The organism is Alteromonas sp. LMIT006 (assembly GCF_024300645.1).
GTDB classification, from domain to species: domain Bacteria; phylum Pseudomonadota; class Gammaproteobacteria; order Enterobacterales; family Alteromonadaceae; genus Opacimonas; species Opacimonas immobilis.
In genome coordinates, this window is the sequence record NZ_CP101291.1 from 1960831 (window position 1) to 2018501 (window position 57671).

At 43.6% G+C, this 57671-nt stretch carries 50 protein-coding genes (2 of these 50 only partly in view); 25 read left to right on the forward strand and 25 right to left on the reverse strand.

The features are described 5' to 3' along the window. The 3 genes in view from NLG07_RS09130 to NLG07_RS09140 are tightly spaced (at most 10 nt apart) and all read left to right on the forward strand, a layout consistent with a single transcriptional unit that may run on beyond the window. Positions 1-225: the 3' portion of a mannosyl-3-phosphoglycerate phosphatase gene (locus tag NLG07_RS09130; RefSeq protein ID WP_254855154.1), read on the forward strand. It extends 594 nt beyond the left edge of the window; the window shows 225 of its 819 coding nt (coding positions 595-819); the start codon falls outside the window, past its left edge; its stop codon occupies positions 223-225. Between the two features lie 10 nt (positions 226-235). Beyond that, positions 236-1465, forward strand: a complete 1230-nt coding sequence (locus NLG07_RS09135; protein ID WP_254855155.1) for a glycosyl transferase — start codon at positions 236-238, stop codon at positions 1463-1465. A gap of 2 nt (positions 1466-1467) precedes the next feature. After that, the gene (locus NLG07_RS09140) at positions 1468-3228 is read left to right on the forward strand and encodes a sugar phosphorylase (RefSeq protein ID WP_254855156.1); all 1761 of its coding nucleotides are present in this window, start codon (positions 1468-1470) and stop codon (positions 3226-3228) included. Here NLG07_RS09140 and NLG07_RS09145 read toward each other — a convergent pair. Next, positions 3225-4085 carry an NAD(P)-dependent oxidoreductase gene (locus NLG07_RS09145; RefSeq protein WP_254855157.1) on the reverse strand — a complete coding sequence of 287 codons (861 nt, stop codon included), beginning with the start codon at positions 4083-4085 and terminating at the stop codon, positions 3225-3227. The genes NLG07_RS09140 and NLG07_RS09145 overlap by 4 nt on opposite strands. 83 nt (positions 4086-4168) lie before the next feature. Between NLG07_RS09145 and NLG07_RS09150 the strand changes: the two genes are divergently transcribed. After that, positions 4169-4654, forward strand: a complete 486-nt coding sequence (locus tag NLG07_RS09150; protein ID WP_254855158.1) for a glutathione peroxidase — start codon at positions 4169-4171, stop codon at positions 4652-4654. On the opposite strand, the gene NLG07_RS09155 is transcribed toward NLG07_RS09150, so the two are convergent. Both NLG07_RS09155 and NLG07_RS09160 read right to left on the reverse strand, forming a co-directional pair. After that, a complete protein-coding gene (locus NLG07_RS09155; protein ID WP_254855159.1) occupies positions 4651-5400 on the reverse strand; it encodes a methyltransferase domain-containing protein in 750 nt (249 codons plus the stop codon). The two genes, NLG07_RS09150 and NLG07_RS09155, sit on opposite strands and share 4 nt — an antisense overlap. A gap of 2 nt (positions 5401-5402) precedes the next feature. After that, positions 5403-6155, reverse strand: coding sequence for a Nif3-like dinuclear metal center hexameric protein (locus tag NLG07_RS09160; RefSeq protein ID WP_254855160.1), 753 nt, complete (start codon positions 6153-6155; stop codon positions 5403-5405). A 97-nt stretch (positions 6156-6252) separates the two neighbouring features. Here NLG07_RS09160 and NLG07_RS09165 point away from each other — a divergent pair, with 97 nt between their 5' ends. Continuing rightward, a complete protein-coding gene (locus NLG07_RS09165) occupies positions 6253-6591 on the forward strand; it encodes a hypothetical protein (protein WP_254855161.1) in 339 nt (112 codons plus the stop codon). 58 nt (positions 6592-6649) lie between these two features. Here the strand turns inward: NLG07_RS09165 and sohB are convergent, their stop codons facing one another. Beyond that, positions 6650-7705, reverse strand: a complete 1056-nt coding sequence (sohB, locus tag NLG07_RS09170) for a protease SohB (protein ID WP_254855162.1) — start codon at positions 7703-7705, stop codon at positions 6650-6652. A 95-nt stretch (positions 7706-7800) separates the two neighbouring features. After that, entirely contained in the window at positions 7801-10437 is a 2637-nt protein-coding gene (locus NLG07_RS09175; RefSeq protein WP_254855163.1) for a VolA/Pla-1 family phospholipase, read from the reverse strand. A 249-nt stretch (positions 10438-10686) separates the two neighbouring features. On the opposite strand from NLG07_RS09175, the gene NLG07_RS09180 reads away from it, so the two are divergent. Then, positions 10687-11436 carry a YciK family oxidoreductase gene (locus tag NLG07_RS09180; protein ID WP_254855164.1) on the forward strand — a complete coding sequence of 250 codons (750 nt, stop codon included), beginning with the start codon at positions 10687-10689 and terminating at the stop codon, positions 11434-11436. Between the two features lie 77 nt (positions 11437-11513). On the opposite strand, the gene glnS is transcribed toward NLG07_RS09180, so the two are convergent. Beyond that, complete coding sequence (glnS, locus tag NLG07_RS09185; RefSeq protein ID WP_254855165.1) at positions 11514-13175, reverse strand: glutamine--tRNA ligase; 1662 nt, start codon at positions 13173-13175, stop codon at positions 11514-11516. Between the two features lie 182 nt (positions 13176-13357). Here glnS and NLG07_RS09190 point away from each other — a divergent pair, with 182 nt between their 5' ends. After that, positions 13358-14392, forward strand: coding sequence for a LacI family DNA-binding transcriptional regulator (locus NLG07_RS09190; RefSeq protein WP_254855166.1), 1035 nt, complete (start codon positions 13358-13360; stop codon positions 14390-14392). 30 nt (positions 14393-14422) lie between these two features. Here the strand turns inward: NLG07_RS09190 and NLG07_RS09195 are convergent, their stop codons facing one another. Both NLG07_RS09195 and NLG07_RS09200 read right to left on the reverse strand, forming a co-directional pair. After that, a complete protein-coding gene (locus NLG07_RS09195; protein ID WP_254856848.1) occupies positions 14423-16057 on the reverse strand; it encodes an alpha-amylase family glycosyl hydrolase in 1635 nt (544 codons plus the stop codon). A gap of 60 nt (positions 16058-16117) precedes the next feature. Continuing rightward, positions 16118-17959, reverse strand: coding sequence for a glycoside hydrolase family 13 protein (locus NLG07_RS09200; RefSeq protein WP_254855167.1), 1842 nt, complete (start codon positions 17957-17959; stop codon positions 16118-16120). 103 nt (positions 17960-18062) lie between these two features. Between NLG07_RS09200 and NLG07_RS09205 the strand changes: the two genes are divergently transcribed. Next, positions 18063-19499, forward strand: a complete 1437-nt coding sequence (locus NLG07_RS09205; RefSeq protein ID WP_254855168.1) for a tryptophan halogenase family protein — start codon at positions 18063-18065, stop codon at positions 19497-19499. Positions 19500-19528: 29 nt separating this feature from the next. Here NLG07_RS09205 and NLG07_RS09210 read toward each other — a convergent pair whose 3' ends face one another. Both NLG07_RS09210 and NLG07_RS09215 read right to left on the reverse strand, forming a co-directional pair. After that, positions 19529-20980: an ATP-binding protein gene (locus NLG07_RS09210; RefSeq protein WP_254855169.1), complete on the reverse strand. Its 1452-nt coding sequence runs from the start codon at positions 20978-20980 to the stop codon at positions 19529-19531. Between the two features lie 63 nt (positions 20981-21043). Beyond that, complete coding sequence (locus NLG07_RS09215; RefSeq protein WP_254855170.1) at positions 21044-22216, reverse strand: acetyl-CoA C-acyltransferase; 1173 nt, start codon at positions 22214-22216, stop codon at positions 21044-21046. Positions 22217-22334: 118 nt separating this feature from the next. Between NLG07_RS09215 and NLG07_RS09220 the strand changes: the two genes are divergently transcribed. The 7 genes from NLG07_RS09220 (at position 22335) to glgC (ending at position 30605) form a co-directional block, all read left to right on the forward strand. After that, positions 22335-22748 carry a MerR family DNA-binding transcriptional regulator gene (locus tag NLG07_RS09220; protein ID WP_254855171.1) on the forward strand — a complete coding sequence of 138 codons (414 nt, stop codon included), beginning with the start codon at positions 22335-22337 and terminating at the stop codon, positions 22746-22748. Beyond that, positions 22741-23907 (forward strand): isovaleryl-CoA dehydrogenase, encoded by a 1167-nt coding sequence (locus NLG07_RS09225; protein ID WP_254855172.1) that lies wholly within the window; start codon positions 22741-22743, stop codon positions 23905-23907. The genes NLG07_RS09220 and NLG07_RS09225 overlap by 8 nt, the downstream gene beginning before the upstream one ends. 2 nt (positions 23908-23909) lie before the next feature. Next, complete coding sequence (locus NLG07_RS09230; RefSeq protein WP_254855173.1) at positions 23910-25517, forward strand: carboxyl transferase domain-containing protein; 1608 nt, start codon at positions 23910-23912, stop codon at positions 25515-25517. A 35-nt stretch (positions 25518-25552) separates the two neighbouring features. Beyond that, positions 25553-26338, forward strand: coding sequence for an enoyl-CoA hydratase-related protein (locus NLG07_RS09235; RefSeq protein WP_254855174.1), 786 nt, complete (start codon positions 25553-25555; stop codon positions 26336-26338). Beyond that, on the forward strand, positions 26338-28338 hold the full coding sequence (locus NLG07_RS09240; protein WP_254855175.1) for an acetyl/propionyl/methylcrotonyl-CoA carboxylase subunit alpha: 2001 nt from the start codon (positions 26338-26340) through the stop codon (positions 28336-28338). The genes NLG07_RS09235 and NLG07_RS09240 overlap by 1 nt, the downstream gene beginning before the upstream one ends. Beyond that, positions 28335-29231: a hydroxymethylglutaryl-CoA lyase gene (locus NLG07_RS09245; protein ID WP_254855176.1), complete on the forward strand. Its 897-nt coding sequence runs from the start codon at positions 28335-28337 to the stop codon at positions 29229-29231. The genes NLG07_RS09240 and NLG07_RS09245 overlap by 4 nt, the downstream gene beginning before the upstream one ends. 111 nt (positions 29232-29342) lie before the next feature. Then, positions 29343-30605 carry a glucose-1-phosphate adenylyltransferase gene (gene glgC, locus NLG07_RS09250; protein ID WP_254855177.1) on the forward strand — a complete coding sequence of 421 codons (1263 nt, stop codon included), beginning with the start codon at positions 29343-29345 and terminating at the stop codon, positions 30603-30605. On the opposite strand, the gene NLG07_RS09255 is transcribed toward glgC, so the two are convergent. Beyond that, a complete protein-coding gene (locus tag NLG07_RS09255) occupies positions 30600-31376 on the reverse strand; it encodes an alpha/beta fold hydrolase (RefSeq protein ID WP_254855178.1) in 777 nt (258 codons plus the stop codon). The two genes, glgC and NLG07_RS09255, sit on opposite strands and share 6 nt — an antisense overlap. Before the next feature lie 80 nt (positions 31377-31456). Between NLG07_RS09255 and NLG07_RS09260 the strand changes: the two genes are divergently transcribed. Further along, a complete protein-coding gene (locus NLG07_RS09260) occupies positions 31457-32257 on the forward strand; it encodes an acyl-CoA thioesterase II (RefSeq protein WP_254855179.1) in 801 nt (266 codons plus the stop codon). Positions 32258-32272: 15 nt separating this feature from the next. Here the strand turns inward: NLG07_RS09260 and NLG07_RS09265 are convergent, their stop codons facing one another. Together NLG07_RS09265 and NLG07_RS09270 are read right to left on the reverse strand one after the other, a co-directional pair. Beyond that, entirely contained in the window at positions 32273-32482 is a 210-nt protein-coding gene (locus NLG07_RS09265) for an HDOD domain-containing protein (protein WP_254855180.1), read from the reverse strand. Next, positions 32457-33485, reverse strand: a complete 1029-nt coding sequence (locus NLG07_RS09270) for a 2-dehydropantoate 2-reductase (protein WP_254855181.1) — start codon at positions 33483-33485, stop codon at positions 32457-32459. The genes NLG07_RS09265 and NLG07_RS09270 overlap by 26 nt, the downstream gene beginning before the upstream one ends. Positions 33486-33606: 121 nt before the next feature. Here NLG07_RS09270 and NLG07_RS09275 point away from each other — a divergent pair, with 121 nt between their 5' ends. Then, entirely contained in the window at positions 33607-34908 is a 1302-nt protein-coding gene (locus NLG07_RS09275) for a glycosyltransferase (protein WP_254855182.1), read from the forward strand. Here the strand turns inward: NLG07_RS09275 and NLG07_RS09280 are convergent. Further along, positions 34853-36505: an aminotransferase class V-fold PLP-dependent enzyme gene (locus NLG07_RS09280; RefSeq protein WP_254855183.1), complete on the reverse strand. Its 1653-nt coding sequence runs from the start codon at positions 36503-36505 to the stop codon at positions 34853-34855. The two genes, NLG07_RS09275 and NLG07_RS09280, sit on opposite strands and share 56 nt — an antisense overlap. 92 nt (positions 36506-36597) lie before the next feature. On the opposite strand from NLG07_RS09280, the gene xthA reads away from it, so the two are divergent. Both xthA and NLG07_RS09290 read left to right on the forward strand, forming a co-directional pair. After that, positions 36598-37404 carry an exodeoxyribonuclease III gene (gene xthA, locus NLG07_RS09285; protein ID WP_254855184.1) on the forward strand — a complete coding sequence of 269 codons (807 nt, stop codon included), beginning with the start codon at positions 36598-36600 and terminating at the stop codon, positions 37402-37404. 3 nt (positions 37405-37407) lie between these two features. Next, positions 37408-38046 carry an energy-coupling factor ABC transporter permease gene (locus tag NLG07_RS09290; protein WP_254855185.1) on the forward strand — a complete coding sequence of 213 codons (639 nt, stop codon included), beginning with the start codon at positions 37408-37410 and terminating at the stop codon, positions 38044-38046. A 13-nt stretch (positions 38047-38059) separates the two neighbouring features. Here NLG07_RS09290 and NLG07_RS09295 read toward each other — a convergent pair whose 3' ends face one another. Both NLG07_RS09295 and NLG07_RS09300 read right to left on the reverse strand, forming a co-directional pair. After that, positions 38060-38617, reverse strand: a complete 558-nt coding sequence (locus NLG07_RS09295) for a phosphoribosyltransferase (RefSeq protein WP_254855186.1) — start codon at positions 38615-38617, stop codon at positions 38060-38062. A gap of 61 nt (positions 38618-38678) precedes the next feature. Continuing rightward, the gene (locus NLG07_RS09300) at positions 38679-39893 is read right to left on the reverse strand and encodes an FtsX-like permease family protein (protein WP_254855187.1); all 1215 of its coding nucleotides are present in this window, start codon (positions 39891-39893) and stop codon (positions 38679-38681) included. 242 nt (positions 39894-40135) lie between these two features. Between NLG07_RS09300 and mfd the strand changes: the two genes are divergently transcribed. Genes mfd through NLG07_RS09315 form a run of 3 tightly spaced genes read left to right on the forward strand, consistent with a single transcriptional unit; the run spans position 40136 to position 45164 of the window. Further along, positions 40136-43624 carry a transcription-repair coupling factor gene (gene mfd, locus NLG07_RS09305; RefSeq protein ID WP_254855188.1) on the forward strand — a complete coding sequence of 1163 codons (3489 nt, stop codon included), beginning with the start codon at positions 40136-40138 and terminating at the stop codon, positions 43622-43624. Continuing rightward, the gene (locus NLG07_RS09310) at positions 43625-44668 is read left to right on the forward strand and encodes a CsiV family protein (RefSeq protein WP_254855189.1); all 1044 of its coding nucleotides are present in this window, start codon (positions 43625-43627) and stop codon (positions 44666-44668) included. Continuing rightward, the gene (locus NLG07_RS09315) at positions 44652-45164 is read left to right on the forward strand and encodes a cob(I)yrinic acid a,c-diamide adenosyltransferase (RefSeq protein ID WP_254855190.1); all 513 of its coding nucleotides are present in this window, start codon (positions 44652-44654) and stop codon (positions 45162-45164) included. The genes NLG07_RS09310 and NLG07_RS09315 overlap by 17 nt, the downstream gene beginning before the upstream one ends. Here the strand turns inward: NLG07_RS09315 and nagZ are convergent. After that, positions 45127-46137, reverse strand: coding sequence for a beta-N-acetylhexosaminidase (nagZ, locus tag NLG07_RS09320; protein WP_254855191.1), 1011 nt, complete (start codon positions 46135-46137; stop codon positions 45127-45129). The two genes, NLG07_RS09315 and nagZ, sit on opposite strands and share 38 nt — an antisense overlap. A 97-nt stretch (positions 46138-46234) precedes the next feature. Here nagZ and NLG07_RS09325 point away from each other — a divergent pair, with 97 nt between their 5' ends. Continuing rightward, on the forward strand, positions 46235-48541 hold the full coding sequence (locus NLG07_RS09325) for a penicillin acylase family protein (RefSeq protein ID WP_254855192.1): 2307 nt from the start codon (positions 46235-46237) through the stop codon (positions 48539-48541). A 99-nt stretch (positions 48542-48640) separates the two neighbouring features. Here NLG07_RS09325 and NLG07_RS09330 read toward each other — a convergent pair whose 3' ends face one another. The 8 genes from NLG07_RS09330 to thrS form a co-directional block, all read right to left on the reverse strand. Beyond that, positions 48641-49081 carry a hypothetical protein gene (locus NLG07_RS09330; RefSeq protein ID WP_254855193.1) on the reverse strand — a complete coding sequence of 147 codons (441 nt, stop codon included), beginning with the start codon at positions 49079-49081 and terminating at the stop codon, positions 48641-48643. Between the two features lie 118 nt (positions 49082-49199). Beyond that, the gene (locus tag NLG07_RS09335; RefSeq protein ID WP_254855194.1) at positions 49200-49496 is read right to left on the reverse strand and encodes an integration host factor subunit alpha; all 297 of its coding nucleotides are present in this window, start codon (positions 49494-49496) and stop codon (positions 49200-49202) included. Between the two features lie 5 nt (positions 49497-49501). Continuing rightward, entirely contained in the window at positions 49502-51886 is a 2385-nt protein-coding gene (gene pheT, locus NLG07_RS09340; protein ID WP_254855195.1) for a phenylalanine--tRNA ligase subunit beta, read from the reverse strand. A gap of 12 nt (positions 51887-51898) precedes the next feature. Continuing rightward, entirely contained in the window at positions 51899-52879 is a 981-nt protein-coding gene (gene pheS, locus NLG07_RS09345; protein ID WP_254855196.1) for a phenylalanine--tRNA ligase subunit alpha, read from the reverse strand. Between the two features lie 196 nt (positions 52880-53075). Beyond that, on the reverse strand, positions 53076-53432 hold the full coding sequence (gene rplT, locus NLG07_RS09350) for a 50S ribosomal protein L20 (protein WP_254855197.1): 357 nt from the start codon (positions 53430-53432) through the stop codon (positions 53076-53078). A gap of 14 nt (positions 53433-53446) precedes the next feature. Then, positions 53447-53644 (reverse strand): 50S ribosomal protein L35, encoded by a 198-nt coding sequence (rpmI, locus tag NLG07_RS09355; protein WP_254855198.1) that lies wholly within the window; start codon positions 53642-53644, stop codon positions 53447-53449. Positions 53645-53750: 106 nt separating this feature from the next. Continuing rightward, positions 53751-54290 (reverse strand): translation initiation factor IF-3, encoded by a 540-nt coding sequence (infC, locus tag NLG07_RS09360; protein WP_254856849.1) that lies wholly within the window; start codon positions 54288-54290, stop codon positions 53751-53753. A 19-nt stretch (positions 54291-54309) separates the two neighbouring features. Beyond that, the gene (gene thrS, locus NLG07_RS09365; RefSeq protein WP_254855199.1) at positions 54310-56226 is read right to left on the reverse strand and encodes a threonine--tRNA ligase; all 1917 of its coding nucleotides are present in this window, start codon (positions 56224-56226) and stop codon (positions 54310-54312) included. Positions 56227-56311: 85 nt separating this feature from the next. Here thrS and NLG07_RS09370 point away from each other — a divergent pair, with 85 nt between their 5' ends. Next, positions 56312-56938, forward strand: a complete 627-nt coding sequence (locus NLG07_RS09370; RefSeq protein ID WP_254855200.1) for a hypothetical protein — start codon at positions 56312-56314, stop codon at positions 56936-56938. Next, on the forward strand, positions 56928-57671 hold the 5' portion of the coding sequence (locus tag NLG07_RS09375; RefSeq protein WP_254855201.1) for a DUF3080 family protein. The gene runs 273 nt beyond the window's last position; the window shows 744 of its 1017 coding nt (coding positions 1-744); its start codon is at positions 56928-56930; its stop codon lies off the right edge, out of view. Before NLG07_RS09370 ends, NLG07_RS09375 begins: the two co-directional genes overlap by 11 nt.

Here is a 57671-nt window from a genome sequence, read left to right on the forward strand (position 1 = left end):
CAACATTACAGAGATTTTTTCCCGAACCAGCAATACACGACTATGGCTTTAGGTGATGGCGCAAATGACATTGCTATGCTCGACATTGCAGATATTGCCGTGCAAGTCAAATCCCCAGCTTATGGCTACCCTCACCTGAAGCGAACAGAGGGAGTATACCAAACTCAAAATGAAGGCCCCGCAGGCTGGAATGAAGCAATTTTTTCACTTTGTGACTTAACCTAGGAGGCCAACGATGGCAGATTTTTACCAAAATGGCATCATAACCACATTACACAACTTGGATGAAAGACCGATAGAAGAAGTTGAAGCGCAACTTTGCGAATTTGCCCAACAACGTCCCATGGCATTGATTCTTCCGTCACTTTACAGTGAATTACAAGGCGAGGCACTGCCGAATATCATCAAAGAACTGATCCAAGTTCCTTACTTAAAGCAAATCGTGATAGGCCTGGATCGGGCAACACAATCAGAGTTTGCGCATGCCTCTGAATTTTTTGGTCAACTCCCGCAACACCATCGCATATTATGGAATGACGGTCCCCGTTTACAAGCTCTTGATAAAGAACTTCAGGCCTTAGGTCTAGCCCCTACTGAGTTAGGCAAAGGGCGCAATGTTTGGTATTGCATGGGGTATGTTTTAGCAAGCAATAAAGCAGAATCGGTAGCGTTACACGATTGCGATATTTTAACCTATGACCGCTCCTTGTTGGCCAGACTCATTTTCCCAGTAGCAAATCCACAATTTAACTATGAATTTTGCAAAGGTTTCTACGCCCGAGTCGCAGATGGCAAAATCAACGGTCGCGTCTCTCGGTTACTCGTAACCCCATTACTAAGAGCGTTGAAATGCACTTTAGGAGACAACGAATACATCGAGTTTATGGATTCATTCAGATATCCTCTTGCAGGGGAATTTTCATTTCGTCGTGATGTATTGAATGACATTCGGATCCCATCTGATTGGGGGCTAGAAATTGGTGTCTTATCGGAAATGCATCGCAACTACGCTCATAATCGCTTGTGCCAAGCCGATATTGCACGGGTTTATGACCATAAACATCAAGACTTATCTGCTGATAATGAAAATGGTGGACTATCAAAAATGTCGATTGACATCACCAAAGCTCTATTTCGTAAACTCGCCACACAAGGGCATACCTTTAGCACGGAGATGTTCCGCTCAATCAAAGCAACTTATTTTAGAATCGCGTTAGATTTTATAGAAACCTATCACAATGATGCCGTGATGAATGGCTTGACCTTAGACATTCACAGCGAAGAAAAAGCCGTTGAATTATTCGCACAAAACATTATGAAAGCTGGACAGAGCTTTTTAGATAATCCAATGGAAACTCCATTTATTCCAAGCTGGAACCGCGTGTTAAGTGCTAAACCAGATGTTTTTAAGCGCTTGGTTAAGGCCGTTGAAGATGATCACAAAGAAATTACGAGACAAGACTAGTTATGGCATTAGAAAGCGCTTTAAAAAACCAACTTATTCATTATTTGTCCATTGTCTATACATCTGAGATGTTAACAAAAGGAGGTTATGCTGACCACGGAATGCTTGCAAATGCGCTCATTGAAGCGTTCCATCTTACACCTGATCAACAAATGAACGCCCCTCAGCCATACCAAAATCATTGGGATGAGAAACGAGCCATACTGATAACGTATGCAGATTCTATTCTTGAAGAAAAGGTTATGCCATTACGAACGTTAGCCAAATTTGTCGACGAGTACTGTCACAACAGCATCAGTGATGTACATCTTTTACCTTTTTATCCATATAGTTCGGATGATGGTTTCTCGGTGATTGATTATACCAGTGTCAATCCTGCCCATGGTAATTGGGATGATATCCAAGCGCTGTCATTACAAAAGAACTTGATGTTCGACCTGGTCATTAATCATTGTTCAGCGCGAAGTCAATGGTTTCTAGAGTTTTGCCAAGGTGTTGGCAAAGGCGCACAAATGTTTTACACCGCTTCGCCTGAAGATGATTTAAGTAAAGTCACTCGACCACGTACAACGCCACTGCTGAAAGAGGTTGCAACACCTACTGGTAAAAAACACGTGTGGTGTACATTTTCTCACGACCAAGTGGATTTTGATTTTACCCAACCTGGCGTTTTACTCGAATTTGCTCAGATTATTCATTTTTATCTAGAGCAAGGGGCCAGTGTGTTCCGATTGGATGCTGTGGCGTTCTTGTGGAAAGAAATTGGCACAACGTGCATTAATCACCCCAACACACACAACATAATCAAAATCTATCGTTTGTTAATTGAGCATGCCAAACCAGACGCCATCATTATCACCGAAACCAATATTCCAAATCGTGAAAATTTAGAATATTTTGGCAATGCTAACGAAGCCCACGCCATTTATAATTTTGCCCTTCCTCCATTAATCTTGCACACTTTGATGTCTGGGGATAGTCAAGCAATTACACAATGGCAAAGGGCAATGCCGCCTGCACAAAATGGGACAACATATTTTAATTTTATTGCTTCACATGACGGTATAGGACTGCGACCTGCAGAAGGATTATTGAGTGATGAGCAACTCATTGCCATGCGCGATACATGCCTTGCGTTAGATGGCAAAATCAACTGGCGAACCCTCCCAGATGGTTCTCAAGCCGCCTATGAATTAAACATAGCTCTCTTTAGTGCCTGTGCTGCGACGCATGAAGGTATGGACAACTTTCAGATTGAACGATTTATTTGTGCCCATGCCATCATGTTAGGATTGGAAGGTATACCTGGAATTTATATACACAGCTTATTGGGTACCCAAAACGATTTGGATAAAGTTGCTAATACAGGACAAAACCGAGGCATAAACCGTCACCGCTGGGATTTTACAATACTGCAAAAATACCTCGACGATGCGTCATCGCATCATCATCAAGTATTTACCCGTCTATCGCAACTGATTCGATTGCGTTCACAGCAAAGTGCGTTTCATCCAAATGCAATACAGTTTACGTTACAACTTGGCACTGCTTGTTTTGGTTTTTGGCGCCAAAGCTTAGATCGACGGCAAAGTATTTTTTGTATTAGTAATGTTACGTCTAAAGCGCAATCGTTGAATATCTCGGATATTAATTTAATTAACACGCAACAATGGCACGATCTGATCAGTCAAAAAGTTATCGATAATGACCAAAAATCCATGACTTTACTGCCTTATCAGACCGTTTGGATCACCAATATCTAGTCAAGACGCTTCAGTAAACTTGAGGTATCCCAACGGCCACCACCGAGTTTTTGGACATCCGCATAAAATTGATCAACCAAGGCAGTAACAGCCAAGGTTGCGCCACATTGATTGCCTGCTGCAAGAGCATAACCAAGATCCTTACGCATCCAATCCACGGCAAAGCCAAAATCATATTGATCAGCGAGCATGGTTTCACCTCGGTTCTGCATTTGCCAAGATTGAGCTGCGCCTTGGGAAATAACCTCTAACACGGCATGACAATCCAATCCGGCCTTTTGGCCAAAATGCAATGACTCAGCCAAGCCTTGAATTAATCCAGCAATGGCTATTTGGTTCATCATTTTTGCCATTTGCCCTGCACCATTACAACCAATGCGTTTAACCAGCTTGCCATAAACACTCAAAATAGGTAGCGCTAGTGCAAAAATCGCCTCATCAGCGCCACACATAATGCTCAACTGGCCGTTTTCGGCACCGGCTTGACCACCAGAAACTGGCGCATCAATAAAAAATAATCCTCTTTCAGCGGCGAGTGAGGAGGCCTGTTTTGCGCATTCTTCGGAGGTCGTCGTATGGTCGACAATAATCGCACCTTGTTTAGCGCCCTCGAGCACGCCGCCTTGTAATGTTGCGATAACGTCTTCATCTCTACCAACACACATACAGATTACATCAGCTTGCGCAACACTTTGCGCCAGTTCTGATGACATTGCACCACCGTAATGTTTTACCCATGCAGTCGCTTTAGAAGTAGTTCGATTATAAACCGTGACGTGATAACCGGCTCGCTGTAAATGCCCCGCCATCGGAAATCCCATAACACCCAAACCAATAAAGGTTACCTTGTTCATCAAATATTTACCTATTCTAAGATTGCAATAATCTATACTAACGTCATATACGTATTATAAGTGATAATAAATGAAAGGATATAACGATGGATAATATTTATAATTTCACCATGCCTCTCGCTTCGGGTGAAACACAAGATTTACGTGAGTATGAAGGACAAGTCTTACTGATTGTCAATACCGCGAGCAAATGTGGCTTTACGCCACAATATAAAGGGTTGCAATTATTACAAGACGAATTTGCTGAGCGTGGCTTTAGTGTGTTGGCATTTCCGTGTAACCAATTCGGAAAACAAGAGCCTGGCAGTGATTCAGACATAGTGGAGTTTTGTGATTTGAACTACCAAACCACGTTTCCTGTGTTTAGTAAGATTGACGTTAATGGCGAGAACGCGGCCCCTATTTATAAGTTCATGAAAAACCACGCCAAGGGTATTTTTGGTAGTGAAGGTATTAAGTGGAACTTCACAAAGTTCCTCGTCGACAAAACAGGAAACGTGGTAAAGCGCTACGCCCCAACAACAAAACCTGAGCAAATCAAAAAAGACATAGAAAAATATTTATCAGTTTAAGTTTTTTGAATAATTAAATGACAATATTTCCCAAAATACAAATACGGTACTTGTGTACCGTATTTTTTTTCTGCTTCTAAAATCTCATCATATTGGCGACGTTGTGCAGAGATGTCTCGCATGTAATCATGTATACAGCGAATGCCGGCATGATGAATAACACGAACGTTATCCAAGGATGTCAGATACTCTATTACAGATTGATAACTCACTGGGTTTTGTGGGTTCAGACGAACGGTTTTGGCTTTGCGCTCAGGTTGCTCAGTATAGGCAAAATTTCCATAAATAAGATTGCCAAAACGATGTGCTTCTGCATTAAAAAAGCTAAGAGATAAGCGACCGCCTTCGTTTAAACACCTTAGCAAGTGAGCAAGGGTAGCAAGTGGATCTTGGGTCCATTCCAAAACCGCATGACAATAAACATAATCAAAATGAGACGAGATTGATTGCAATGAACCCACTCGCCAATCTACCGATCCATGAGTCGTTTTCTTTGCTTGTGCGATCGATTCTTCCGAAATATCAATGGCCGTAATATCAGCATTGGTTTTGACGATTTCCCGAGTCATGTGTCCCAATCCACAGCCAGCATCTAATGCTGTTTTTGAGGAAAGATCCATATCAAGCATCTGATATTGAGCAAGATAGTGACACAAGAGTGCATGGCGTATTTGCCCTTTTGTCGAGCCATAGATGTTATCGGCAAACTTTTGTGTAATACCATCAAATGAATGATCAGTAGACATAATTAGGCCGGATTGTCGATATCAATAAATTGCGCGTCCAAATTGTATTGCGTTTGCAAATACTCAGCCAGTGCCATCACTCCATAACGCTCAGTGGCATGATGACCTGCAGCAATAAAGGCAATATCTTGCTCTCTTGCACTGTGAATTGTTTGCTCAGATACTTCTCCAGTTACAAACAGATCCATACCATTATTGGCCGCCAAATCTATATAGCCTTGACCACCACCAGTACACCAAGCGAGTCGCTGGATCAGTTTATCTTTGGCACCTTCAATTAATAATGAGCGATTAAGTGATGCCGATAAGCGCTCCGCAATGACCTGTAAAGATATGGGTTCGTCTAACTCTGCATACTGTACTACCCCATCAGGAGACGCATTCAAAAAACCTGACACATTGACGCCAAGATGTTTAGCAAGCTGAGCATTATTACCATAGATGGGGTGAACGTCTAAGGGTAAATGATAAGCAATAAGATTGATATCGTTAGAAAATAAGCTCGAGAATCGACGTTTTTTCATGCCGGTGATGACGGGATTTTCATTTTTCCAAAAATACCCATGATGCACAATAATGGTATCAGCACCTTCCTCAACGGCACGGTCAATTAAGGCTTGCGAAGCCGTTACGCCTGTGATTATTTTTTGAACAGAGGCGGACCCTTCAATTTGCAACCCATTGGGACAGTAATCTTTGATTAAACCCACATTTAATAGGGAATTCAGCGCATTGACTAAATCATTCCGTAACATCACTTTACCTGCTATTTATGTCCTAGTTAGACATCAACTATGAAAAATTGTATAAATATTAGAAATTTTAACATTAAATCAAGGTTTCATATACATTATGAGTAAGTTAGATAAAGACGCAGTAATTGCTAAATTTACCGAAGCGTATACAGCAGCACACGGTAAAGCCCCACTAATAGAAGCAAAAGGCGGATGGTACAGTGTTGATGGTGGCAAAAACGTACGTCTTGCTGCCCTTGAGGAAATGGCAAATGAATTAGGTGGTTCGGCAACGCAAACCGAAAATGCTGAAACTACACCGGCCAAAAAACCAGCAGAAAAGAAAGCCCCTGCGAAGAAAAAAGCGACGAAGCCTGCTAAAGGTGGTTTTTCAGTCAAAGACTTTTGGAAAAACCAAGTTCTTGCAAATCTTCCCGGCTCAAAAGCTCCACGCTAGAGAGCTCGGTATGAACGAAGCCAGCGTTTTATAGAATACCGCTGGCTTTTTTGTGTCACTAGCTTATTGGTGTTTGGCTATGCGCAAAAATCCGTTGATAAAGACGCATCAATGTACCCTCAGCTGCAAAGCCAAGTTTTTCGGCAAGCGTTTTCTTTTGTGTATATTTGACCGAATACACGTCTCTTTTTTCGTATAACGCTAACAATACATCGTCCGAGGTGGAAATCTCGTCGACTAAACCAACCTCAAGTGCATCCGTACCATACCAGGTTTCACCAGTTGCTATTTTATCGACGTCAAGCCCTTCGCGGTTTTGCTTAATAAAATTTTTAAACAATACATGAATTTGGTTCAAATCGGCTTTAAACTTATCACGAGCCTCATCGGTATTTTCACCAATCATGGTCAATGTACGTTTATATTCACCTGCTGTGTGAAGTTCAATATCAATGTCATTTTTTTTGAGCACTTTATGAAAGTTTGGTAATTGTGCAACCACTCCAACCGAACCAATTACGGCAAATTTAGCGGAAACGATTTTATGTGCAACACACGCCATCATGTAGCCACCACTGGCCGCAACTTGATCCACGCAGACAGTCAAATACAAGCCTGCGTCGCGTAATCGTTGTAATTGTGACGCCGCCAAACCATAGCTGTGAACATAACCTCCTGGACTTTCCAAGCGCACAATCACTTCATCCACTTTAGGATCTGCAATGATTAAGATAGCCGTGATCTCACGTCGTAAATATTCTACTTCGTTGGCATCTATCGAACCTTTAAAATCTAATACAAACACTTTACCCTCTTCGGGATTCTCCTTAGATTCATCAGATTGATGAGTGTTTTTCTTTTTCTTTTTGTTCTTGAGTTTTTGGGCTTTATCGTACGCTTTTAACTGACTCTCTGGAACAACTGCCCTATTCGCAAACTGTTTAAGTTCATCCAGTGCATCAGAAAGTGAGTAGATATCTAATTGGCCCTTAGTATTATCAGAACCCTTTTGTTTAGTGGCGACTCCCACAACGGTAGTAAGAAGAATAATAATTACAGCCACTATTGTGATAGCTTTTGCCAAGAACAAACCATATTCAAATAAAAATTCCACTAATTGATGCCTATGCCATTAATTTTCCAAATAATAATAACAAAAAAGCGCCCAATTGGACGCTTTTTTTAAACAATATTAGTGGTGATTAAGAGTTAGTTCACTGTAATATCTGTGTTATTTACTGGAATACTCATACCACCGGACAACAAGAAAGTGGCAATTTGAGTTTGGATCTCAGTCGTAACCGCTGCACTAGGCGTCGGATTCAATGATGAGCCATGTGCACCCTCATTAAACAATACATAGCCTTTCAAGTCTTCACCCGTTTGTGAAGAAGACACCTGAGTTGCGCCCATAGCACGCCAGTATGGAATTTGACCATATAACTGGTTAGTGGTAATCGCAGGGATAACGGTATCAGAAGGATTTTCAGGTGTGCCATCACCGACAACAGTGAATCCAACCACTGGGGTATTTGAGCCAATTAGTGCTGCATAATTCATTGGGTCACCTGCATCCAATACGGTTCCCGCAGCAAATACAAACTCATTAAACACACCATCAATAGCGGCTTGTCCAGCTGCTGGGAGAGCAGCATAAAACGTTGCATAAGCCGTAATCAAAGCGGCTTGATCAGCTGGGTTCACTTGATTTTCAACTAAGTAAGCTTGGAATTCTGTTGAAGAACCTGCTGTAAGCAATGCCTTGATCAAAGGAGAAAATGCTTGGGACTCTAATAGGAAATTAGCTACACCACCACCAGGTGATTCTAATGCTGCAGTCTGAATACTGAACAAACCATCTAATGCAGCAAGGCTTCCTCCCATAGACATATTCGCAATGCCTGCAAAATTACCGCCTGTCATTGCGCCTAATGATACGCCCATAACAGATACCGCATTAGAATTAAGATTTACCACACTGCCAGTAGAAGAGTCTATGATCTTGTGTAAGGCAATACGCAGACCTAACAAATCAGCAACAGATTGACGCAGATTGTCACGAGCAACCTTCAAATAAGCAAGATTCATATAATCTGTTGCACTATTTGTAGAGGCATTGATCTCGTCAGTACCATCATTATTGATATCGAAGCCACGAGAATTGTGCAGAGGCTGATCAATCGCTACAGTTGCATATCCAGCCAAAGACAACGAACCAGTAATTGCTAGCATAGCTTCTTTAGTTGACGTAATACCATGATACAAGATTACAACAGGCCAACCAGCTTCTGGCTGTTGTAAGGTCACACCGAGCGCAGCAGCGGTTGCTACATCAGGCACAGTAATTTGTACATCAAGGTTTTCAAAACCACCTAAACGACCTTGCATAGCGGGTACTGGACTAAAGGTGGTAAGATTGCGTTCCGCATCTAATCCCAAGTCACGCAAACCCAATGCTTGACACATGGTATCGTTAGCGCCAGGTGTTAACGCAGCGAGTGCTTCAGTGGGAGCTAAACTTAACGCTAGTCCATTGTCACATGCTGCTGTCATTGAATTAGTTAATGGTGCCATTGGATTGGCTTCCGTGGGCGTTGCTAAGTAATAAGGCAATGCAACCGTACCCGTTAAATGTTTCGCGGCACAAAATGGACCGGCACCACCGGCCAATATCTGAGGCGCCACACCAGAAGCGAGTGCATTTGCTGTACCTAACGTTTGCAATGTTGCTGGGTCAGTAATACCAGATGTAGACACGGTCTCACCACCCGCGGCTGCATTGAGCAAACCTGCACAGGTTTGTAAGGCTGAGAAATCAACTGCACCGGTAATGCCTGCTATTTGAGCAGTGGTGAGACCGGCCCCCTGACCTGCTAATTGAATAGCGCCGGACACGGCATCAGCTGACACTAAGCCTAAAGCTTCCATGGCATTAATCGGAACATCTTGACCAGGATCAGTAGCTATAATTCCTGGTAATGAGTCTGCGGCATTTGGATCGCCACCGCCAAGGCGTCCTGCGTAGGTCGCAACGAGCATCTTTTTCATGGTGTCGGTGACATCCATAACGGATTGAGTATTAAACGCGCCAACATAGGTTAACTCATCACGAGTAAATCCAGCACCAGCTAGTGTATTAACGTAACCATTAATAATCTGTTGTAGACCCAATTGAGATGCAGAGGCTAATGGATGCGTGGTAATGTCTTGTTTCACCAATTCCCAAGTGGTGGAACCTTTCACCGCATACCCATTACTGTCCATCAAATCATCTGTGACTACAATCATGTACCCAGTAAAGGCTTCGAGTGGTCGCAATGGAATAATGGCTACCGTGTCGCCACTGACTAGGCTTAACGTGTAATCGACACCGAACTGAAGCGTCTCTGTTACCGTACAAGAGCCAGGGATCAATGCCGCAGCAAAACATGTGGCTGAGACACCTTCAGGTAGGCCTGGTGAAGTAAATGATGTTTTGACTAAACTGATACCAGCCGATAATGAAGTCGCATCAATTGTTGCGCCAGGTGCCATAATAACTTCCAACAACATAGGTTGGGTCGTTGACCACCCATCTAATGCATTCACAGCAACTAAAGGATCCCCGAAATTGGTCGCATCCGTAACAGGAATATTGAGAGTATAATCTACTGTTGCCCCATCGTCTGGGATCATCAACAAATCATTGGGGATATTTAAATCACCTGCACCTGGATCAAACTTAATTCGGGACGCAGGGGGTTCTACGGGATTGTCTGCACGAAGGTCTTGGATGGTTTCACCACCGCCACAGCCACCTAGAGTAAGAGCCGCTGCAATACTAGTGCTGATTAACAGTTTTTTCATTTTGTCTCCCTAAGAGTATTTTTTTTATTCTTTGGTGCTTGGCATTTTGTTAATTGAGCAAAACAAGTGCTTAGACCAGTTAGAGTTAACCTTAGTCTATTGTCTTTGTCACTAATTTGCAAAGGATTGTTAACGATATGTAACAACTTTTTATGGATGTATCTAAAAAAATCCTTAAATAAAGGAATCTACAGGTTATTTTTACTCCAAAAACCGTATAATAGCGACAAATTCGTAAGAGACTTTTATATGACTGCTCATTTAACCTTCAATGCCCCCAATTGTCTTAAAGATAAAATAATATTAGTTACCGGAGCAGGTGATGGAATCGGCAAAACGGCCGCACTCACTTATGCAGAACTTGGTGCTGAAGTTATCTTGCTAGGGCGTACTGTGGCAAAGTTAGAAAAAACCTATGACGAAATAGTGGCACTTGGTGGGAAACAACCGGGCATCATTCCACTTGATATGAAAGGCGCAACACCCAAAAACTACCAAGATATGGGCCAGATGATCTTGGATCAATATGGGCGCTTAGATGGCTTATTACACAACGCATCCATCCTTGGACATCTCAGTCCATTTACACAAATTACACCCGAAGAGTTTCAAGACGTCATGCAAGTCAATGTGACCGCCCAGTTTAGTATGACGCAAGGTCTTTACCGTGCATTACAGGCAGCAGCCAAGGCAAGTATTGTTTTTACCACCTCTGGTGTTGGTCGTGCAGGTCGCGCTTTTTGGGGGACTTATAGCATTAGTAAATTTGCAACAGAAGGCATGATGCAAGTGTTAGCCGATGAAGTAAAAAACTCATCGATACGCGTAAATTGTATTAATCCTGGGGCTACGCGCACCTCTATGCGTGGCAAAGCCTATCCTGCAGAAGATCCTATGAAACTCAAAACGCCTGAAGACATCATGTCGACTTATGTTTATTTAATGGCAGATATAAGCCAGGATGTAAACGGAAAATCTTTGGATTGCCAACCTAAGTAACAACTCAAGACAGTGCGGTGAACTAGAAACCAAAAAGCGACTTACATTAAGTCGCTTTTTTATCATGTTGCTGATATTTAATCGCCAATCTTTGCCCAAGTATCACGCAATTCAACCGTGCGGTTAAACACCAATGCTTCCGTTTGATTATCTAGAGTAAAATACCCAGTACGTTCAAACTGATAGCCCTCTCCTACTTTTGCATCGGCTAGAGACGGCTCCACAAATCCTTGTTTTACCACAAGTGATTCAGGATTTAGGGAATCGAGGTAATTTTGTTCTGCTGCTGGGTTCGGCACGTTAAATAAACGATCATATAAACGAATTTCGGCCGGAACAGCATGTGTTGCACTCACCCAATGAATGACGCCTTTGGCTTTGCGACCATCTGCTGGATCTTTACCTAGAGTATCCGGGTCATATTGACAGTAAACCGTTGTAATATTGCCATCTGCATCCTTATCACAACGCAATGCTTTCACATAAAACCCATTGCGCAACCGTACTTCTTTGTCTAACACCAGACGCTTAAACTTCTTATTTGCACTTTCGCGAAAATCTTCACGCTCAATATATACCTCACGAGTAAACGGCACTTCTCGTTCCCCCATACTCTCATCCATTGGATGATTGGGCGCTTTTAGCATAATCGTTTCATCTTCTGGAAAGTTTTCAATGACGAGCTTAATCGGGTCAAGAACGGCCATGGCACGAGGCGCATTGACATTCAAATCATCGCGTATACATGCCTCAAGCATACTCATTTCGACTAGGTTATCCATTTTAGTAACGCCAATGCGCAAGCAGAACTCCCGAATGGAGGCCGGTGTATATCCACGGCGACGTAACCCTGCTATGGTTGGCATTCTCGGATCGGACCAGCCGTCCACATGATTGCCATCCACAAGTTCAATGAGTTTGCGTTTAGATAACACGGTGTACTCGAGGTTTAGTCGAGAAAATTCGTATTGACGAGGCGTTGTCTCAATTGAGATATGTTCAATAACCCAGTCATAAAGTCGACGATTATCTTGGAATTCAAGCGTACATAATGAATGAGATATGTTTTCGATCGCATCAGAAATACAATGCGTAAAATCATACATAGGATAAATACACCACTTATCCCCTGTTTGATGATGATGAGCAAACTTTACACGATACAAAACGGGATCACGCATGCACATAAAAGGCGATGCCATATCAATTTTGGCTCGTAAACAACACTCACCTTCTTTAAACTTCCCTTCACGCATTTGTTTAAACAAAGCTAAGTTTTCTTCAGCAGTGGTATCTCGATAAGGACTATTTGTACCAGGTTCTTTAAGTGTACCGCGCATTTCTCGCATTGCTTCTTGCGATGAAAAATCAACGTATGCCAAGCCCTTTTCAATTAATTCCACTGCATAACCATATAGGGCATCAAAATAATTGGACGAATAACGTACGTCACCATCCCAAGAAAAGCCTAACCATTGCACGTCATCTTGGATCGAATTAACGTAATCGATGTCTTCTTTTTCTGGATTAGTATCATCAAATCGCAAATTACAAGTACCGTTGTAATCTTCTGCAATACCAAAATTAAGGCAAATAGACTTTGCATGACCGATGTGTAAGTAACCATTGGGCTCTGGCGGAAAACGCGTCTGGACAGTTTGGTGTACGCCACTTGCAAGGTCTTTATCAATAATTTGACGAATAAAGTTGGTTGGGCGCGTGTCGAGCGGTTCACTCATGCAGATATCCTTGAAAATTAAATATTTTATGATGTTGATTATACCATTGTCAGCCATCAGGCATAGGCTTTTTTAACGTTACAAGATTCAATGCATAAAAATGCATAGAGTCTTGCATTTATGCATTATATCGGCATAATCCAATTTGAACTAAAAAATTAAGAGTTTCTTAAGGAACCAATATGAAAGGTAAAGCTACCTCATTTGATATTGCTCATCGTGCAGGTGTATCACAATCTACCGTTTCGAGAGCCCTTTCAAATTCTCCACTGGTGAATCAAGAAACCAGAGAACGCATCAAAAAAATCGCCCAAGAACTCAATTATAAAGTGGATAAGAATGCGAGCAATTTACGCAAACAACGTTCTAATACCGTTGCCTTATTGTTGTTTGAAGACCCTTCTACAGATGATTCGCAGATAAATCCATTTTTTATTTCTATGCTCGGCTCGATTACCAAAGCTTGCTCGGCTGCAAATTATGATTTGTTAGTTTCGTTTCAAAATCTAGCTGATGATTGGCATGCTGAGTTTGAAGATACGCATAAAGCCGATGGTTTAATTTTGCTGGGCTACGGTGACTATCTCGATTACGAAGCCAAAATCAATCAACTACAAGAGCAGGAAACTCACTTTGTACGCTGGGGGGCGGCTGATCCAAAGTATCCTGGGATATCTGTCGGAAGTAATAACTTTCAAGGGGGGTATATGGTGACTGAGCATCTCATTAGCCAAGGCAGAACTCGCTTTGCCTTTGTTGGCGAAGCGGGCATTCATGCACCAGAGTTTTTAGCTCGTTTTCAAGGTTTTACTCATGCCCTTAGCCAAGCGGATTTGATGGATCAGTTTGTGGGTCAGTTTGATGCTATTTTCACCGTTGAAGCCGGTTTAGAAGCTGCTCTTGAGTTATTTGCTGAAGGCGAATGTCCCGATGCCATTGTTTGTGCGAGTGATCTCATTGCCTTAGGGGTTATTCAAGCCATGCGCCAACAAGGCTTGCGCTGCCCAGAGGATATCGCCGTGACCGGTTTCGATAATATTCCAATTGCCGGATTTGTCGAACCCGCTCTAACGACGGTTCAACAAGATACTAAAGCCGCTGGCATTACCTTAGTTGAACATTTGTTAAAGCATATCAATAACGAAAACACCTCTGATACTCTGATTCCAGCATCCCTGATTATTCGAGACAGTAGCAAACCACTTACCCAAGATTAAAAAAGGAGCCGAAACTCCTTTTTATCTAAATTATCGATATTTCACCGCGTCGATTGAGGCTCGTAGAAGGTCTGGGTCAGTGACTCCTTCATTTAATACCCATACTTGCACACCATGAGGTTTGACTTGTGTCTTTAACACTTCCGTGACATTTTGCTTAACGCCAGATAATTGCTCCATCCACAGCCCTGCTTGAAGCATGTCACTGACTTCAAAGTCAGCAGGCGCATCGCCTTTGTTTAATAAAACAAGCGCAATTTGCTGATTATCAGCCGTATCTACCACCCGATAAAAACTAGCCGTTTGCCCACTCAATTCCAAATTAATCTGCAATCCGCGCTGCAGCGCTGGCAAGGTCTTGCGCACATTGGCAATGTTCTTTAACTCACGGTAAATCACATGTTGTTTACCCGCATCAAGGCGTTCCTGTCCAATATAGTTACGATTCCCCATATGTTCAGATGTGCCTCGCATGTAACCAAACTCACTGCCTTGATACACCACAGGAATACCACGCGTGGTAAAAAGCCAGTTATGGGCATTAACAAATCCCATATCATCCGCATTCATACGACTCATATCATGGTTATCATAAAAGGTCGTAAGCTCGTAAACATTGTGATAAGGCCCATGAGTTAGATGTAGATATCCTTCTAATTCAGCAAAGTCGCTCTCTGGATTTTCGAACACTTTGGTCATTGCTGCTTGCCCAGGAAAATCCAAAACACTGATGCCACCATTTTTAGGTAAGGTGTGTTGCGCGATAAAGTTGGCATTGTAATCATAGCTTTCAGAGAATATAAAAAAATCTGGATGCTTTTCACGAATGCGATCGGCCATTATGCGCCAAAAACGATGGGGAACGTGTTTAATTGTGTCAATACGGAATGCCGCAGCACCTTTATCAATCCAGTGTAGGTAACTATTGATCAAATAATCTTGTACCGCTGGGTTGGTATCATCCAGATTAGATAGCTGCAAAATATCAGGATAATCGTGGAAAAAGTCATGCAATGGCTCATCTTGACTTAGTTTAGTCGGATCGAGATTTTGATGATCAGCAACCAAGTTGCCTTCAATGTCATACAACTCACCAAATTTGGGCTGATCTATCGTCATTGTAAAAGAAGGAGAGCCATGGTTTGCCACAACATCCAATATCGTCTTGAGTCCCTTCTCAGCAAGTGCATGATTCAGCGCCGCATAATCAAGGCCAGACGACACTAAGTGTTCATCTTCTTTATAAAAATTCGATGCCCAATAACCGTGATAGCCCGTTTTATTGCCATCTTTAAACATACCACCAAACTCAATTGGTTCACCGCCTGCAAACGCCTGATCGGGATTATCGACAATCGGGGTCATCCACACTGCACTAAAACCGAGGTCAACAAAATAATCTGCATTATTGAGAACGCCCTGAAAGTCGCCCCCCATATAACCAACATAAGCCACTTGACCATTAGGCCCTTCTAATTTTCCTTCCCATGTTGGGTAATCACCCCCCTGCTCTTCGTAGTTATTGTTGGGATCACCGTCTACGAATCGATCCGTCATCAAAAAATAAATGGCTTCACTGGCAAACGGTTGTGAAGTACCCACTAAATCTGGCTTATCCACTAAAGCACGCTTCGCCAACCCATCTGATGTGCTTTGACAGGCCATAAGCAAAGTCGTTGAAGCCGCTAAAATGGAAAGTGTAAATCCTCTTTTCATTTAAAAATCCTATTGAACAATAAAAATCTGTGCACTACGTCCGGGAATAGCTAAAGCGTTTCGGCTGAATGACTTCCCTGAATGTGCGTGAATAAACCTTGTTGCCGAATGCAACATAGTTGGAAACGAAGTTGGCTCAAATGATTGCTTTGTGTCGTTTTTATTTAGTACCACCATAATGGTCTGTTCTGGATGAACTCGAAAAAACGTATAAACGCCATTTTTGGGCGCGTATTGAATCATCTTTCCAGCAGTAATGGCAGGACTTTTTTTCCGAAAATTCAATAACCATTTCACATAGTCTTGGGTCTGTTTCGCTTGCACTGACAAGCCAACGCCCGTTATGGCATTCACGCTATCACCGGCAAAACCACCTGGAAATGGACTGCGGATGATCCCATGATCATCATTTCCCAAGTTGGACATGCCAATTTCAGTACCATAGAAAAACTGTGGAATACCACGCATGGTTGCGAAAAAAGTCAGCGCCATTTTGAACAAGGCTTCATCATCACCAAGTTGTGATTTGATTCGTCCCATATCGTGGTTGTCGGGAAAAATCACTAATTTATAGGGATCGCCATACAAGAAATCACTGGCAATGACCTCGTGTAATTTGACTAATCCGGTGCCCCACGTTTCTTCATCTAAGAATGCTTTTACCAAGGTGGTTTGCAACGGAAAATCCATTACGCTAGGGAGTGCTGATACATAATCATCGTAGCGTTTAGAACCGGCTTGCCAATACGCGGTAATAGCAGGGTTAACTGACCATTCCTCTCCTACTATGGTCAAATTTGGATATTCATCTAAAATAGCACGATTCCATTGTGCCAAAAATTCTTTATCCGAATAAGAATAGGTGTCGACGCGAATGCCGGTCAAATCGGCATATTCCACCCACCAAATCGCTTTTTGGATCAAGTATGTTGCCAAATATGGGTTGCGCTGATTCAGATCAGGCATGGTTGGCACAAACCAACCATCCGTAAATGCAAGTCGATCCTCAGCAGTACTGTGCGGGTCATGCAAGGTTTCACGGCGATGGGTTGTGGGCACAAATGTAGTACCGTGATTAATCCAATCGGTACTTGGCATATCTTTCATCCATACATGCTCTGAACCGATGTGATTCAAAATCATATCTTTAATCGTGCCGATCCCTTTGGCTTGCGCAAGTCTTGAATATTGCGCATAAAGTTGATTGCTACCAAGACGCGGGTCAATTTGATAATAATCCGTAGTGGAATACCCGTGATACGAATATTGAGCCATGTCATTTTGCAGTAATGGCATAGTCCATACTTGTGTGAAGCCCATTTCAGATAGGTAATCAATAGCATTGATCATCCCCTGAATATCCCCCCCATGGCGACCACCTTTATAGGATGGATTAGCCCGTTCGCGATATCCCTCGATGTTATCATTGGCTGGATCACCATTAATAAAACGATCGGGAGTGAGCAAATAAATCACATCTTTGGAGGAAAAGCCTACGCGTTCTGCGCTGTTCGGTTTACGATCAAGCAAGGCATACGAATAAAGCCATTGATGGCCATTGCGATGCTCGAAAAGCAATTGTATGTCTTGTGCCTGAGCGCCTGCTTCAATATACAAATCAAGCCACTGATAATTTGGATTATCTAAAGTATTAACTTCTTTTAAGGATACCCCTTCTGCCATTATTGAGACGTTATACTCAGCTAATGGATATGGCAAATCTGGCGCATGCACCATAAGTTGAACTTTAGGCTCGTTCATTCCAATATACCAATGCAATGGGTGAACGGTTTGGGCACTGGCTGGCACAATAAATATAAAAAAAGTAATTAAATGAATGATTCTGTGCATGCTTGTTCTATCACTCTAAACTAGGTTAATATGATGTTAACTATCTCACTTCAACAGAACAAGGTGCAGGCCAAACCTGCATACGTATTCAAACATAATACCTATGACAAATAACAAAAACATCATTGTTTTAGGGGGTGGAACGGCTGGCTGGATGAGCGCAAATCTTCTACACCTCAAACTCGCCCCACTTGGCTATCAAGTTAGGGTTATTGAATCTGAAGATATTGGCATTATTGGCGTTGGTGAAGGTTCCACACCTCAATTAAAAGTGTTTTTTGATCTGTTAGGCATTCAAGAGCACGAATGGATGCCCTTATGCGATGCAACCTACAAGTACGGGATTCAATTTCGTCAGTGGTGTCAGTACGATCCAAAGCGTCCTTTTTTGGACGATTATTTTCATCCGTTTCCAGCTTCTACCGATGCCCTAACCGCGGTTGACTTTATGCAAGCTTGTCACAGAATGATGCAGGGTTATCCCGCCTCAGTAAAACCCGATCCATACTTTTTGACTGCGTATTTATCAGCCCAAGATATTATTCCTACAAGGATCAACACCGCTGACACACAATGTAATTATGGCTATCACTTTGACAGCTACAAATTAGGTGCGTTTTTGAGCGAATTTGGGCAACAACAAGGTATTATCCGTAATGTGGATACCATCACTAAAGTGGATTCTAACGAGCAAGGGATCAACATGTTGTATGGCAAAAACCATGCACAGTATTCAGCTGAATTGTTCTTCGATTGTTCGGGATTTGAGAGTGTACTGTTACAAAAGACGTTGAAGGTACCATTTGAGTCCTTTAGCAATCATCTACTAAACGATGCTGCCATCGCCATCCCTACCCCCAGAGCAGAAAAAGAACTGATGCAAACTCAAGCGACTGCTCTTTCAACTGGCTGGGCTTGGCGAATTCCACTGACCAGCCGAGTCGGTAATGGCTATGTTTATAGTTCGCAATATGTTGATAAAGAAGCAGCAGAAATGGAGCTGAGATCCCATCTTGGCATTGCTGAGACAATCCCTGCTCGACACCTCACCATGAAAGTGGGTCAGGTGTCCAAGCATTGGTACAAAAACTGTATTGGCGTGGGACTTGCGCAAGGTTTTATCGAACCACTTGAGGCCACTGCCCTGCACCTTGTGCAAGAAACCGTCGTGCAGTTTATCGGCGCCTTTTTGGCAGGTAAAGAAACAACCCATTTTCAGAATGCTTTCAATGACAATATACGCAACCGTTTTAATGGGATAAAAGATTACATTACAGCACACTATTGTGCGTGTAATCGCAATGATACAGAGTACTGGCAAGCAGCGAGTCAACCACGCAAACAAACCAAGCACCTAAAAGAGATTCTACTTTTGTGGAGAAATGGAAAAGATATCAACGCCTACATTACTGAGCACAAACTTCATCAATACTATCCAACAATTAGTTGGTATTGCTTGCTGGCAGGATATCAACAATTTTCTCACAGACAATTTGAGCCTACCGCGCAATGGCATCCTCATTTTGCACAATATGGCTAAATTAATGAATGGTGAGTGTGATTGACTGATCAGTTTAGGTGGTGCAATGGGAAAGTTAAAGTAAAAGTGGTGCCGATGCCCACTTCAGAATCAATATCAACATGGCCTTGGTGTCCTTCGATGATACTGTAACTAATCGACATGCCTAAACCAGTGCCTTCACCAACAGGTTTTGTGGTAAAAAACGGGTTGAATAGTTTGTCTTGGGTCGCTTTGTCCATACCACACCCCGTATCGCGAATGGTCACAACGACTAAGCTTTCTAAGATACGTGAGTTAATTTCTAAGTCACCACCGTCTGGCATCGCTTGGGCGGCATTCACAAACATATTGATAAACACTTGTTGCAACTGCCCTGCTTTACCAAACAAGTTGGCAGGTTGTTCACTTAAATGAGTGATCACATTGTGTTTATACTTCAACTCGTTATTGGCCACACTTAATGCGGATTGAATAACTTTGTTCACATCAAATGGTAAATTTTGTGCTTCACCTTGATGTGAGAATGATTTAAGGCCTTGCACAATTTCAGAAATTCTATCTAGGCCACCTAAATTAGATGTCACAATATCAGCAGTATCTTCTAAGAGGTACTCCACATCATATTGAGCAAATAAAGATTGGATCTGCTCATTCTCATAAGCACCTAATGCTTTGGCAAACGCGGTCAAATCAGTCAAATAATGATTTAATGATTCCATATTGGAACGTACAAAGCCGACTGGATTGTTAATTTCGTGTGCAACACCTGCAGCCAATTGACCCAGTGAAGCCATCTTTTCAGATTGTTCTAATTGTACTCGAGCACGTTTTAGTTGAGCTTGTAATATCTCATAATCAAATGTGTGCGAATTGGCACTCACGCCAAGTTTACGTGCCAACAATAAATTTTTGAGTTGCCGAAACATAATCGTCAAAATACTATAGACTTCTGATGATGGTGGGATTTTTTTTAATAGAAAGCAGACTAGAATATAGCTACCACTGTCGAGAGGTTTATGTCTGAGTATCAAACGATATGGCTGTTCTTGATAAAAAAATGGAAAATCTTGCCAGTCGTTATTCTGAGGAATTTTTTCAACAAATTGGTTGATAGCGGTTAATAATTGAGGATTGTCATGCCATTGTTTTTTTGGACCAAAAACAGGGGTATGAATATCAAATAAGTGACAACTTTTAATCTGTACCGCAGCAATACCATAATCAGCATGCAAAAACTCACTGGTGAGTTGACACACATGGCCAAGTAAATTTTCATTATTTTCTGAGAGTGTGAGTGCACCCGTAGTACGTGCGAGAAATGCCAGTTCTTGTCGCTGTTGTTCACTTTGGGCGAGCGCCTCTTGAAGCTCTTGATTAGCTTGATAAATCTCGCGTGATTTCGCAATCAAGAGGCTTTCAGCTTCTTCACGTGCTTTTTTTTCACGTGCCAAGCGGCGCTCAAGCATGGCTATGATATCTGAATCTACTGGCTCACTCACGTTCGCTACCCTGCAAACAACATAAGATTTATAGTGCTCGTATCGGCCACAAAGTGCAAGTATTTACATTTTTTCGACCGCGACAGCAACCGCTTCACCGCCACCAATACACAAAACTGCCACCCCTTTTTTGCTATTTGTGTTTACCAACGCATGACACAGTGTCACTAAAATACGGGCTCCAGAGGCACCAATCGGATGACCTAGCGCACAAGCACCACCATGGATATTCACTTTGTCAGCTGGGATGTTTAATGCGTGCATGGTGGCCATTGTGACCATAGCAAAGGCTTCGTTTATTTCAAATAAATCCACCTCATGAATGGTCCAATTTAGTTTGGTCAGTAATTTTTTAATCGCACCAATTGGCGCGGTAGTAAACGCCGCGGGTGCTTGCGCATGGGTTACGTGGCCAACGATTCTGGCAATACCGGATAGTTTCTTTATATCAGCCGTACTTTTTCGCATTAATAACAAAGCGGCTGCGCCATCTGAAATTGAACTCGAATTTGCCGCTGTTATTGTGCCATCAGTCGAAAAAGCGGGGCGCAATTGAGGGATTTTGTCAGGACGAATGTTTTTGGGCGCCTCGTCTTCGATAATTATCGAAGACCCTTTGTGCTGCGATACGGTGATGGGCACAATTTGAGAGGCAAAATGATTCTGAGCTTGCGCTTGGTGCGCTTTGTGCAACGAGGACAAAGCAAATTCATCCATTTGCTCACGAGTCATACCGAGTTCATCTGCAGTTTGTTGCGCAAAACACCCCATCGCAAGGCCATCATAGGCGTTTTCCAATCCATCTAAAAACATATGATCATAAGTAGTTTGATGGCCCATCCGCACCCCTGATCGTGCTTTGCACAACAGGTAAGGCGCATTTGACATCGACTCCATCCCTCCAGCGACGACCATATCAACCTGCCCTAGGCGTAAATTATCAAACGCTGTCATTACTGCCTGCAAACCTGAACCACAGACTTTATTAAGTGTTATGGCACTGGCTTGATGTGACAGACCAGCATTCAGTGCAGCTTGTCTTGCTGGAGCCTGGCCTAGCCCGGCAGGCAATACACATCCCATAATGACTTGGTCAACTTCTGTCTTAAGTTCTTCTGGCACCAGATTCTGGATGACCTGCGCGGCGAGTTCTGTGGCTTTCAGCGCACTCAACTCACCAAGCATTGCACCTATTGGACTGCGTTTGGCTGCGACAATCAAAATTGAATCAGACATAACATATCCTTGATTCTTTCAAATTAATAACTTTACGTAATTTAACTTTACGTAAACGTAAACCTAATGTAAATTATGTATCAACAGATAAATAACCTCAAGCTATCAATTGCACAAAATGAATGATCAAACCAACACGATAAGCATAGGCGAATTGGCAAAACAATTCGATGTAACAGCAAGAGCCATACGCTTTTACGAAGAACAGGGGCTATTACATCCGGTGCGTGAAGGCACTCACAGAATTTACTATGCGAAAGACACAGTCAGACTCAAATTGATTTTACGGGGGAAGCGCCTAGGTTTTTCATTGGCAGAAATCAAAACCTTGTTTGCGCTGTACGATACTGACCCGAATTCAACGGTACAACTAGAAACCATGTTGGAATTGACGCAACAAAAACGAGAAACGCTCAATCAACAGTTACACGATATTAAAACGCTTCTAGCTGAATTAGATGAAGTTGAAGCTCGCTGTAAAGAAGAATTAAATGAATTAACCCAGCAATCAGGAGATTCATTCCATGCTTAGTTATCCGACATTAAATTTTGGCTTAGGTGAAGATATCGACATGTTGCGCGATATGGTCAGTCAATTTGCTCAAGAGCGAATTGCACCCCATGCACAACGTGCAGATGAGGCAAATCAGTTTCCCAATCACCTGTGGGCCGAAATGGGTGAATTAGGATTATTGGGCATAACCGTTTCTGAAGCATTCGGCGGTGCTGATATGGGATATCTTGCTCATACGGTTGCGATGGAAGAAATTTCACGTGCGTCTGCTGGCGTTGGTTTGAGTTACGGGGCGCATTCTAATTTATGTGTGAATCAAATTTACAAAAATGGGAACCCTAAACAACAAGCTCAATACTTACCAAAACTGATTTCTGGTGAGTACATCGGTGCATTAGCCATGAGCGAACCCAATGCGGGTTCCGATGTGGTCAGTATGAAATTAAGAGCGGATAAACGAGGTAATGAATATGTCCTAAACGGCAATAAAATGTGGATCACCAATGGCCCTGATGCACATGTTTTTGTGATTTACGCCAAAACCGATGTACACGGAGGTTCAAAAGGCATCACTGCGTTTATTGTTGAAAAGGATACACCGGGATTCACTCAGGCGCAAAAGCTCGACAAGCTAGGAATGCGCTCTTCCAATACATGTGAACTGGTATTTACCGATTGTGTTGTGCATAAAGACCAAATATTAGGCAATGAAGGTGGCGGGGTTGCAATATTAATGTCCGGATTAGATTTTGAAAGATTAGTCTTATCTGGCGGACCATTGGGGATCATGCGAGCATGTATGGATGTCGTGTTGCCATACATTCACGAACGCCAGCAGTTTGGCAAGTGCATCGGCGAATTTCAGCTTATCCAGGGTAAAGTTGCTGACATGTATACGCAAATGAATGCTGCACGAGCTTATGTCTATGCCGTTGCAAAAGCCTGTGATCGCGGTGAAACCACGCGCAAAGATGCCGCTGGAGCGATTTTGTATTCCGCCGAGTTAGCTACTAAAATGGCGCTTGATGCCATTCAAATATTAGGCGGTAATGGCTACATTAATGAATATGCAACAGGTCGCCTACTCCGTGATGCCAAACTATATGAAATTGGAGCCGGCACATCTGAAATACGGCGCATGCTCATTGGGCGTGAATTATTCAATGAGACTCATTAATCATGGCGATACTTTCACAACCACTCAATTCACTGGCGCAAGATGTTCAAGCCAATACCTTACATATGGAAGCACAAGTCAATGATCTAAAAAAAGTTGTTGCTCGCATTATACAAGGTGGCTCAGAATCAGCTCGGGAAAAACACAAAGCACGAGGTAAATTACTCGCACGCGAGCGCATTGACGCCCTACTCGATTCCGGTTCGTTTTTTTTAGAAATCGGGCAGCTCGCTGCGTACAATGTATATGAAGAAGACGTGCCTTGTGCCGGCGTCGTGGCAGGCATTGGTCTGATTCATGGACATTTGTGCATGATTGTGGCAAATGATGCGACCGTGAAAGGCGGCACTTATTATCCACTTACGGTTAAAAAACACCTACGAGCACAAGAAATCGCATTACAAAATCAACTTCCTTGTTTATACCTTGTTGACTCAGGTGGTGCTAATTTGCCTCGTCAGGATGAGGTGTTTCCTGACAAGGAGCACTTTGGGCGGATTTTTTATAACCAAGCGAATTTATCTGCACAAAATATTCCACAGATTGCAATTGTTATGGGTTCTTGTACCGCTGGGGGCGCCTATGTCCCTGCAATGTGTGATGAATCGATCATTGTCAAAGAACAAGGCACTATTTTTCTAGCCGGCCCCCCTTTAGTCAAAGCAGCCACGGGTGAGAGTGTAACGGCTGAAGCACTTGGCGGAGGCGCATTGCACGCTCAGACCTCTGGTGTGGTAGATCATTTAGCCCATGATGATCATCACGCATTGGCCATCGCTCGCGGTATAGTGGCTAAACTCAACCGTCCCAAAACGAGCCATATAGACCGTTGTCCAACTGTGTTGCCACGTTACCCTACAAAAGACATATATGGCTTGATCCCGAGAGACTCAAAACAGCCCTTTGACGTGCGGGATATCATCGCACGCATCATTGATGATTCGGATTTCCAAGAATTCAAAGCCCTGTTCGGTACCACATTAGTTACTGGCTTTGCGCGTCTCGATGGTATTACAGTAGGCATCATAGCTAATAACGGTATATTGTTTTCAGAGTCTGCACAAAAAGGGGCACACTTTATTGAGTTATGCGCACAACGAAAGATCCCGCTTATATTTTTACAAAATATTACTGGCTTTATGGTTGGCCAGCAATATGAAGCAGGTGGAATTGCCAAGCACGGAGCCAAAATGGTCACCGCAGTAGCAACGGCCAAAGTCCCCAAACTCACAGTATTGATCGGTGGCAGTTTTGGCGCCGGCAATTATGGTATGTGTGGTCGAGCTTACGATCCTAGATTTTTATTTATGTGGCCTAATGCGCGCATTTCTGTCATGGGCGGTGAGCAAGCCGCCGGGGTATTGGCGCAAGTCAAAGCTGCGCAGTTTGCCAAATCGGATAAGCCAATCTCAGCAGAGGAATTAGATAAAATTACACGCCCGATCATTGACACCTATGAGCGTCAAGGCCATCCATATTATGCCTCTGCTCGGTTGTGGGACGATGCCGTAATCGATCCTGCTGACACACGAGATGTGTTGATCATAGCACTGCATACGGCATTAAATGCCCCTATTGCGGATACCCAATTTGGCATATTTAGAATGTAATGATGCCCGTAAAATCGTATTTATAGGATAAATGAATGAAACACGTTACCTACCACACTTCTGACCATACTGCGTATATCTCGCTTAATCGTCCTGATTCACACAATGCTTTTGACTTTGCCATGATCAAACGAATTACCAAGTTATGCTTGCGAGCAGCTAACGATGACGATGTACGGTCTGTAGTGTTACAAGCGGAGGGCAACATTTTTTGTGCCGGGGCGGATTTGCATTGGATGAAACGCATGGCTGAGTATGATTATGAAACCAATATACAAGATGCTCAGGCGCTGGCAACTATGCTGCACACACTCAATACACTTGCCAAGCCTACCATTGCAAAAATTAATGGCTCAGCTTTTGGGGGGGCGGTTGGTTTGATTGCTTGTTGTGATATTGCCATAGCAACCAAATTATCTAAGTTTTGCTTATCGGAAGTTCGTTTGGGTTTGGCCCCTGCTACTATTATGCCCTATATCATCGACGCCATCGGACAGCGCCATGCTCGACGCTATGCATTGAGCGCAGAAGTTATTTCGGCACGGCGAGCGCGGCGACTTGGTTTGATTCACGAAGCCGTTAGCGAAAGCGAATTAGACAGCACTGTGGCATCTTTGTGTGCACAATTTCATCAGGGTGGTCCTGAGGCAATTAGCGCAACCAAAGGATTGTTGCTGGAATGTCATCACCACAAAATAGACGAAGCTTTGCAACATAAAACAGCAGCCACTATTGCGGCTTTGCGCATCGGTACTGAAGGTCAAGCTGGGCTTGCTGCATTTTTTCAAAAAGCCAAACCCTATTGGCAAGAGGACAAATAATGCGTTCAATCACTCGTTTGCTTGTCGCCAATCGCGGAGAAATTGCCTGTCGAATTATTCGCACCGCCAAACAAATGGGTATTCATACTGTCTCGATATATTCTGACATTGATGCCCAGGCACAACATGTAATACGTGCGGATGAAGCCCATTGTGTAGGACTTGCACCAGCCTCTCAATCTTACCTAGATCAAGATAAAATTTTGGCAATTGCCCGTAAAGCCAAAGTAGATGCTATTCACCCAGGGTATGGTTTTTTATCCGAAAATGCAGAGTTCGCACAAAAGTGTGCACAACATGGAATACTATTTGTTGGTCCTCCGGCCACAGCCATCATTGCAATGGGTTCAAAATCTCAAGCTAAGCGCATTATGGAACAAGCAGGTGTCCCTTTGACCAAGGGATATCATGGCGATGTTCAAGATGAAAATTTTTTGGCCCAACGAGCGGCAGAAATCGGTTACCCGGTAATATTAAAAGCCAGTGCTGGGGGTGGCGGTAAAGGCATGCGAATTGTACGCCGTGCCGATGACTTTAGAGAACAACTCGCTGCAGCCAAGCGCGAAGCTCGAAAAAGCTTCAGTAATGAGCATATGCTTATTGAAACGTACATTAGCGAGCCACGGCATATCGAAGTTCAAGTGTTTTGTGATTCCCATGGCAATGGTGTCTATTTGTTTGACCGAGATTGTTCCATTCAAAGACGTCACCAAAAAATCATTGAAGAAGCCCCCGCTCCGGGTTTGTCAGATGCAACCCGTCAAGCTATGGGTGAAGCCGCCGTGCAAGCAGCGCAGGCCATTGATTATGTAGGTGCTGGTACCGTGGAGTTTTTGCTTGATAGCCAACACCATTTTTATTTCATGGAGATGAATACCCGCTTACAAGTAGAACATCCAGTTACCGAAATGATCACAAGTCAAGATTTAGTACAATGGCAACTGCATATCGCCTGTGGTGGCACACTCCCCTTATTACAAGACCAGCTGAGTTGTTCTGGACATGCTGTCGAAGCACGCATCTATGCAGAAGATCCAAACCATGATTTTTTACCACAAACGGGGATTTTGCATCGCTACAAGGAACCACAAGATTCGCACATACGCATCGACAGCGGTGTGACACAAGGCGATGAGATCAGTATTTATTACGACCCTATGATCAGCAAAGTCATCTCACATGCAGCAACTCGCCAACAAGCAATTCACAGATTACATAAGGCTATTGAAGGCTATGTAATATTAGGATGTCGAACCAATACCGACTATATTCAGTCGATTTTAAAACACCAAGCGTTTAATGACGCTCATCTCACCACCCATTTTGTGGAAGATTACGCATCGGACTTAAAACCGAATACTCGCGAGATGACTCACATTATGGAATGCCTCTTAGCTATGTGTCTGTTTGCAGTGAGTTCAAAAACATACCACTCCAATCCAGAGATAAGCACGCATATTGACACGATCGGTGTGCGTACACAGTTTAGAATCAATCACACTGGAACATCGCCAATTGTGTTAACGAACCAGCGTATTGCCTACATCAGTATGCATGATGAAAATGCGCTTATAACCCTAAATGAAACAACGATACCTATCTCACAATGGCATATGCAAGATGATTCTTTTCGAGCCGTCATTAATGGACTTACCTATAATGGTTGCTATTATCAAAGCGCATCTCATCGTTATATTTTCTGTAACGGACTAACGATGAATGTCTCGATTCCTCGAACTGAATACATAAATAATGATAGTGATAATAACTATATTGCACCAATGAATGGCACCGTGGTGAAGGTCAATGTCAGTCCAGGGCAAACTGTAAGCAAAGATGAGACATTAGTCATTTTGGAAGCAATGAAAATGGAACATACCATAAAAGCCAACTCGAATGGCACGGTTACTCAAGTCGTTTGTACTGAAGGTCAAATGGTTACTGGCGGACAGAACCTTCTCGATATAGAAGCGCTCCCACTAGATGAAGCTAAACCATGACGACTTATCCTAGTCGAGTCAGCTTAATTGAAGTTGGTCCAAGAGATGGTTTGCAAAATGAAGCAACACCACTTAGTGTTGCTGACAAAATACAACTCATTGATGCGCTCAGTAAGACAGGCCTTTCTCATATCGAATGTGGTAGTTTCGTCTCGCCCAAATGGGTCCCTCAGATGGCACACTCTGATGCTGTTTTAGACGGTATTGTTCGTCAGGCTGAGATTACGTACAGCGCATTAGTCCCCAATCAAAAAGGCTTTGAAAATTGCGTTACGCATAACCCCGATGAAATCGCTATCTTTACCGCTGCAAGCAATGAATTTACTCAGAAAAACATAAATTGCAGCATTACCGAAAGCCTCTCTCGATTTGAGCCAATAATGCGCTCTGCGCAAACCCAAAAACTTCCCGTCAGAGGCTACATTTCAACCGTGGTTAGCTGTCCTTATCAAGGCAAGGTCGATCCCAAAGCGGTACTAGCTGTAGCCAAAGAATTATTAGCTCTTGGCTGTTACGAAATCTCTTTAGGAGATACGATTGGCGTTGGCACCCCACGGCAAGTGGCCGAACTACTCGAAGTGTTATTAACCGATATTCCCGTACACCAAATAGCCGTGCATTTTCACAACACTTATGGTCAAGCTATTGCAAATATCAGTAAGGCTTTAGAATACGGCGTCACTCGAATCGACTCAGCTATTGCCGGCTTAGGTGGCTGTCCTTACGCCAAAGGTGCCAGTGGTAATATTGCCACTGAAGATGTGGTCTATCTGCTCGATGGTCTTGGCATACAACACGGTGTAGATTTAGAAAGATGCATAAAAGTAGGACGCGATATTTGTAGGAAACTCAATAAGCCGCCACCGTCATTGGTAAATCAAGCATATCTATAACGGATATAAGTATCTATACAATATGTAAAAAACGCTGACATTTTTGCCTAGAATTTAATCTCGCTTTATGGCTATAATACTTAAGTAGGATAATCAATTTAAGGAAAAACAATGCCTCAGCAAAGCCCACGTTATGTGAGTAATTTGACCAAGGATACTTACGCACTCATTCTCGCCGGAGGACGAGGGTCTCGTTTACACGAACTTACCAAGTGGCGTGCTAAACCCGCAGTGTATTTCGGCGGTAAATTTCGCATCATAGACTTCCCATTATCAAACTGTATTAACTCTGGTATTCGCCGTGTTGGTATTTTGACTCAATACAAGTCCCATTCCTTGATCCGTCACATCAGCCGAGGTTGGGGGCATTTTAAAAAGGAACTTGGTGAATCAGTTGAGATCTTGCCAGCCTCTCAGCGTTTTTCTGAAGATTGGTATCAAGGAACAGCAGATGCGGTATACCAAAATATCGATATCATTCGCGATGAGTTACCTAAATATGTCATGATTTTATCAGGTGACCATATATATCGGATGGATTATGGCACAATGCTCGCGGAACACGTGCAATCTGGTGCCAAGATGACCGTGAGTTGTATGAAGGTTCCCATTCCTGAGGCTGCCGGTGCTTTTGGTGTGATGTCAGTAGATGAAAATAAACGCGTACTGGCATTTACCGAGAAACCGGAACATCCAGCTCCCCTTCCTGGCGAGCCTGACAATTGCTTAGCATCAATGGGTAACTACATTTTTGATACTGAGTTTCTATTCAAAGTACTCGAAGATGACAAAGCGGACAGTGAATCTGAACACGATTTTGGCAAGAACATCATTCCAAGAATTATCAAAGATCATCAAGTTCAAGCGTTTGTTTTTGGTGAAAGCGACGGCACTGAAAATTATTGGCGCGATGTGGGGACTATTGATTCTTTCTGGCAAGCTAACATGGAACTTGTTGAGCCTGTACCAGCTTTGAATTTATACGATGCCGACTGGCCAATTTGGACGTATCAAGAACAACTGCCACCGGCCAAATTTGTTAAAGAAGCGGATGATCGCCCCGGTGAGGCAATCAATTCAGTGGTATCGGGAGGATGTATCGTCTCTGGTGCTCGTTTACACAAGAGCTTGTGTTTTTCAAACGTAAGAGTCAACAGTGGCGCTTCGGTAGATGAAACCGTGATTCTGCCAGCGGTTGAAGTTGGGGCACATTGTACCATTCGTCGCGCAGTATTGGACCGAGGTTGTCAGATTCCAGAAGGTATGCACATTGGTGTGGACCACAATGAAGATAGACGTCGAGGATTTCGCGTATCAAGTAATGGGATCGTGCTAGTTACCCCAGACATGCTTGAAAAGCTAAAATATTTATAAACTAGCTATATATTCATTAATTACTTGGGCGGTTGTATTGGGAACTTCAAGAGGAAACATGTGACCGCCCTGCACTTCACAGTGTGAAAAATTTGGCTGTTTCGCCAAAAACTTCTTCCTCAAAAATGGCACGGTGACATCCGTGCTTTTACCTGTAATCAGCAGACTCGGCAAGTTTACTTGTCCGAAATATTGCGCCAAATCGGTCGGAATGGTTCTAAACACCTCTGCTTCAATTTCTGGTTTATAGGAAAGCTCTATAACATCACCGGTTTGGGTAGTAACACTGCTGACATAATCATTAATACATTGTGGAACAAACTCAGCAAAAAAGCGTTTTTTAGCAAAGTATTGAACCACATCTTCATTTACTTGCCATTGTCGTTTACGCTGCATTGTAACGTGTGCGGGCGTTATTTTGTTGATCAACGGCGTTCGCTTACAGATTTCAAACAACCGGCCAGACCAATGTGTCAGTAACGGTGGGTCACACATGACTAATCCACAAAATCGCTCTGGCGCTCTTGCCACGGCCATATAAGAGATAACCGCACCAAAGCTATGCCCCATTGCCAAAACGGGGGCGTTAAGATGTTGCGCATCGAGATAAGCTAATAACTCATCCACTTGATGAACCCAGCCATTGACTAATGGGTAAACTTCATCGTGCGCATATTGATGCTTAGCAAGGACCTTATGGGGTAATTGGTCAAAGAGAGTTTGATAAGTCGGCGCTGGGATGCCGTTTGCATGCACAAAAGATATATTCATCAATCACTAAAAGTCATTTGCAGTTACTTATGCAGTCTATATAATCATATTATCACTCATCAGACCAGAACACCAAGCAAATGAATATTAATGACATTTTAGCTCTAGGACAAGCTCATATCAGTGAAGGAGCCAAACTTGTTATAGACGATAGTTGGTCACAGGGGCGCACAGTATATGGCGGTCTATCTACTGCATTGTTGTTTCAAGCAATTAAAAATGGCGTTTCAGATGAATATCAGGTTAAAAACATCAATGTAAATTTTGTAGGCCCTCTTTTTACCAAAGAGCCCTGTAAGATCGAAGTGCAAGTCCTGCGCGTGGGCAAAAATGTTGCGCAATACATCGCTTATTTGCTGCAAAACGACAAAATGTGTGTGGTGTGTCAAGCGTGTTTTACCAGAGATAGATCATCAAAAGTCAGTATTGATAAGCGGCCTGAACTAAACTTTGTACGAAAAAAGAAAGCGAACTTTTTCCCACCGATCCCCAAGGTCGTACCCAAGTTTTTGAAGCATTTTGATTTGGCCATTCAAGAAGGTGGCATTCCATTTACTGGACGCAAAACGGATCATTATCTTGGCTGGATGAGATACAAGGATCTGAATACCTATCTTAGTGAAGCCGCATTTATTGGCTTATTAGACAGCTATCCGCCCACCTTAATACAATTATTAAAATGGCCAGCGCCAGCCAGTACGATCAACTGGAATGTGGAGTTTTTCCATCCTTTACCACAAGGGAGCGCAGAGGAATGGTTTGCTTATCACGATAAAACCATACACGCTGAAGCCGGATACGGTGCAACTGAAGCCACTATTTGGGCTGAAGATGGACGCTGTTTGGCTATTTCTAGACAAACCGTAGGTGTGTTCGATTAAACCGTTAGTTAGATGTTAATTTATTCCATAACCATTGGTGGTAAATAAACTCACAACAGTGAGTAAGCAGTGTCGAATATTGTCAACGGATTTGTCTAAACTTGACTGATTCAGCCCTAAACTGATGGCCAAATCATAGATTGCTTTGGTGCCCAATATCTTGACGGCTCGCGTAATTGAGTCCACTGGGTCACGAAAGTTATAAATTGATGATTTCTTGGGCACTTATGCTTCGTCGCGACTGGCCATTAGCCCGTTCAACTTGAAGTTGTTTAATTATACTGATGACCGCAGCATTTGCGGGTGTGGGAACATTAACACGATTGCCAAAGCGCACTGTAGCGCCGTTGATAAAATCGATTTCGGTTTCACGCCCCGCGTCTAAATCCCACCACATCGATAATTTTGCCGCAGGGTCAATGGCCACCATTTGTTTGGCAACGCGAGGAAATAACCAATCAGGGAGTTGCATTATATGGGGAATAAGCCAAGCTGGTGCTTGGGTAATCTTTGGCAATGAGATGTTCATCGCTTTACAGACTTTGAGATGTTCAAGCATCAAGGCCGCAATCAACTTGCGATAGTGTCGATTGAGTAAAGTTTCTTGTAAAGAACAGTTTGCTAACGCATTGACTGAATTCGTCAGATTAATTTGGCATTTAGCCCATAATAATGCGTCCATCTCTAAGGTTGTGGTCAACGGCATAGTTGGACAATTCATGGCTTGAACAAATTCATCAAGCTCGGGTAATTTCTGCGACGCTTCAATCGCTACGGTGCCAGAAGAACTGCGATGCCAATGCGCGGTTTGATGCTGTACAACGTTGAACGGAAACATGACCCTAAGCACGGGATTATCTCGAAAATGTGTTCTTATAATGTCATCTGAACCAATACCGTTTTGACAACACAATATCACAGTATGTTTTGGCAGGATGCCCTGGAGTACATCACATGCTGCCTTTACGGCAGTGCATTTAACGGTGAGCCAAAGATAATCACAATCTGCTTTGACTGCATCGAGCGTCTCAACCCATTGCGGGGGATATGGAGAATCCAGTCGGTGCTCATCCATATCTGTAATGGTCGCTGCTGTGGTAAAGTGAGCTTTTGCAGAATCTCTAGCCACAACCTTAATGCTGGCATTTGGACACTGTGCGACAAGATGTCCAGCTAAGTATCCACCAATTAGCCCTGCTCCAAATACGACATGAGTTGCATTCAACATGATATACTTCTTCACTATTAACAAGATGCGTTATAGATACTATGAACTCAAACTGTATCATCGTAAAGCTTATCAGTATAATGAACATCTTCTTGTTCTAAAAGCTTGAGTTATTTTATCCATGTCTCGTACGATCTTAGCCTTATGTACTGTGTTCCCAGAACCCAATAGTTCTGCCGCGGGACAACATTTCTTGAGTCTGCTACGCGTATTTGCCGAGACCGGAGACAAGATTCATATTGCTAGCGCCGCACAACAAGATGATTCGGCTCCCGATTTGAGTCGCTTGGGCTATGAAGTTCATTCAGTCGCTCTAAACTGTTCGAGTTTTAATGTCTGGGTTCGTGAGTTACAACCTGACATTGTGTTTTATGACCGCTTTATGTTGGAAGAGCAATTTAGTTGGCGCGTACGTGAAAACGTGCCAAAGGCTATGCATGTGTTGGATACAGAGGACTTACACAGCCTTAGGCAATTACGTCAGGACATCATCAAACGCCAAGCATTTTGCGATGTATCCTGGCCTGCGCTAAAACATTTGCATCAACACCACCACGTTATGCATCATCCTTTGGCATTAAGAGAAATTGGCAGTATTTTACGGGCCGATTTAAGTCTCATTATATCGCCTGTGGAAATGCAAATTTTAACCCACTGTTATCCAGTTGCCGCTGCACAACTTCATCATTGTCCTTTTTTACTCCCAGACAGAGACGGTATCCCTACTCCTTTCACTGAACGCAAGGACTTTGTCTTTATTGGTAATTATCGACACGCACCAAATTGGGATGCGGTGAGAGTGCTAGCTCAACATATCTGGCCTGCGATACGTCAGCAGCTACCCAATGCTCAGTGTCATATCTATGGTGCGTATACTCCCCCAAAAGCACAGCAGTTGCATCAACCTCATAAAGGCTTTCACATTCAGGGCTATGCCAAAGATGCGCTTGCTACTATGCGCCAAGCAAAAGTGCAGCTTGCGCCGTTGCGTTTTGGTGCAGGATTAAAAGGAAAAGTCTGCGAAGCCATTCGTTGTCACACGCCAATTGTTACCACCGACATTGGCTGGGAAGGGATTTCTAACGCTGTGCCACACGTGTCATTGCACCGCGAGGAAGATATCCAGAAATTTGCTGCTGTAGCGGTTGAATTATATACCTGTGAAAACACATGGCGCGACTTTAATCGAATTGCGCAACAAGAACTTGATAAACATTTTAATAAAGTACAACATAGCCAAGCGCTTATGCACGTGGTAAATGATTTGTTTAACACCTTACCAGCGCACAGAAGTCAGTTGTTTTTACAACAAATACTGACCCAACAACAACATGCATCGCATAAATATATGTCACAGTGGATAGAAGCTAAGCAGACAATCGCGCAATTATCTGCCCCAGACCAGACACCCGAGATTGACTGAGTACTTGTGTAACACCTAGCCCATCAAGGTATGCGTTGAAATCATAGTCTTGCGTGGTATCCAATAGCTCATTTGCCCGAAGCAAAAGAACGGCTAACAATCCTCGAATGATTTTACTTTGACTGTAACCACGCCATATTTGACCATCGTGTTTGAGATAAACCGAGACTTCACAGCCGGATACCAAATATTGATCGCTATGCTCCGATGCATCGAGCATCGGGCAATGTTTAGACGCTAACATCAAGGCGCGATTTATTGCCGTAAAGCCACGCGCATCGTTAAGCAGTTTTTCTACCGGATTACTCGCGGCATTTTGCTTGACTTTACTTTGTGCTGTACGCGTACCAGTCAGCGCTTGATTGAGCGACCTATCAAGCGGCACAGTGATTTGCTTAGACGCTGTCAGATCGTCCATCAACGCAAAAAATCGCTCTATTTCTGCTATCGTATTGTAACCAGCTAAAGAGACACGAATACTGCTATCAATGCCTAAAGCATGCTGCAATGGCATGGCGCAATGTTGCCCCACCCGCAGCGACACTTGTTCAGGCTGTAATTGTTGCAGTAGATCATATCCATTGATACTCTCGTGATTAAACGAGACCAGAGGGATCGCATGACCAAGCAACATCGCCTGCCTACCGTAAACAGTTAATTCAGGTCTGGCGTCACAAGCGTTCAGAAGTGCTTGTTGAAGCGTTTTTTCGTGCTGGAACCAAGCAAACCTGTGCTGCTGTAGATAATTTACCGCACAGGCCAAGCCCAATACGCCATGAAGTGCCGGTGTGCCAGCTTCAAACTTGAGCGGTGCAGATTGATAAGTGACTTCATCAAGACTGACATGTTGCACCATCTCTCCCCCTAAATGATAGACACCAAGCGCTGTCAATAACGAAGTAGTCCCATACAGCACACCAACGCCTGTTGGGCCAAACATTTTGTGACTGCTAAAGACATAAGCATCACAACCAATCGCTTGCACATCAACGTCTAAATGCGCAACTGCTTGAGTGCCGTCAATAATGCACAAGGCTCCATGAGCTTTAGCCTTTGCCGCAATGGCCGTTACTGGGTGAATGGTACCAAGTACATTAGATACATGCGCACAAGCAATCAATGCCGTGTTATCTGATATCAATCCTAATAAGGCATCGTAATCCACATCACCCTGCTCACTGATGCCATGATAGACAATATTTAGCCCACACTGCTCTGCTAATCGTCGCCACGGAAGCAAATTAGCATGATGCTCACTGACTAATAGAATTACTTCATCTCCATCAAGCAGGTTTGCAGATGCTAGTCCATAGGCCAGTAAATTGACACTTTCTGTGGCGCCTTTTGTCCAAACTATCTGATTCGGATGAGGGGAGTTGATGAAATTGGCTAGCGTATTTCGAGCACCTTCAAAGGCCTCAGTTACTTGCTGAGCCAAACCGTATGATGAGCGATGGACGTTCGCATTAAGATGCACATAGCTGTGTTGCATACTCTCCAAGACACATTGTGGCTTCTGCGTCGTCGCCGCATTATCAAAATACAGCGCGTTGGGGTAATGGGTAAAAAAAGGAAAATCAGATCGAAACACCGACACGTATCAATTCACTCTTCATCGAAATTGCGTTGCAGTGTATCATGTTACAAAACCACATAAAAACACACGCATAACCAGAGTTTAGAACAACAATGAAAATCATCTCATTTAATATCAACGGAGTCCGCGCTCGCCTTGCACAATTACAGTCGGTTATTGATTTGCACCAGCCAGATATCATTGGCCTGCAGGAAATCAAAGTCGATAATGCTCAGTTCCCAGTTGATGATATTAAAGCCATGGGTTACGACGTGGTATATCACGGTCAAAAAGCACACTATGGTGTGGCGACCTTATCCAAACGCAGTATCAAACAAGTCCAGTACGGTTTGCCAACAGATCACGATGACAAACAGAAACGTTTGATTGGCGTAACGATCGAAAATGATCAAGGCGAAGACGTTACGATTTACAACGGGTATTTTCCTCAAGGTGAAAATATCAACCATGCAACCAAATTCCCATATAAAGTTGAGTTTTACAAAGATTTAACGGAGCATCTGTACCAAGCACACACAGCAGATGAACACATCATTGTCATGGGGGATATTAATATTTCGCCCCTTGATTTAGACATCGGCATTGGTGAACCGAATCAAAAACGCTGGCTAAAAACCGGCAAATGCTCTTTCCAACCTGTCGAACGCGAAATGCTCGCAACGCTGCAAGATTTTGGTTTGGTCGATACATTCCGCGCACTATATCCAACTAAGACCGAGCGCTATTCTTGGTTTGATTATCGATCAAAAGGCTTTGACGACAATCGAGGACTGCGTATTGACGTGATATTGGCCACGCCATCTATGGCGCAAAAATGCATCGAATCTGAAATATGTTACGTCTCTAGGGGGTTAGATAAGCCATCTGACCATGCACCTATTTTTGCAGAGTTCAAATAAATCATGACATGGATTGCCTTAGCTGGATTTATTACGCTCTATGTCTGGAATAACCGCCACATTGATTGGCTAGAATTTCGCCAAACGCCTTTTTTACAACATCTGGTATTTGGGGCAGGTGCTTCTATATTTATTTTGTGGCTGTTTCGTGCCGGGATCTATGAAGGCTTAGACGTGCATTTTTTGTGGTTGTCCGCACTGACGTTGACATTGGGCTTTCGCTACGCATTATTCATTGGGGGGATCGCATTGTTTGCGACCACTCTTGTAGGAAAAGAGAGCTGGGAAATGCTTGGTGCAAATGGTTTGCTCGGAGTTGCCCTGCCGATTGCCCTGACCTACGCCATATACTCTTTTAGCTTTCACCGGGTACCACGTCATTTATTTGTGTATGTTTTTATCAATGCGTTTTTCCCCGGTGCACTGATGATTGCTTTAAAGATGTTTTTCTTAGGCGGTTTTTATGTGTTGGATGGCGTGCATACTTGGCAAATCGTCAATGACAACTTCTTGGTATTGATCCCATTATTGCTGTTTCCAGAAGCCATGCTCAATGGTATGACGATGACATTACTCATCATTTACAGGCCTCATTGGGTCAAAACGTTCAAAGACGACCATTATTTTGACCCAGAAAAATAAGCTATTTATGCCTTTAAAGAATATCCTCTAAGCCTGCTAAATCTGATTTACCAGCGAGAAGTTCGGATTTGTCGATGCCAGTTAACTCATGCGGAAATACGACCCAATCCGACGTTTCAGTAATGTAATAATCAGGCAATAGCTGGGTTTTGTTATTTGCAGGTTTGTACCATGGACAGGCAACTTTGATTTGCTCAGGCGTGTTTTTGCGCATCTGCGTTTGAATTTGATTAATGAGCGCCTCGACGCTGCGACCAGAATCAAAGATATCGTCGACAATCAGTAGAGAATGCTCAGCATTTGCGTTTTCGATGAGATAGTGCAGACCGTGTACTTTGATTTCACGCGCCTGTTGCCCAATGCCATAGTAAGATGATGTGCGAACCGCAATGTGATCGGTCATGATATTTTTGTATTCAAAATATTCTTGCACTGCAATGCCAATCGGTGCACCACCACGCCAAATACCCACTATAAAATCAGGTACAAACCCACTTTGATAAACTTGGTGAGCTAAACGAAAAGAATCTTGTAGCAGCGCTTGTGCCGAAATGTACACTTTATCTGTCATGATGGTTTCACGTTATTTTTGAATTACCCAAATTATACTGTGGGTTAATCAAAGGCTCAAATTATTCACTAGCCAAAGCTTCAGAAGGTTGTACTTTAAGGGCGCGAATACTGGGCAAAATGGTTGCAATTAAGCACAGCCCAACCGCGCCAAAAATGACTTTAGCCACATCAGATAAGTGCAAAATATAAGGGACCGGATCGCCATCGACCGCTAAGCTTATTGGTGCATCCATAGCCAGTAATAATGGATTCATGCTGTAAACCACCACGATACCAAGAAAGCAACCTAATAATGTGCCTTTAAGTGCGTTAGTGAGTCCCGTGAATATAAAAATGAGCATAATCGCTCGATTGGGCATGCCTTGGGTACGCAATATGGCGATATCACCGTGTTTTTCATTAACCAGCATAACCAATGCGGCAATGATGTTAAATGCTGCAATGGCAATGATGAGACTTAGCATCATACTCATGAGATTTTTCTCCATCCGCACCGCATCAAAAAACGCCCCTTCTCGTTCGCGCCAAGTGCTGTATTGCATTCCTGCCAAAAAACGATTCACTTCACCCAAAGCAAACGCATCAGTCAAAAACAAACGCTGGGTAGTGGGAGCGTTGCGGGAAAATTTTTGCACACTCGACAATGGCATAAAGACCATATAGTCATCGGCATTAGTGAGCATTTGGTAAACGGCTTGAACCGTGATCAAACGTTGCAATGGGAACCGCCCAAACGGGGTGTAACGGCTTTGACTGGGCACGATGATACGCAGTTGATCGCCCGCGGTCACATTGAGTTGTCTAGCCAATGCCGCCCCCAAGACAATGTGGTAATCACTAGCGAAGTCAGAGAAATCACCAGCAACAATGTATCTATCTAGTTCAATCTCATCTTTTAGCACTTGTGTCGCCATCCCTTGCACCACAATCGGAGCAATATCTTGTTGCGTTTGTACTAAGGCTTGAGCTTCATGGTATAAACTTTGTGAGCGCAGAATCGATGAGGGCAATTGCAGTGGTTCTTCTGATTCAATTAAGATATGAGGAACCAAATTGAGCATACGATCCTTGAGCTGCCCTTCCAGGCCACTCATCACCGCCATGACCACGACCAAAGACATCACACCAAGGGTCAGACCCAATACTGAAAAGAAATTAACAAAAGCCAAAAATTTAGGTGTGGCACGGGCGTGCTTATGCTGACGAGCTACTTTGGCATAGCGCATTCCAATGAAAAAACTCGCGAATAATCCAGCTTGTGACTCATTAAACATAGATGTATAGAATTCTGCGTTGAACGTAGTAGCAATATGTTTTTTCAGGCATAATAAGCCATTATCGGATGTTTAGCGAGAAAACTATGTCTGAGTTATCACAAAAACAAGAAGACGGTACCGCATTCTTATCTACTTTGTATAGTCGGACCCGCTAATATGACCAAGAAGCACTCGTGCGTGCAACCATGCATCAGCAATCTGAACAACTGAGACATTGACAACAAGCAAATTAATCATACATGAGTTCATTTTTATCAATTACCTTACCCGATGAGGTAGGTGTCGGCAAACTTCCCCCTCACTTAGGATGGGGCGAATTACACGGAGCAAGCAAGGCACTTGCCATCGCTCAAGCCCTTGAAGTTGAACAGCGGCCAATCGTTATTTTAACGCCAACGATGAACAGTGCGGTGCGTTTAGCAACTGAGATTCCGATCTTTGCTAAATCAAAAATACACATTCAGATTTTTCCAGACTGGGAAACTTTGCCGTATGACCATTTTTCTCCACATCAAGATATCGTTTCACAACGGCTAGAAACATTATACGAACTGACGCAAAGCAATATTCAATGCATTATTGTGCCAATGAAAACGGCACTGCAACGTCTTGCGCCAACCGACTACCTTGCGCACTATGCGTTATACCTCAAGCGCGGACAAACCTTAGATGTGAACGCATTTCGCCTGCAACTCGAACAAGCCGGTTACTTGCATGTATCACAAGTGATGAGTCACAGTGAATTCAGCGTCCGAGGCTCAATCATTGACTTATTCCCAATGGGCTCAGATAAACCATTTCGGGTGGATTTGTTTGACGATGAAATTGACTCTATTCGCTTTTTTAACACTTCTGACCAGCGTTCTGGCGAAGCAGTTGATGAAATTAAACTCTTACCAGCCAGAGAGTTTCCTACTGATAGCAATGCGTTAACCTTATTTCGTCAACAGTATCTAGAATTATTTCCTGATTACACGAGCAAAGATTCGGCGTTTACGCAAATTACCAAAGGTATGATGCCAGGAGGCGTGGAATACTACTTGCCCCTATTTTTTGGGACAACGTCCACGTTGTTTGACTATCTTCCCAAGCACACTCTGTTGATGTTAGATGAAGATCTAGAAAGTGCGGCACAGCGCTTTTGGCAAGATTTATCTCACCGCTATGAGCAGTATCGCTACAATGTCGAGCGCCCCTTGCTCGCACCAGAGAAACTGTATTTGGATAAAAACACTTGCTTTGGGCTGTTCAAGGCTTTTGCTCGGATCAGCCTCAGTGAGAGCAAAACTGCCAGTAAAGGGAGTCGAGAGAATTTTGGGTGTTTACCTGTGCCTGAAATCGCCGTTGATGGCAGCAAAAAAATCCCGTTTATGGCCTTGGATAACTTCATTAAAAGCTGTCCGGCCAGCACGCGGGTTGTGTTCTGTGCAGAAACCCAAGGCCGTAAAGAAAACCTACTGCAACTGCTCAAAAAAACCTCGTTAAAACCGGTCAGCATAGCGCATTTTAGTGACGCATTTTCATGTTCCAGCCTTGTCAGTATTATGGTGGGCAGAGTTGAGCATTCATTTATCTATAAAGATACGCGCGAAACGTTAGTCTTTATCACCGAAACGCAACTACTCGGCCATCAAATCACTATGAAGCGGCGACGCGACCAGCGTCAAGCGACGGATGAAGGCGCGATCATTCGCAACCTCGCAGAACTCAGTGCGGGGCAACCCATTGTGCATATTGATCACGGAGTGGGACGATTTATCGGACTCGAAATCATTGCTGCAGGTGACGTAGAAACCGAGTTTATGGCCATTGAGTATGCCAAAGGGGCCAAACTCTACGTACCGGTAGCTTCATTGCACGCCATATCACGATACAGCGGTGGTGATCCAGAACATGCTCCATTACATGCTCTTGGCTCAGATGCATGGTCAAAAGCCAAAGAAAAAGCCGCTAAAAAAGTGCGCGATGTCGCCGCAGAATTGCTCAATGTGTATGCGCAGCGCGCCGCCAAACCAGGCTATGCACATGGCATTGATTGGGATGCTTATCAGCAATTTGCCAATAGCTTTCCATATGATGAAACCCCAGATCAAGCGCAAGCCATTGCAGCGGTATTAAATGATATGGGAAGTGCTTCAACCATGGATCGCTTAGTCTGTGGGGATGTGGGCTTTGGCAAAACCGAAGTGGCTATGCGTGCAGCGTTTATCGCCGCGCATCAAGGCAAGCAAGTCGCAATACTCGTACCGACTACCCTACTTGCCCAACAGCACTTTGAGAATTTTGTAAATCGCTTTAATGATTGGCCATTTAATATCCAAGTGTTATCACGATTTAGCTCAGCCAAAGAACAAAAAGCCACTCTCGCACAAATTACCAGTGGTCAAGCGGATATCGTAGTCGGAACTCACAAGTTACTCTCTGCGGATGTCAAATTTGCGGATCTAGGTCTGGTCATCATTGATGAAGAACATCGCTTTGGGGTCAGACAAAAAGACAAATTTAAGGCGCTGCGCGCGGATGTAGATATTCTCACGCTGACAGCTACGCCGATACCTCGTACCTTGAACATGGCCATGAGTGGGATGAGAGACTTATCTATCATCGCAACCCCACCAGCAAAACGTTTGCCAATCAAAACCTTTGTGATGCAGCGACGAGAAGACATCATTCGCGAAGCCATTATGCGCGAATTATTGCGTGGTGGACAAGTGTATTTTTTGCACAACGATATCGCCACTATCGAAAAAACCCGTCAAGAGTTACTCGAAATCACACCCGAAGCTAGAATTGCGGTTGGTCATGGGCAAATGAAAGAGCGCGAACTCGAGACCGTTATGGATGATTTCTATCATCAGCGCTATAACGTATTACTATGTACTACGATCATAGAAACCGGTATCGACGTCCCCACTGCCAATACCATTATTATGGATAGAGCCGACCATCTAGGTCTAGCACAATTACACCAACTCAGAGGCCGTGTTGGACGCTCACACCATCAAGCTTATGCATATTTGCTAACTCCTCACCCGCGGCGCATGACCAAAGATGCGGCGAAGCGTCTCGAAGCCATTAGCTCACTAGAAGATCTCGGTGCAGGTTTTGCGTTGGCTACACACGACTTAGAAATCCGCGGTGCAGGAGAACTATTAGGTGATGGGCAGTCTGGACAAATCGCGTCAATTGGTTTCAGCCTTTATATGGATATGTTAGATAAAGCGGTAAAAGCGATTCAAGAAGGAAAAGAACCAGTTCTGACCGAAAGTATTAGCGATGATAGTGAAATTGAACTGCGCATCCCTGCTTTGATACCCCAAGATTATATGGGCGATGTCAACATGCGTTTATCCATCTATAAGCGACTTGCTTCATGCCAAGACCAAGCAAGCATTGATGAGCTACAAGTAGAGCTGATTGACCGCTTTGGTTTATTGCCCGAGGCGGCAAAACACTTATTTATGTTAGCCAGCTTTAAACTTATCGCCAAGCACATTGGCATTAAAAAGATTGAAGCGAACGCCAAAGGTGGTATGGTGGAATTTGCGCAAGATGCCAAAATTAACCCTGGCTGGTTGATCAAGCTGGTGCAATCGCAACCGAATATTTATCAATTTGCTGGCCCAACCAAGTTAATTGTAAATCAATCTGCCCCCTTTGCAGCGGCTCGAATTGAATGGGTGGAACAATTATTATTAGGATTCTATGAAGAAGGATTGGCGGCTTAAATGAGCTTTGATACGCACCAAAAAAAGTTACACATAACCATAAAAGCATTGCTCGTAGCCCTTGTTTTTATTGGTCTAAACTTCAATTTTGCGAATGCACAACAAAACGACACTATAGACTGGTGGTTTGACGTTGAAGTATTGATATTCAAGTACAATTCCGCTCCTGAAGAAGTGCAAGAACAGTTTGCTTCCAATCTCAAAATAGATGTGGCTCAATCCAATTCCAGCTTATTTTTCGACCAACTCTTGCCGAATTTACGTTGGTTATATCTGGCGCTGCCAGTGTGTGATACCGAAACAATTCAGGCTTTGATTCATTGCCGACCTGAGGCGCTACCCTTTAAGCCAATTTCCATTCCAGCTATATCATTAGAAGACATTAATCGCGTTCCGGTCATCATAGATGGAGTCATCATTCCTTATCCTGACACCATACATTTTTTGCCCGCAGCAGAAAGGGAGCTAATCGAGCTGTATAAAAATATACGCTGGGACAAAACCACAACCCCTCTGCTCCATTCTGTGTGGCGACAACCGGTAATGGTCGGTGAAGAAAACGCGACTCCAATCAGGATAGTTGCTGGAACAAACTTAACCTACGTAACACCCGAGATCATACCCATCAGTGAGGATAATACCGAGATCGAGGAAACGGCAATTAACACTGTGCAAAATATTGAGTATGACTTACCTGCTCAAATCCGCGCGAATCTCACCGCACCAGATACCGTCATCTATTCCGATCAAATCGACCCCATCACCGAAGTAGAATATACCCAAGCTCAATTTGAACTAGACGGAATATTTAACGTATTTATTCGGTATGTGAATGGTGTTCCATACCTGCACATTGATGCGCATTTGGGATTTTATACCCTAGAAAATGGGCTACTGCTCCCACATGAATTTAAACAACGACGTCGAATCATTTCACAGCAGGTGCATTATTTTGACCATCCTTATTTTGGCATGATTGTTAAGTTACGTCGCTATAAACGCCCGGTAAAAGAGGTTTCCATAGAGCATGAAGATCTATACTAAAACAGGGGATCAAGGACAAACCCAAGTGTATTTACAAGATATGGAGCGTCGCAACAAAGACGATGTGCTGTTGGACGTGTATGGTACGCTTGATGAGCTTAATGCACATATTGGTCTGGCACACAGTCTCTATCGTGATGTTGCGTTGGACTTGCCCAGTATTCAACAGGCGCTCTTCACCTTGGGATTTGTATTATCTGCCGATGCAGAACTCACCGAGCAACAAGTTAGCACGCTTGAATCGCAAATAGACGAAATGACCGCACAATTGCCCGTACAAACTACGTTTATTTTACCCGGGGGGCATACTGCAGCCGCGCAACTGCATGTTGCAAGAACCGTGGCTCGACGGGCAGAACGACATTTGGTGCATCTAGCACATGATAACGACGTGCCTCCTGCTGTGTTACAATACATCAATCGCTTGTCCGATTACTTGTTTGTGGCGGCGCGCTGGGTTAACTTTCAGACTCAGACAAAGGAAGTAACAGTTTAGTTAAGTTGTGCTTAGCGTTCTCATATTGATATTGATGACGTTCAAGTTGTGTGTGTACACTGTGGATCAAATCCTGAGGCTGGCTCGAATACTGTTGGAGACTATCTGTATCATAAGGCACATTGTCGAGCGCTTGAATGACGCCTTGTCGGTCATTGCATACCAGCGCCATATCGCAACCTGCATGCAGTGCTGTCATTACTCTTTGCGCCATGTCGCCCGCCACCTGCGCGGCATGCATGCCCAAGTCATCGGAAAAAATCACCCCATTAAAGCCTAATTTGTTGCGCAAGATATCTTGTAACCATATGCGAGAAAAGCCAGCAGGTTGCTCATCTACTGCAGGATAAATCACATGTGCGGGCATCACTGAATCGAGCCCTATACTGTTGATGATGTTGGCAAATATCTGCATATCCTGCTGTTCAATCAGTGCATAAGCACGACTGTCAATGGCCTGATCAATATGTGAATCTGCCACAACACTGCCATGACCGGGAAAATGTTTCCCCGTTGCAGCCATGCCGATGTCTTTCAACCCTGCAATAAAAGCTTTGGCTTGCTCGATAATGTCGTCAACCGACGATCCAAACGCCCTATCGCCAATGACTTGGCTGATACCATTAATATCTAATACCGGCGCAAGTGCCAAATCAACACCGTGAGCAAAACATTCATAGGCAATAATCTGACCCGCGCAGCGAGCAGCCTCTTGTGGTTGTGCGGTAAAGGCGAGCTTGTTCATCGCAGGTAATCCAAAAAATCCCTCACGAAAGCGTTGCACACGGCCCCCTTCATGATCAGTCGCAATCAGCAATGGCTTACCTGCAGCCTTACGCATTGCCTGTGTTAATGCACTCAATTGCTTGGGTTCATGATAATTCCGTGCAAATAGAATTACCCCACCCGTTAATGGATGAGCAAGAATTTCTTTATCTTCAGCGGACAGCTCATAGCCCGCCACATCAAGCATAATTGGGTGCATATCGTTGCAAAAAAAGATGTGTTAATACTTGCATTTTAAGCTATGGTATTACAAAAAAATACAATAAATTCTCATAGGAGTTGTTTTGCGCCTGGTTAAAATCATCTGTTTAGTTGTTATCGGTATACTCCTCATTGCCATCGGTATGGTTTGGGTAGTGGTTGAAAAGTCCTTACCCGTAATCGATGGCGAGAAAGAACATTCATATATCCAACATTCTGTCATTATTCATCGCGACGAATATGGCGTACCAAATATTCAAGCCCAATCAAAAGTGGATGCGATGTATGCCTTAGGCTATGTACATGCTCAAGACCGCTGGTTTCAAATGGATTTACTGCGACGCAATGCCGCGGGTGAGTTGTCTGAGCTGTTTGGCAAAGGGGCGTTGTCCCGAGACAAAAAAGCGCGTTTTCATCAATTTAGGCAGCGTGCCGAGGTCATTTTCGCCTCGCTACCTGAATCACAACAACTGACCTTGCAACGCTATGCTCAAGGCGTCAATCAAGCGCTTGCAGAGATGTCCACGAAACCATTTGAATATTGGTTAGTCGGCGCTGAGATAAAGCCGTGGGTACCTGAAGATTCGTTGCTAGTTATCTATTCGATGTATCTAGATTTACAAGGTGGACAAGTCAAACGCGATTTGGCTCTGACTATAGTGGAAGAAGAATTTGGTTCAGCGATGGTCGATTTTGTGTTGCAACCCTCTTTTGCCCAAGCGTCCTTGGATCAAATCGACATCCCTCTTAGCCAAGCGCCGATCCCTAAACTGCCAACGAGCGCTTCATCAGCCCGTACCGATCGGCAAACTCAAAAACAAGCGAATATTCAGCATGATTTTGCTGACCGCGATATGGATATTGGCAGTAATAACTGGGCAGTATCAGGCCAGCATACACCAGATGGTTTGTCATTATTATCCAATGACATGCACCTGGGTTTGAACGTCCCGGCGATTTGGTACAAAGCCAAATTAGACTATATCCAAACCGAGGTGGCAGGAGTTTCGTTACCCGGCGCACCAGGTATTGTGGTAGGTGCCACGCCTAATGTGGCATGGGGATTTACTAACGCCAATTTGGATAACGTTGACTGGATACGATTACCCGAAAATGTCCAGCTTACCGAGGTGGTTGAAACGATATTCACACCAGAAGGTAACGAAGCATACACAATTGAAATGTCCGAATTTGGGCCAGTCAAGAGCATAGGCGAACAGCGTTATGCATTAAGCTGGGTGGCACACAAACCCTATGCTAATAATTTTGCATTACTGGATTTTGCTGAAGCAAAAAAACTTGATGAATTGCATGCTATTGCGGCGAATGTGCGTATCCCAGTCCAAAATATGATGGCCGCAGACCGTACTGGCAACATCAGCTATCGTCCAACCGGTGCCATCACGCAGAGGACACCCAAACAAGCAACAGCCATATCACCGCTGAGCTATGACGATGCTTGGCAGTTACCTGAAATGACTCCTCCTATTTATCGCTCTCCACAATATCCTAAGCTCTGGACGGCAAATGCTCGAGTATTATCGAGCGATGAAATTACTCGCTTCGGCGATGGTGGTTATGCCTTGGGGATCAGAGGTGAACAAATTGCCCAACGCTTGCTCAATAAAGATAGTTTTACTGAAACTGACTTTATGGCATTGCAGCTAGACAATAGAGCCTTGTTTATTCGTTACTGGCGTGACTTATTACTTGATACTTTGCGCAAAACACCCGCGCAATACGCAACAGATATTGACATATTAGAGCGCTGGCAGGCCTGTGCGTGTTCTTCTGACGTAGGTTATACATTGGCTCGGAAATTTCGCTCTGAAGTGGTTAATACCGTATTTGCGCCATTGTATTTTGCGTTAAAAAAACGCGACGTAGAGTTTTGGCCCATCAATCGTCATTTAGAGCCGGCACTAAGACAGATCCTGCAGCAACAACCTATATCCTGGTTACCTGACGATGCATCCGATTATGCGGCAATGCTCAGGAGCAGTTATGATAGAGCCATTGTCAAATTATTAAACAAACACGGCTCAGATATTCAACAATATACATGGGGGACAGTCAATGCTCTGAATATTCGCCATCCCATCAGTCAGCAAGTACCGATTTTATCCGGTTGGCTCGATATGCCAGTGATTGCGGGCTTTGGTGATAGCTATATGCCAGCAGTACAAAATGGCAACCACGGGGCATCACAGCGTTTTATCATTGCCCCAGGTCGTTGGGAAGATGCCATCATGACGGTTCCTGGTGGACAATCAGGGCATCCATTATCACCTTTTTATCGCAAGGGCTTTGATGATTATGCTGCTCACAGCAAACGTCCGTTATTACCGGGCGCACCTGCTCATACTTTACGACTCAAACCGATTAACTGACGTGGAACTGACTCACCATATCATTGAAGCGTTGTGACGATAAAGAAAGTTCTTGCGACTAACGTCGTTTCGGCATATTTAAAAAGGCTAAAGAATTATTTAGCTCGAATGAACCATTTTTTGTCGCCATAAAGTCGCGGCTTCCTGAAAATGGGCCTTGGTGGGAACCGAGAGGCCGTCTTGATTGGCAAGAGATAGCGCGATTTGTTCGATTAATTGATTACGCCGAATAATGAGTTGCTCAGCGTCTTTAAACAAATCTCTCGCTTCTGGGTATTGTGCTTTAATATCATCAATATTCTCAAGGTTAATATAAGCACGGTGTACAGCAGTATTAAACATTTCGCGTTTAGCATGATACCTCAAATAATCCAAAAGCGGTTCAGACGCTAAGAAAGACAACTGAGAGTCGCTAAAACCGAGTTTTTCGGCGGTTGCAACAAGTTCAGTCTGTACTTCGAGCAATATCTTGGGGTTGTCCTCAACCACAGAAAACAACGCCTTTTCAGTGACTTCAGGGACACTTAAAAGCTGTGTCATAGACACACCTGAAGGCGATACGGAAGACTCTAATTGGCGAGGCTGGGTAAACCAGTCAATGACAACATAAAGGATTGCGGTAAGGACTACCGCAATCAGAATGTAAAAATATGGGGGGTTATTTTGGAGGCGGTGCATTTTCCACACGGGATTTGAGTTTTTGCCCTGGTTTAAAGGTCACCACACGACGAGCTTTGATCGGAATATCTTCGCCTGTTTTGGGGTTTCGACCTGGTCGCTCACTCTTAGTGCGCAAATCAAAATTGCCAAAACCAGATAACTTAACTTGAGTCCCATCTTCAAGAGCTTGCTTGATCTCTTCAAAAAAAGCCTCTACCAAATCCTTTGCCTCTTTCTTGTTTAAGCCAAGTTTTTCGACTAAATGTTCAGCCATTTCTGCTTTGGTTAATGCCATGTGCTTTACTCTCTTAACGTTGCCCCAAGGTCACTTTGTAAACCAGCGATGATTGCTTCAAAGCCAGCTTGAATTTCAGCATCTTCCATAGTCTTAGACGCGTCACTAAACGTTAACGTCATTGCCATGCTTTTATACCCTTCAGCAATGCCCTCGCCTTGGTATATATCGAACAATGTTAGGTCAACTAGTTGATTTACGCCAACTTTTTCTACGGACTTTTGTATAGTAGCAAAGCTAATGTCATTTTGCACCACGATTGCTACATCGCGTTTATTCGTTGGAAATTTAGATACTGGCTGAGCTTTAGGTAAAGCGCGTTGAGAAATCGCTGACAAAGTGATCTCAAAAACAAACGCTCGTGATTTTAGACCAAAAATTTTCTCAAATTGGGGATGCAAGGCACCAACAAAACCAACAACCTCATCACAGTAGACGATATCAGCACCTTGGCCTGGATGCAGGTGTGCTTGTTGAGTTGGCACAAAATTGAACTCAGCAGCTCGACCTGTCAATGACAACAGTCTTTCTACATCGCCTTTGACACTGAAAAAATCAATGTTTTCTGAACCTTGCCAGTTCTCATCAGTGACTTTACCAATGACTGCACCAGCAAGCATAGGCGTTTGCGCTACGCCGTTTTCTGAATTCGCATCTAGCGTAAATTTAAGCCCAGTTTCAAATAGACGCACACGCGCTTGTTGACGCTTTTGGTTATATGCTAAAGCATCTAACAAACCGGTGATTAAACTCACACGCATCACTGACATATCAGCAGAAATGGGATGAGGAAGTGTTAATGACGCCTGATCTGCGAACAAAACAGATTGTTTTTTGGGATCGACAAAGGAATAAGTAATCGCCTCATCATAGCCTTGTTGGAGTAATACAGATTTGAACGAATTCACACCCAGTTGTGATTCTTGGCGAGGTAACATTGCCAGTTGTCCAGTTGGCGCAACATTAGGAATATTATTGTACCCATACACTCGCGCTACTTCTTCAATCAGATCTTCTTCGATCTCGATATCAAAGCGATACGCGGGTACCGTTGCCTGCCAAACATTATTCTCGAAGGATACAGCCATGCCTAGACGTTCTAAAATCTCGGTCACTTGTGCATTTTCAAACTCAATACCAACCACGCGTGTCAAGCGCTCAGCGCGTAAGCTAACACGTTTTGCTTGTGGCACAAATTCAGCCGCTTCAGCCACAAAAACGGGACCGGCCTCACCTCCAACGATATCCAGTAAAAGCTGCGTCGCTCTAGCCATTGCTTGGTCTTGCAAAGCAGGATCGACACCGCGTTCATAACGATGTGAAGCATCAGTATGCAAACCATATTGACGCGCTTTACCCAAAATGGCATCGGGTGCAAAGAACGCACACTCCAAAACAATGTCGGTACTTTGTGCAGTCACACCAGAATGCAAACCACCAAAGATACCTGCTAATGCAAGCGCTTTTTGTTCATCCGCGATCACGAGTGTATCCGAGTTCACCTTGACTTCACTTTCATCAAGCAAAACCAAGGATTCATTTTCTTTGGCAAATCGAACATGGATATCACCCTGAATACTCGACGCATCAAAAGCGTGCATCGGATGACCCAGTTCAATCAGAACATAATTGGTCACATCTACCACAGGATCAATAGAGCGAATACCACTACGACGTAATTTCTCTTGTAACCATAGCGGCGAGGCTTTTGATAAATCCACACCTGAAATGACTCGACTTAAATACTTGGGACATGCTTCTGGTGCATCCAAGTGTACCGGTTTTTGAATATCGGTAGAGGCAATAATTTCTGGTACTGTAGGTTCAGAAACGCTGAGTTGATTTAATACGCCGACTTCACGAGCCACGCCACGAATGCCCAAACAATCGGCACGATTAGGAGTTAAGTCGATTTCAATGATGTTGTCATCAAGTTGTAAATATTCACGAATATCTTTGCCAATCGGCGCATCCACTGGTAATTCAATGATACCATCGTGATCGTCGCTGATACCGAGTTCGGAGAAACTGCACAACATCCCGTGTGATGGTTGTCCGCGCAATTTGGCTTTTTTGATTTTGAAATCACCCGGTAAAACCGCACCAACACATGCAACGGCAACTTTAAGGCCCAGGCGACAGTTCGGAGCGCCACAAACAATATCCAGTAATTCATCTGCGCCGACGTTGATTTTGGTCACGCGCAATTTGTCAGCATCAGGATGCTGACCGCACTCAACGACTTCCCCTATTAACACACCGCTAAAGTCAGCTGCTGCTGGCTCAACGCCATCAACTTCAAGACCAGCCATAGAAATTTGTTCACATAATTCTTCTGTGTTTAATGCGGGATTCACCCATTCACGTAACCACTTTTCTGAAAATTTCATCGCATTATCTCCTTAGTTGAACTGCTGCAAGAAGCGCAAGTCGTTTTCAAAAAATGCGCGTAAGTCATTAACGCCATAGCGCAACATAGTCAAGCGTTCTACGCCCATACCAAAAGCGAATCCAGTGTATTGTTCCGGGTCAATGTTCACCGCCTTCAGCACATTAGGATGTACCATGCCGCATCCTAACACCTCAAGCCATTTACCATTTTCATCCATCACGTCCACTTCAGCAGAAGGTTCGGTGAATGGAAAATAAGAAGGACGGAACCGCACTTGACATTCACGCTCGAAAAAATGCTGCAGAAAATCATGCAAAATGCCTTTTAGTTGAGTAAACGAAACATCTTTATCAACCATCAATCCTTCCACCTGGTGGAACATCGGAGTATGGGTTTGATCATAATCGTTGCGATATACACGGCCAGGTGAAATGATGCGAATTGGCGGCGCTTCTTGTTCCATGGTGCGGATTTGGACGCCCGATGTTTGTGTGCGTAGCATCATATCCGGATTGAAATAAAACGTATCATGATCCGCTCTTGCAGGGTGATTCTTAGGAATATTCAGCGCATCAAAATTATGAAAACCATCTTCAATTTCCGGCCCCGTTTTCGTCGCAAAGCCCAATTCACCAAAAATCGATTCAATGCGAGCGATAGTGCGAGATACTGGGTGTACATTACCCACATTTTGTTGCTTACCCGGTAAAGTCACATCCACACTTTCAGAGGCTAATTTAGCATTCATCTCAGCTAATTTAAGTGCTTGCGTTTTGGCAGTGAGGATAGTTTGGATCTCCCCCTTTGCTGCATTGACTTTTTGACCAAAAACTGGACGCTCTTCGGCAGATAATTTACCCATGCCTTTCATGAGCTCAGTCATATGACCTTTCTTACCTAAATAATCAACGCGAACTGCGTCTAGAGAAGCAACATCGTTGGCTGCTTCGATGGCTTGTTTGGCCTGTTCTACAATGGCTTGTAATTCCATGTGGATTCCCAATTTTTTTGATTGTACCAGCCGTCGAGGCACGGTAATAAAGCTGAGGTATAAATTGTTGTATATTTTACACCAACTTGCTCGCTAGCACACTGTAAAATCAAGGAAAATTAGAATAACAAAGCAAAAAAAAACGCCGAAGATCCGCTTCGACGTTTTTCCAAAAACTTAAGCTTAGTTGTTTATCTTATGCTAACGCACCTTTAGCCGCATTGACTAAGGCAGTGAAAGCGTTCTTATCGTGTACTGCGATGTCAGCAAGGATCTTACGATCGATTTCGACAGACGCTTTTTTCAGACCGTTGATGAAACGGCTGTACGATAAACCATTTTGACGCGACGCAGCGTTGATACGTGCAATCCATAATTGACGGAATTGACGCTTGCGCTGACGACGGTCACGATAAGCATATTGACCAGCTTTTGTGACAGCTTGGACCGCTACGCGGTAAACACGTGAACGTGCACCGTAATAACCTTTGGCCTGCTTTAATACTTTTTTATGACGAGCGCGTGCAATAGTACCGCGTTTTACTCTAGCCATGATTCAGTCTCCTCTTAAACGTACGGTAACATACGTTGGATAAGTGCTGTATCCGCAGTATGAACTAATTTTTTGCCACGTAAGTGGCGTTTACGCTTAGAGCTCTTTTTGGTCAAAATGTGACGCAAGTGAGACTGTTTACTTTTGAAACGACCAGACGCTGTCTTGCGAAAACGCTTGGCTGCTCCACTGTTGGATTTCATTTTAGGCATTGCTAAAACTCCGCATTGTTAAATACCAGTCCGTTGCAGATGAACTGAGGTTAATGTTTGCAGTTCGGTGTTAATACTGTGCAGGTACTAAACTTGTAAACCGAGACTACTTCTTAAGTGGGGCGAGCACCATGATCATTTGGCGACCTTCCACTCTGTTTGGGAATGCCTCACAGGTTGAAATGTCCGCTAAATCTTCTTTTACGCGATTTAGCTGATCCAAACCGATCTCTTGGTGCGCCATTTCACGACCGCGGAAGCGGATTGTGACCTTAGCTTTATCACCACCTTCTAGAAAGCGACGCAGGTTGCGCAGTTTGACCTGGTAATCGCCTTCATCAGTGCCAGGGCGAAATTTAATCTCCTTGACCTGAATTTGCTTTTGCTTTTTCTTTTGCTCTTTTAGAGCCTTACTCTTTTCGAAGAGAAACTTGCCATAATCCATGATCTTACAAACAGGAGGCTGTGCGTTGGGACTGATCTCAACTAAATCCAACCTATTCTCGTCAGCAATTGCTTGTGCTTCACTGAGCGTCACAATACCAACCTGCTCACCATCCTTGCCGACTAAACGTACTTCTTTAGCCGAAATTTCATCATTGATCCGAGCTTTATCGCTCTGGCCTTGTTTGTTAGCGCCTTTAATCTGCTAATCCTCCGAAAAATTAATCTATTTTTTTATCTGCAATATCTTGCAATATTTGACTGATAAAATCACTTGTTGCCATCTTACCATGGTCGACACCGCGACGAGTTCGAACAGCAACTGCTTGGTCGGCCATTTCTTGGTCACCAACGACAAGCATATAAGGTACACGCTTTAATGTGTGCTCGCGGATTTTAAAGCCTATCTTCTCATTTCTCAAGTCTGAAGTGGCTCTAATTCCATTATTTTGTAATGTTTTTACGACTTTCTGTACATATTCGGACTGTTTATCCGTAATATTCATCACCACAACCTGTTGTGGCGCCAACCATGTTGGGAAAAAACCAGCATATTCTTCAGTAAGAATTCCGATAAAACGTTCTAATGAGCCCAGAATGGCTCGGTGAATCATCACCGGTACTTTACGCTCACCATCTTCGGCAACGTAAGTTGAACCCAATCGTCCAGGCATAGAAAAATCAAGTTGTACCGTGCCGCATTGCCACGCACGATCGAGACAATCATAGAGAGTAAATTCGATTTTAGGACCGTAGAAAGCCCCCTCACCTGGTTGGTAAGCAAACTCAATGTCGTTAGCATGCAGTGCATCAGCGAGTGCTTTTTCGGATTTATCCCAAATATCATCGCTGCCCACGCGTTTTTCTGGACGAGTCGATAACTTGACAACAATCTTCTCAAAGCCAAACGTCGCATACGTATCATAAACCATACGGATACATTGAGAGACTTCCTCTAAGATCTGCTCTTCGGTACAAAAGATATGTGCATCATCTTGAGTAAAACCACGCACACGCATCAATCCATGTAATGCACCAGATGGTTCATTGCGGTGACAACAACCAAATTCAGCCATACGCAATGGCAAATCCCGATAAGATTTAAGGCCTTGATTAAAAATTTGCACATGTCCTGGACAATTCATTGGTTTTACTGCGTATTCACGTTTTTCAGATTCCGTGGTAAACATGTTTTCAGCGTACTTATCCCAATGTCCAGACTTTTCCCACAAAACGCGGTCCATCATTAATGGGCCTTTTACTTCTTGATAATCAAATTCGCGTAGTTTTTTGCGGACAAATGCTTCGAGTTCAGTATAAATAGACCAACCGTCATTATGCCAAAATACCATTCCTGGCGCTTCTTCCTGCCAGTGGAATAAATCTAGAGATTTACCAATTTTGCGATGGTCGCGTTTTTCAGCTTCCTCGAGTCGATTGAGGTAAGCTTTTAATTGTTTTTTATCAGCCCAAGCTGTGCCATAAATGCGCTGTAACATCTTATTATCAGAATTACCACGCCAATAGGCCCCTGCAACTTTCATGATTTTGAAATGTTGGCAAAAGCGCATATTTGGTACGTGCGGGCCACGACACATATCCGTATATTCTTGATGATGGTATAACGCTGGTGTTTCGTCTTGGCCGATATTTTCGTCAAGGATTTCTATTTTGTAACTCTCACCACGAGAGGCAAATGTGTTGCGCGCTTCTTCCCACGATACGACTTTTTTAATCACATCATAAGACGTTTTGGCTAGCTCGAGCATACGTTTTTCAAGCTTGTTTAAGTCATCCTGTGAAAGGGAATGATCTAGATCTATATCGTAATAAAAGCCATTGTCAATGACCGGACCAATCGCCATTTTTACGTTGGGAAATAATTGCTTAATCGCGTGCCCCAATAAGTGAGCGCATGAATGACGAATAATTTCAAGCCCGGCATCATCACGTGCGGTTATGATCTGAAGCTGGGCATCGTGGGTAATAAGATCGCAGGCATCCACTTGTTTGCCGTCCACAACTCCGGCAATGGTTGCTTTGGCTAAACCGGGGCCGATGTCGTTTGCTACGTCTAAAACTGAGACGGCATTGTCAAAAGCACGTTGAGAACCGTCGGGTAAGGTAATTATTGGCATGAAAGATCCTTTACAGTGGTGACACCTACGTAGTGCCACATGTATCATTATAAAAACAACTATTATAAAGCGGATAAGAGCGAGCATGCAATCAATCTTTGGCACACGTGATACGAAACAGATATTTTGGACAGTTATCATTCTCTTTTGTGTTGTTGCTCATGCAAACGCTGACGAATGGCAAACGACGGTTGATACACAAGAAATTCTGGTAACGGTTAAAAGGTCTGATAACCTGATCAAAATTAATGCAAAGGTCTATGTTCAAGCATCGCCTGATGCATTTTTGGCGCTTCTCGACTCAGCTAACCTCGATTGTTCTTGGCTTGCAACTTGCGAAGCCGTCACTATTTATCCAAGCCAATCTCCTTCTGTACGCATTGTCCATACGCTATTAAATAGCCCCTGGCCATTACTAGACCGTGAGATGTTTACTCGCTCTACACATCAATTCAGTGCAAATCGCGATCATTTATCAATTTTGGTTGAAGATATATCAGAGAACTTTCCTATCCATCCAAATCGAGTGATGTTGCGCAACGTGAGCGCGCAATGGTCAATGGCACATTCACACGATGATTGGTATGAATTGAATTATCTTGCCAGCGCCCACCCAGGTGGCGTTATTCCAGATTGGCTGGCTGAAAAAGCGATGCAAGGCGCAACAGAGCAAACTTTATTAGCCATAAAGGAACGGTTACATGCACAATAACCTTAAACTTTTCCTATTTTGTCTTAGCTTAGTCGGTTGTTCTGGGCAAACAACACTGGAAAAAAAAATGGAGAGTTACGCTGAGCGCATCGCCAGAGTGACAGAATCAGAGACTCACTTACCCTCGCCTAATTTGGCATTGGGTTTTCCAAACGCATCGAAACGAAAAATTAACATCCCTTCCACTTCGTTAAATTTGCGAGAATTCTATGCTATCAAAGGCTGCCCACTCGCCACGTTAGTTGCTCAGCGAAATACAACTTTAGGCAAGGTGGAAGCGCCAGAGCTACGCTACGCTTACGAGAGACAGCTTTTGCAAACGCTAGCGCAATGTAGTGAATTGATAAAAGCTGACAATATTGATTTAAACAATGAATTAAAACGCTTACAGACAATTAAAACAACCAATTTACCGCTCACTTTTGCCGATATGCTGCAAAATAGTCGCGCTATAATTGCTGGGTTAAGCTTTGCTTCAGACTTTATTGGCACTGAGCAAACCACGACCGAAATCACACAAAGCATTGCTGCAATTCACTACCTAGCGAATATTTCGAATATGGATAACGCTAAAGTGGTCGATATTTCTGAGATGAATACGCATTTGCAAATACTTGAGCAAGGTCAAGTTTGGGCTCGAATATGGCGTTCACAACAGTATCTTATCCAAGTTCTTCCCAGTATTACCAAGGTATTAGACAGTTATAGTAAGAACGTCAATTGTCGAGTTGCA

Coding starts and splice junctions, on each gene's coding strand:
- NLG07_RS09135 (WP_254855155.1), top strand. CDS start 236: ATGGCAGATTTTTACCAAAATGGCATCATAACCACATTACACAACTTG.
- NLG07_RS09140 (WP_254855156.1), top strand. CDS start 1,468: ATGGCATTAGAAAGCGCTTTAAAAAACCAACTTATTCATTATTTGTCC.
- NLG07_RS09150 (WP_254855158.1), top strand. CDS start 4,169: ATGGATAATATTTATAATTTCACCATGCCTCTCGCTTCGGGTGAAACA.
- NLG07_RS09155 (WP_254855159.1), bottom strand. CDS start 5,400: ATGTCTACTGATCATTCATTTGATGGTATTACACAAAAGTTTGCCGAT.
- NLG07_RS09160 (WP_254855160.1), bottom strand. CDS start 6,155: ATGTTACGGAATGATTTAGTCAATGCGCTGAATTCCCTATTAAATGTG.
- NLG07_RS09165 (WP_254855161.1), top strand. CDS start 6,253: ATGAGTAAGTTAGATAAAGACGCAGTAATTGCTAAATTTACCGAAGCG.
- NLG07_RS09175 (WP_254855163.1), bottom strand. CDS start 10,437: ATGAAAAAACTGTTAATCAGCACTAGTATTGCAGCGGCTCTTACTCTA.
- NLG07_RS09180 (WP_254855164.1), top strand. CDS start 10,687: ATGACTGCTCATTTAACCTTCAATGCCCCCAATTGTCTTAAAGATAAA.
- glnS (WP_254855165.1), bottom strand. CDS start 13,175: ATGAGTGAACCGCTCGACACGCGCCCAACCAACTTTATTCGTCAAATT.
- NLG07_RS09190 (WP_254855166.1), top strand. CDS start 13,358: ATGAAAGGTAAAGCTACCTCATTTGATATTGCTCATCGTGCAGGTGTA.
- NLG07_RS09195 (WP_254856848.1), bottom strand. CDS start 16,057: ATGGCCTGTCAAAGCACATCAGATGGGTTGGCGAAGCGTGCTTTAGTG.
- NLG07_RS09200 (WP_254855167.1), bottom strand. CDS start 17,959: ATGCACAGAATCATTCATTTAATTACTTTTTTTATATTTATTGTGCCA.
- NLG07_RS09205 (WP_254855168.1), top strand. CDS start 18,063: ATGACAAATAACAAAAACATCATTGTTTTAGGGGGTGGAACGGCTGGC.
- NLG07_RS09215 (WP_254855170.1), bottom strand. CDS start 22,216: ATGTCTGATTCAATTTTGATTGTCGCAGCCAAACGCAGTCCAATAGGT.
- NLG07_RS09220 (WP_254855171.1), top strand. CDS start 22,335: ATGAATGATCAAACCAACACGATAAGCATAGGCGAATTGGCAAAACAA.
- NLG07_RS09225 (WP_254855172.1), top strand. CDS start 22,741: ATGCTTAGTTATCCGACATTAAATTTTGGCTTAGGTGAAGATATCGAC.
- NLG07_RS09230 (WP_254855173.1), top strand. CDS start 23,910: ATGGCGATACTTTCACAACCACTCAATTCACTGGCGCAAGATGTTCAA.
- NLG07_RS09235 (WP_254855174.1), top strand. CDS start 25,553: ATGAAACACGTTACCTACCACACTTCTGACCATACTGCGTATATCTCG.
- NLG07_RS09240 (WP_254855175.1), top strand. CDS start 26,338: ATGCGTTCAATCACTCGTTTGCTTGTCGCCAATCGCGGAGAAATTGCC.
- NLG07_RS09245 (WP_254855176.1), top strand. CDS start 28,335: ATGACGACTTATCCTAGTCGAGTCAGCTTAATTGAAGTTGGTCCAAGA.
- glgC (WP_254855177.1), top strand. CDS start 29,343: ATGCCTCAGCAAAGCCCACGTTATGTGAGTAATTTGACCAAGGATACT.
- NLG07_RS09255 (WP_254855178.1), bottom strand. CDS start 31,376: ATGAATATATCTTTTGTGCATGCAAACGGCATCCCAGCGCCGACTTAT.
- NLG07_RS09260 (WP_254855179.1), top strand. CDS start 31,457: ATGAATATTAATGACATTTTAGCTCTAGGACAAGCTCATATCAGTGAA.
- NLG07_RS09270 (WP_254855181.1), bottom strand. CDS start 33,485: ATGTTGAATGCAACTCATGTCGTATTTGGAGCAGGGCTAATTGGTGGA.
- NLG07_RS09275 (WP_254855182.1), top strand. CDS start 33,607: ATGTCTCGTACGATCTTAGCCTTATGTACTGTGTTCCCAGAACCCAAT.
- xthA (WP_254855184.1), top strand. CDS start 36,598: ATGAAAATCATCTCATTTAATATCAACGGAGTCCGCGCTCGCCTTGCA.
- NLG07_RS09290 (WP_254855185.1), top strand. CDS start 37,408: ATGACATGGATTGCCTTAGCTGGATTTATTACGCTCTATGTCTGGAAT.
- NLG07_RS09295 (WP_254855186.1), bottom strand. CDS start 38,617: ATGACAGATAAAGTGTACATTTCGGCACAAGCGCTGCTACAAGATTCT.
- NLG07_RS09300 (WP_254855187.1), bottom strand. CDS start 39,893: ATGTTTAATGAGTCACAAGCTGGATTATTCGCGAGTTTTTTCATTGGA.
- mfd (WP_254855188.1), top strand. CDS start 40,136: ATGAGTTCATTTTTATCAATTACCTTACCCGATGAGGTAGGTGTCGGC.
- NLG07_RS09310 (WP_254855189.1), top strand. CDS start 43,625: ATGAGCTTTGATACGCACCAAAAAAAGTTACACATAACCATAAAAGCA.
- NLG07_RS09315 (WP_254855190.1), top strand. CDS start 44,652: ATGAAGATCTATACTAAAACAGGGGATCAAGGACAAACCCAAGTGTAT.
- nagZ (WP_254855191.1), bottom strand. CDS start 46,137: ATGCTTGATGTGGCGGGCTATGAGCTGTCCGCTGAAGATAAAGAAATT.
- NLG07_RS09330 (WP_254855193.1), bottom strand. CDS start 49,081: ATGACACAGCTTTTAAGTGTCCCTGAAGTCACTGAAAAGGCGTTGTTT.
- NLG07_RS09335 (WP_254855194.1), bottom strand. CDS start 49,496: ATGGCATTAACCAAAGCAGAAATGGCTGAACATTTAGTCGAAAAACTT.
- pheT (WP_254855195.1), bottom strand. CDS start 51,886: ATGAAATTTTCAGAAAAGTGGTTACGTGAATGGGTGAATCCCGCATTA.
- pheS (WP_254855196.1), bottom strand. CDS start 52,879: ATGGAATTACAAGCCATTGTAGAACAGGCCAAACAAGCCATCGAAGCA.
- rplT (WP_254855197.1), bottom strand. CDS start 53,432: ATGGCTAGAGTAAAACGCGGTACTATTGCACGCGCTCGTCATAAAAAA.
- rpmI (WP_254855198.1), bottom strand. CDS start 53,644: ATGCCTAAAATGAAATCCAACAGTGGAGCAGCCAAGCGTTTTCGCAAG.
- thrS (WP_254855199.1), bottom strand. CDS start 56,226: ATGCCAATAATTACCTTACCCGACGGTTCTCAACGTGCTTTTGACAAT.
- NLG07_RS09370 (WP_254855200.1), top strand. CDS start 56,312: ATGCAATCAATCTTTGGCACACGTGATACGAAACAGATATTTTGGACA.